General features: G+C 43.0%; 53 protein-coding genes. 20 read left to right on the top strand and 33 right to left on the bottom strand.

Annotated features, from left to right (window positions below; translation table 11 throughout):
• Positions 1-233: 233 nt before the first annotated feature.
• The 3 genes from pth to psbH all read right to left on the bottom strand — a co-directional run bounded on the left by pth (position 234) and on the right by psbH (position 1,538).
• Positions 234-878: an aminoacyl-tRNA hydrolase gene (pth, locus tag HWQ36_RS20815; protein WP_292705987.1), complete on the bottom strand. Its 645-nt coding sequence runs from the start codon at positions 876-878 to the stop codon at positions 234-236.
• Between the two features lie 33 nt (positions 879-911).
• Positions 912-1,184, bottom strand: coding sequence for a TatA/E family twin arginine-targeting protein translocase (locus HWQ36_RS20810; RefSeq protein WP_292705985.1), 273 nt, complete (start codon positions 1,182-1,184; stop codon positions 912-914).
• 150 nt (positions 1,185-1,334) lie between these two features.
• A complete protein-coding gene (gene psbH, locus HWQ36_RS20805) occupies positions 1,335-1,538 on the bottom strand; it encodes a photosystem II reaction center protein PsbH (protein ID WP_292705982.1) in 204 nt (67 codons plus the stop codon).
• An 85-nt stretch (positions 1,539-1,623) separates the two neighbouring features.
• On the opposite strand from psbH, the gene psbN reads away from it, so the two are divergent.
• The gene (gene psbN / locus HWQ36_RS20800; protein ID WP_012410654.1) at positions 1,624-1,755 is read left to right on the top strand and encodes a photosystem II reaction center protein PsbN; all 132 of its coding nucleotides are present in this window, start codon (positions 1,624-1,626) and stop codon (positions 1,753-1,755) included.
• Positions 1,756-1,814: 59 nt separating this feature from the next.
• Here the strand turns inward: psbN and HWQ36_RS20795 are convergent, their stop codons facing one another.
• Complete coding sequence (locus tag HWQ36_RS20795) at positions 1,815-5,057, bottom strand: alpha-mannosidase (protein WP_292705977.1); 3,243 nt, start codon at positions 5,055-5,057, stop codon at positions 1,815-1,817.
• Positions 5,058-5,144: 87 nt separating this feature from the next.
• Here HWQ36_RS20795 and HWQ36_RS20790 point away from each other — a divergent pair, with 87 nt between their 5' ends.
• Together HWQ36_RS20790 and HWQ36_RS20785 are read left to right on the top strand one after the other, a co-directional pair.
• Positions 5,145-6,794 carry a hypothetical protein gene (locus HWQ36_RS20790; RefSeq protein ID WP_292705976.1) on the top strand — a complete coding sequence of 550 codons (1,650 nt, stop codon included), beginning with the start codon at positions 5,145-5,147 and terminating at the stop codon, positions 6,792-6,794.
• Positions 6,795-6,944: 150 nt separating this feature from the next.
• A complete protein-coding gene (locus HWQ36_RS20785) occupies positions 6,945-7,865 on the top strand; it encodes an alpha/beta hydrolase (RefSeq protein WP_292705974.1) in 921 nt (306 codons plus the stop codon).
• A 158-nt stretch (positions 7,866-8,023) separates the two neighbouring features.
• On the opposite strand, the gene HWQ36_RS20780 is transcribed toward HWQ36_RS20785, so the two are convergent.
• The 5 genes from HWQ36_RS20780 to mnmE all read right to left on the bottom strand — a co-directional run bounded on the left by HWQ36_RS20780 (position 8,024) and on the right by mnmE (position 11,658).
• Positions 8,024-8,338, bottom strand: coding sequence for a hypothetical protein (locus tag HWQ36_RS20780; protein ID WP_292705972.1), 315 nt, complete (start codon positions 8,336-8,338; stop codon positions 8,024-8,026).
• A gap of 70 nt (positions 8,339-8,408) precedes the next feature.
• Positions 8,409-8,729, bottom strand: coding sequence for a hypothetical protein (locus tag HWQ36_RS20775; RefSeq protein ID WP_292705970.1), 321 nt, complete (start codon positions 8,727-8,729; stop codon positions 8,409-8,411).
• Between the two features lie 39 nt (positions 8,730-8,768).
• Positions 8,769-9,539 (bottom strand): SDR family NAD(P)-dependent oxidoreductase, encoded by a 771-nt coding sequence (locus tag HWQ36_RS20770; protein ID WP_292705968.1) that lies wholly within the window; start codon positions 9,537-9,539, stop codon positions 8,769-8,771.
• Positions 9,540-9,545: 6 nt separating this feature from the next.
• Positions 9,546-10,049 (bottom strand): GNAT family N-acetyltransferase, encoded by a 504-nt coding sequence (locus HWQ36_RS20765; protein ID WP_292705965.1) that lies wholly within the window; start codon positions 10,047-10,049, stop codon positions 9,546-9,548.
• Positions 10,050-10,263: 214 nt separating this feature from the next.
• The gene (mnmE, locus tag HWQ36_RS20760; RefSeq protein ID WP_292705963.1) at positions 10,264-11,658 is read right to left on the bottom strand and encodes a tRNA uridine-5-carboxymethylaminomethyl(34) synthesis GTPase MnmE; all 1,395 of its coding nucleotides are present in this window, start codon (positions 11,656-11,658) and stop codon (positions 10,264-10,266) included.
• Between the two features lie 377 nt (positions 11,659-12,035).
• Here mnmE and HWQ36_RS20755 point away from each other — a divergent pair, with 377 nt between their 5' ends.
• On the top strand, positions 12,036-12,236 hold the full coding sequence (locus HWQ36_RS20755) for a hypothetical protein (RefSeq protein ID WP_292705960.1): 201 nt from the start codon (positions 12,036-12,038) through the stop codon (positions 12,234-12,236).
• 38 nt (positions 12,237-12,274) lie between these two features.
• Here HWQ36_RS20755 and HWQ36_RS20750 read toward each other — a convergent pair whose 3' ends face one another.
• A complete protein-coding gene (locus HWQ36_RS20750) occupies positions 12,275-12,943 on the bottom strand; it encodes a Uma2 family endonuclease (protein ID WP_292705957.1) in 669 nt (222 codons plus the stop codon).
• A gap of 72 nt (positions 12,944-13,015) precedes the next feature.
• Between HWQ36_RS20750 and HWQ36_RS20745 the strand changes: the two genes are divergently transcribed.
• On the top strand, positions 13,016-13,156 hold the full coding sequence (locus HWQ36_RS20745; RefSeq protein ID WP_292705954.1) for a hypothetical protein: 141 nt from the start codon (positions 13,016-13,018) through the stop codon (positions 13,154-13,156).
• A 199-nt stretch (positions 13,157-13,355) separates the two neighbouring features.
• On the opposite strand, the gene HWQ36_RS20740 is transcribed toward HWQ36_RS20745, so the two are convergent.
• The 9 genes from HWQ36_RS20740 to HWQ36_RS20700 all read right to left on the bottom strand — a co-directional run bounded on the left by HWQ36_RS20740 (position 13,356) and on the right by HWQ36_RS20700 (position 21,355).
• Positions 13,356-13,616, bottom strand: a complete 261-nt coding sequence (locus tag HWQ36_RS20740; protein ID WP_292705952.1) for a hypothetical protein — start codon at positions 13,614-13,616, stop codon at positions 13,356-13,358.
• 101 nt (positions 13,617-13,717) lie between these two features.
• Positions 13,718-15,349, bottom strand: coding sequence for a mucoidy inhibitor MuiA family protein (locus tag HWQ36_RS20735; RefSeq protein ID WP_292705950.1), 1,632 nt, complete (start codon positions 15,347-15,349; stop codon positions 13,718-13,720).
• A gap of 166 nt (positions 15,350-15,515) precedes the next feature.
• On the bottom strand, positions 15,516-16,457 hold the full coding sequence (locus tag HWQ36_RS20730; RefSeq protein WP_292705947.1) for a LysR family transcriptional regulator: 942 nt from the start codon (positions 16,455-16,457) through the stop codon (positions 15,516-15,518).
• 243 nt (positions 16,458-16,700) lie between these two features.
• Positions 16,701-17,498 carry a BMC domain-containing protein gene (locus HWQ36_RS20725; RefSeq protein WP_292705944.1) on the bottom strand — a complete coding sequence of 266 codons (798 nt, stop codon included), beginning with the start codon at positions 17,496-17,498 and terminating at the stop codon, positions 16,701-16,703.
• A gap of 56 nt (positions 17,499-17,554) precedes the next feature.
• On the bottom strand, positions 17,555-18,328 hold the full coding sequence (locus HWQ36_RS20720) for a transferase (RefSeq protein WP_292705941.1): 774 nt from the start codon (positions 18,326-18,328) through the stop codon (positions 17,555-17,557).
• Positions 18,329-18,542: 214 nt separating this feature from the next.
• A complete protein-coding gene (locus tag HWQ36_RS20715; protein WP_292705937.1) occupies positions 18,543-20,204 on the bottom strand; it encodes a ribulose bisphosphate carboxylase small subunit in 1,662 nt (553 codons plus the stop codon).
• A 99-nt stretch (positions 20,205-20,303) separates the two neighbouring features.
• Positions 20,304-20,606: a EutN/CcmL family microcompartment protein gene (locus HWQ36_RS20710; protein ID WP_012410634.1), complete on the bottom strand. Its 303-nt coding sequence runs from the start codon at positions 20,604-20,606 to the stop codon at positions 20,304-20,306.
• A gap of 6 nt (positions 20,607-20,612) precedes the next feature.
• On the bottom strand, positions 20,613-20,957 hold the full coding sequence (locus HWQ36_RS20705) for a carbon dioxide-concentrating mechanism protein CcmK (RefSeq protein WP_010995041.1): 345 nt from the start codon (positions 20,955-20,957) through the stop codon (positions 20,613-20,615).
• Between the two features lie 89 nt (positions 20,958-21,046).
• Positions 21,047-21,355 (bottom strand): carbon dioxide-concentrating mechanism protein CcmK, encoded by a 309-nt coding sequence (locus HWQ36_RS20700; protein ID WP_012410633.1) that lies wholly within the window; start codon positions 21,353-21,355, stop codon positions 21,047-21,049.
• 659 nt (positions 21,356-22,014) lie between these two features.
• On the opposite strand from HWQ36_RS20700, the gene HWQ36_RS20695 reads away from it, so the two are divergent.
• The 4 genes from HWQ36_RS20695 (at position 22,015) to HWQ36_RS20680 (ending at position 27,880) form a co-directional block, all read left to right on the top strand.
• Positions 22,015-23,871, top strand: coding sequence for an NAD(P)H-quinone oxidoreductase subunit F (locus tag HWQ36_RS20695; protein ID WP_292705876.1), 1,857 nt, complete (start codon positions 22,015-22,017; stop codon positions 23,869-23,871).
• Between the two features lie 149 nt (positions 23,872-24,020).
• Complete coding sequence (locus HWQ36_RS20690) at positions 24,021-25,526, top strand: NADH-quinone oxidoreductase subunit M (protein ID WP_292705873.1); 1,506 nt, start codon at positions 24,021-24,023, stop codon at positions 25,524-25,526.
• A 134-nt stretch (positions 25,527-25,660) separates the two neighbouring features.
• On the top strand, positions 25,661-26,791 hold the full coding sequence (locus HWQ36_RS20685; RefSeq protein ID WP_292705870.1) for a CO2 hydration protein: 1,131 nt from the start codon (positions 25,661-25,663) through the stop codon (positions 26,789-26,791).
• A 219-nt stretch (positions 26,792-27,010) separates the two neighbouring features.
• Positions 27,011-27,880, top strand: a complete 870-nt coding sequence (locus HWQ36_RS20680) for an oxygenase MpaB family protein (RefSeq protein WP_292705867.1) — start codon at positions 27,011-27,013, stop codon at positions 27,878-27,880.
• 151 nt (positions 27,881-28,031) lie between these two features.
• Here the strand turns inward: HWQ36_RS20680 and HWQ36_RS20675 are convergent, their stop codons facing one another.
• From HWQ36_RS20675 to HWQ36_RS20665, 3 genes are all read right to left on the bottom strand, one after another.
• Positions 28,032-28,733 (bottom strand): Uma2 family endonuclease, encoded by a 702-nt coding sequence (locus HWQ36_RS20675; RefSeq protein ID WP_292705865.1) that lies wholly within the window; start codon positions 28,731-28,733, stop codon positions 28,032-28,034.
• 87 nt (positions 28,734-28,820) lie between these two features.
• Complete coding sequence (locus tag HWQ36_RS20670) at positions 28,821-29,240, bottom strand: type II toxin-antitoxin system VapC family toxin (RefSeq protein ID WP_292705862.1); 420 nt, start codon at positions 29,238-29,240, stop codon at positions 28,821-28,823.
• Positions 29,237-29,491: a hypothetical protein gene (locus tag HWQ36_RS20665; RefSeq protein WP_292705861.1), complete on the bottom strand. Its 255-nt coding sequence runs from the start codon at positions 29,489-29,491 to the stop codon at positions 29,237-29,239. The genes HWQ36_RS20670 and HWQ36_RS20665 overlap by 4 nt, the downstream gene beginning before the upstream one ends.
• A 135-nt stretch (positions 29,492-29,626) precedes the next feature.
• Here HWQ36_RS20665 and HWQ36_RS20660 point away from each other — a divergent pair, with 135 nt between their 5' ends.
• Complete coding sequence (locus HWQ36_RS20660; protein ID WP_292705859.1) at positions 29,627-30,691, top strand: serine/threonine-protein kinase; 1,065 nt, start codon at positions 29,627-29,629, stop codon at positions 30,689-30,691.
• A gap of 171 nt (positions 30,692-30,862) precedes the next feature.
• On the top strand, positions 30,863-32,317 hold the full coding sequence (locus HWQ36_RS20655) for a serine/threonine-protein kinase (protein WP_292705856.1): 1,455 nt from the start codon (positions 30,863-30,865) through the stop codon (positions 32,315-32,317).
• Positions 32,318-32,652: 335 nt separating this feature from the next.
• Here HWQ36_RS20655 and HWQ36_RS20650 read toward each other — a convergent pair whose 3' ends face one another.
• The 3 genes from HWQ36_RS20650 to HWQ36_RS20640 all read right to left on the bottom strand — a co-directional run bounded on the left by HWQ36_RS20650 (position 32,653) and on the right by HWQ36_RS20640 (position 33,973).
• Entirely contained in the window at positions 32,653-32,850 is a 198-nt protein-coding gene (locus HWQ36_RS20650) for a hypothetical protein (protein ID WP_292705853.1), read from the bottom strand.
• Positions 32,851-33,246: 396 nt separating this feature from the next.
• A complete protein-coding gene (locus HWQ36_RS20645; RefSeq protein WP_292705850.1) occupies positions 33,247-33,609 on the bottom strand; it encodes a hypothetical protein in 363 nt (120 codons plus the stop codon).
• A gap of 160 nt (positions 33,610-33,769) precedes the next feature.
• Positions 33,770-33,973, bottom strand: coding sequence for a hypothetical protein (locus HWQ36_RS20640; protein WP_292705847.1), 204 nt, complete (start codon positions 33,971-33,973; stop codon positions 33,770-33,772).
• 263 nt (positions 33,974-34,236) lie between these two features.
• Here HWQ36_RS20640 and HWQ36_RS20635 point away from each other — a divergent pair, with 263 nt between their 5' ends.
• On the top strand, positions 34,237-36,018 hold the full coding sequence (locus HWQ36_RS20635; protein ID WP_292705845.1) for a M61 family metallopeptidase: 1,782 nt from the start codon (positions 34,237-34,239) through the stop codon (positions 36,016-36,018).
• Between the two features lie 132 nt (positions 36,019-36,150).
• Here the strand turns inward: HWQ36_RS20635 and pyk are convergent, their stop codons facing one another.
• Complete coding sequence (pyk, locus tag HWQ36_RS20630) at positions 36,151-37,920, bottom strand: pyruvate kinase (protein WP_292705842.1); 1,770 nt, start codon at positions 37,918-37,920, stop codon at positions 36,151-36,153.
• 379 nt (positions 37,921-38,299) lie between these two features.
• Here pyk and crtR point away from each other — a divergent pair, with 379 nt between their 5' ends.
• On the top strand, positions 38,300-39,190 hold the full coding sequence (gene crtR, locus HWQ36_RS20625; protein WP_292705839.1) for a beta-carotene hydroxylase: 891 nt from the start codon (positions 38,300-38,302) through the stop codon (positions 39,188-39,190).
• Between the two features lie 140 nt (positions 39,191-39,330).
• Here the strand turns inward: crtR and HWQ36_RS20620 are convergent, their stop codons facing one another.
• Together HWQ36_RS20620 and HWQ36_RS20615 are read right to left on the bottom strand one after the other, a co-directional pair.
• Positions 39,331-39,657 (bottom strand): DUF5615 family PIN-like protein, encoded by a 327-nt coding sequence (locus HWQ36_RS20620; RefSeq protein WP_292705837.1) that lies wholly within the window; start codon positions 39,655-39,657, stop codon positions 39,331-39,333.
• Positions 39,641-39,865, bottom strand: coding sequence for a DUF433 domain-containing protein (locus tag HWQ36_RS20615; RefSeq protein WP_292705834.1), 225 nt, complete (start codon positions 39,863-39,865; stop codon positions 39,641-39,643). Before HWQ36_RS20615 ends, HWQ36_RS20620 begins: the two co-directional genes overlap by 17 nt.
• A gap of 192 nt (positions 39,866-40,057) precedes the next feature.
• Here HWQ36_RS20615 and HWQ36_RS20610 point away from each other — a divergent pair, with 192 nt between their 5' ends.
• Genes HWQ36_RS20610 through HWQ36_RS20600 form a run of 3 tightly spaced genes read left to right on the top strand, consistent with a single transcriptional unit; the run spans position 40,058 to position 40,932 of the window.
• Positions 40,058-40,354 carry a papain fold toxin domain-containing protein gene (locus HWQ36_RS20610; protein WP_292705832.1) on the top strand — a complete coding sequence of 99 codons (297 nt, stop codon included), beginning with the start codon at positions 40,058-40,060 and terminating at the stop codon, positions 40,352-40,354.
• Positions 40,355-40,367: 13 nt separating this feature from the next.
• Complete coding sequence (locus HWQ36_RS20605) at positions 40,368-40,733, top strand: hypothetical protein (RefSeq protein WP_292705829.1); 366 nt, start codon at positions 40,368-40,370, stop codon at positions 40,731-40,733.
• Between the two features lie 13 nt (positions 40,734-40,746).
• Positions 40,747-40,932 (top strand): hypothetical protein, encoded by a 186-nt coding sequence (locus HWQ36_RS20600; protein WP_292705827.1) that lies wholly within the window; start codon positions 40,747-40,749, stop codon positions 40,930-40,932.
• A 43-nt stretch (positions 40,933-40,975) separates the two neighbouring features.
• On the opposite strand, the gene aroH is transcribed toward HWQ36_RS20600, so the two are convergent.
• The 3 genes from aroH to HWQ36_RS20585 form a co-directional block, all read right to left on the bottom strand.
• On the bottom strand, positions 40,976-41,389 hold the full coding sequence (gene aroH / locus HWQ36_RS20595; RefSeq protein ID WP_292705825.1) for a chorismate mutase: 414 nt from the start codon (positions 41,387-41,389) through the stop codon (positions 40,976-40,978).
• Between the two features lie 116 nt (positions 41,390-41,505).
• Positions 41,506-42,327: a signal peptide peptidase SppA gene (gene sppA, locus HWQ36_RS20590; protein ID WP_292705822.1), complete on the bottom strand. Its 822-nt coding sequence runs from the start codon at positions 42,325-42,327 to the stop codon at positions 41,506-41,508.
• A 542-nt stretch (positions 42,328-42,869) separates the two neighbouring features.
• Positions 42,870-43,166 (bottom strand): hypothetical protein, encoded by a 297-nt coding sequence (locus HWQ36_RS20585; protein ID WP_292705819.1) that lies wholly within the window; start codon positions 43,164-43,166, stop codon positions 42,870-42,872.
• A 585-nt stretch (positions 43,167-43,751) separates the two neighbouring features.
• Here HWQ36_RS20585 and HWQ36_RS20580 point away from each other — a divergent pair.
• The 4 genes from HWQ36_RS20580 (at position 43,752) to plsY (ending at position 47,482) form a co-directional block, all read left to right on the top strand.
• Entirely contained in the window at positions 43,752-44,549 is a 798-nt protein-coding gene (locus HWQ36_RS20580) for an MlaE family lipid ABC transporter permease subunit (protein ID WP_292705816.1), read from the top strand.
• Between the two features lie 144 nt (positions 44,550-44,693).
• Positions 44,694-45,110 (top strand): DUF3119 family protein, encoded by a 417-nt coding sequence (locus tag HWQ36_RS20575; protein WP_292705812.1) that lies wholly within the window; start codon positions 44,694-44,696, stop codon positions 45,108-45,110.
• A gap of 137 nt (positions 45,111-45,247) precedes the next feature.
• Positions 45,248-46,519: a DUF3086 domain-containing protein gene (locus HWQ36_RS20570; protein WP_292705809.1), complete on the top strand. Its 1,272-nt coding sequence runs from the start codon at positions 45,248-45,250 to the stop codon at positions 46,517-46,519.
• A gap of 291 nt (positions 46,520-46,810) precedes the next feature.
• Positions 46,811-47,482: a glycerol-3-phosphate 1-O-acyltransferase PlsY gene (gene plsY / locus HWQ36_RS20565; protein ID WP_292705807.1), complete on the top strand. Its 672-nt coding sequence runs from the start codon at positions 46,811-46,813 to the stop codon at positions 47,480-47,482.
• 54 nt (positions 47,483-47,536) lie between these two features.
• Here the strand turns inward: plsY and HWQ36_RS20560 are convergent, their stop codons facing one another.
• A complete protein-coding gene (locus tag HWQ36_RS20560) occupies positions 47,537-47,794 on the bottom strand; it encodes a hypothetical protein (protein ID WP_292705804.1) in 258 nt (85 codons plus the stop codon).
• Positions 47,795-47,853: 59 nt separating this feature from the next.
• Positions 47,854-48,093 (bottom strand): hypothetical protein, encoded by a 240-nt coding sequence (locus tag HWQ36_RS20555; protein WP_012410606.1) that lies wholly within the window; start codon positions 48,091-48,093, stop codon positions 47,854-47,856.
• Between the last annotated feature and the right edge of the window lie 815 nt (positions 48,094-48,908).

Here is a 48,908-nt window from a genome sequence, read left to right as displayed (position 1 = left end):
AAGAATGCGAGTATTGCAAACTTATGCTGCTATTAAAGACAAAACTATTACATCTGGGGAACTAGAGTTATGTCTCCCCTCTCCCATGTTTGGGAGAGGGGCTGGGGGTGAGGGAAAAGATTTAAGCTTGCATTGGGATGCTCCTGTAGGGAAGGGGTTAGGGGTTAGGTTTGAGAGAAAGTTGCACACGGCGTTATTTTTTTTATTTGGAAGTCCCTTTACCAAACTTACCCCTAAGACTCAGAATTATTATTAATGGTGCGGCTATTACAAACATTCATTGCCTTTTCTACTCCCTGCTTGAGACTGAGTTCAATACACTCAACTACGAACTGAAGTACAAGAAACATCTGCTGATTTTCGGCGGCAGAAAATCGCCCCAGTACATGGGAGACAGCATCAGAATCATCGTTATTAGCTGCACCTTTGGGTTTACCAATACCGATTCGCAAACGGGGAAAGTTTTGGGTACTAAGATGTGCGATAGCACTTTTCATACCGTTATGTCCCCCAGCCGAACCAGATAAGCGCAGCCGAGTTTTTCCCAAGGGCAAATCCATATCGTCGTAAATTATCAGCACTGACTCAGGCGGCAATTTATACCAACTTGTCACCGCTTGAATTGACTGTCCTGAGCGATTCATATAAGTTAACGGCTTTAGCAAGCGAATCTTACCTCCATCTGGGGCCATACCCTCGCCATACTCACCCTGAAACTTGCGGTTTTCTGCTAAGGAAATGCGCCAAGAACGGGCGAGGGCCTCTACAGCAGCAAAGCCGATATTATGGCGTGTGTGGTCGTACTTGCTTTCTGGATTCCCCAGTCCGACAATTAGCTGGGGAATCACCAAAGCTGGTTGCGTAACGGCTTCTGTCATTTTGCCTAAAATCAATTGATATGCAGCACTCTCCTAACTAGGTTGGGAAGAACTAGCGGTATCCTGCTCAGATTTAGCAGGGTGGATTTGCTTAGGTTCCAATTCAGCAGTAGTCTTTACAGCTTCTTCTAACTGTTCTGCTTCTTTTTGAAACTCGGTTTGAAACTCCTTAGAAGCTTCTTGGAAACTACGAATTGTTTTGCCCACACTCCGGCCAATCTCAGGCAGCTTCTTTGGGCCAAAGATTAAAAGTGCCACTACCATAATTACAGCCATTTCCGGCAGACCGATACCAAATATATTCATTTTTGTCTCCTGTAAACTATAGAACCACTACAGAAACTCATATATTATGTAGTCTACTCAATAGTTAGTATGCACTGACCATTGACAAAAAAACCCGGAAGAACCGGGTGTAACTTAACTTGTTATCCAAACTTGATAGCGGTGTATCTGTTAGCGTCCTAAACTCCGCCAATCGACTACTACATCCTGAACCAACAGCGATCTATTGTAAAGTTGTAGAATAATCAGCAGAAACACAAAAAATAGCGCCATAAAAACAGCCATCACAGGGGTAGTACCCCAACCTGGAGCCACTTTTCCATACTCAGAATTAAGTGGTTTCAGGATATCTCCCAACCTAGTTCTTTGTGCCATAGTTCACCTAATATTACTTGCCAAAGCTTTTTTTAATCTTCTGTAATATTCTATAAGAATAGCACTCATCATCTATCCCTCAATTATGGAACCCGCAATAGTTCTTAGCATTTCTATGGCCGCCGTGGTGGTTGCCATCACCGGAATTTCAATTTATACCTCTTTTGGCCCTCCTAGTAAGGAATTGAACGATCCGTTTGACGACCACGAAGATTAAATCATTGGTCATTTGTCATTGGTCATTGGTCTGTGGAAAATTGACAGAGCAATAGTGGCTCACTCCAGCCTGGAATTAATCGCTGGTATTACCTTGAAACTGGCGATTTTCCAAGGCTGTATTGTTAAGATTTGTTGCTGAGATGAGAATTCAGTAGTAGAGGAACGCTCTAACAAATCTACTGTATCTCCTAGATTTAACCCTAAATTACTTTGCAAAGATAACTCGGCTGTTTCTCCGTGACATTCATAACACCGCAGAATTAACTGCTGTGAATCATCTTCAGATGGCTTCAACGCCATCAAGATTAAATTTTCAGCTGATAAATCTAGGAAACTCACCCCTTTAATAGCACTGGATTGTGTTAGCGGGGCATTTAGCCCGTTGTGAGTGCTGAGTGGATTTAATATCACTTGCAACGGTATATTCAATTCATAGCCACGCCGTACTGTATGGGCTGATTCCCAGCTACCAGCATGAGGATACAAAGTATATGTAAACTCGTGAAAACCTTTATCAGCCTCTGAGTCTGGCCAATTAGGACTGCGTAGCAGTGTTAGGCGCAGTTGATTTGGTTTGCCGTCGTAACCGTATTTACAATCATTCAGCAAACTAACTCCGTGAATACCCTCTTGTGTTTCTCCTGTCAAATCAGCCCAACGCAAAGCGGGGACTTCCCATTTTGCCTCTTCTGCGGGAGTTTGCGGTTTAGTTGGGCGGCGAATCGCGCCACAGGGAATTTCATAAGTAGCAAAGTCTGCTTCGATATTGAGAGGAAAAGCAGCTTTCACCAATACATGATTTTCTTGCCAATTGACGGTAGTAGCTATCTTCAGTAGAGGTGAACCAGCTTGCAAAATATAGTCTTGGCAAAATTCCGATTCACCCAACTGACGCACCACGCGCACACGACTTTGCACTGGCCCTTGTTCTAGCCACTGAATAGATTGAAGATTTGTTGAGGGTAAGGGATGTTGGGCATAATTGGGGTCTATATTCCAAGCATCCCAATATTGACCGCTATCTTTAAAAGCTTGTAGTTGATTTCCCGCACCACTCAAAAGTTCTCGTTGATAAGTTTTATCAAAAACACTTGATAAATCTCCAGTATCAGGATCTATGACAACCCGCAAGAATTCATTTTCTAAAATCCAGTCTGGGAGGAGTGGGGGGGATGGGGGGGATGGGGGGGATGGGGGGGATGGGGGGGATGAGGGGGATGAGGGGGAAAGCCAAAATATGCGGTAACCTACGGGTGGAATTTCGGTGGCGAGAAATAGTAGGGTTGATGGTTCAGATAATTGGGAGACAAGCTGCTTTCCAGAAGTATCGTAAATGTGCCATTTCTGTGGTGTGGGTAAGGCTATATAGACTACCTCAGAACGCTGCCAATTGAGAGAATTGAAAACGAAAATAGGCAAACTGTTGGGTTTTGGTGGTTCTGATAGGATAATGTGAGATGCGATCGCTAAAAGTGATTTCTGTAATATCTTCGTTCCGACTTGTTCCACTTGCTGCCACTGGGGTAAGGCATCTGTGTAAACTTGGGTAATTGAAGAACCAGGTAAAATATCGTGAAATTGTTGAAATAAAACCTGCTTCCAAGCTGCTTCGATTTCTGCTTTCGGGTATGTCACACCACAGCTTATGGTTGCTAAGGTAGCAAATAGTTCAGCTTCATACAATAAATTTTCACAACGACGATTCCAGCGTTTTTGATCTGCGTGGGTGGTGTAGCAACCGCGATGGAATTCTAAGTATAGTTCGTCATTCCAGATGGGGAATGAGGGGAATGAGGGGGAGGGGGAAGCAGGGGGAGAATCATAATTACTGACAGACGCGATGAATCGCGTCTCTACAATTTGTTGTAAATATTTTTCAGCTGTCGTGAATTCTAAATCTGGGAAGAAAGGCGACTTTTGCCAGCGTTGGGCGGTTTCTAACATATCACGGGTGGGACCGCCGCCGTGGTCGCCGACACCGGGAAGCCAGAGAGATTGTGATAAACCAGTTTGGGATTGCCATTCTAGAGCGTAGGATGCCATTTTAACTGGGTCAATACTTTCACCGATAGGTGCAGACATCAAACTAAAGACTTCACTGCCATCTGGCGATCGCCACCAAAAAGCCCCATAATCAAATTTAGTAGTATCATTCCACCGCAACTTCTGGGTGACAAAATACTCAATTCTGGCATTAGCGAAAAACTGCGGTAAAGTTGCACAGAAACCAAAAGTATCTGGAACCCACACCATAGTTGATAGCTGGCCAAACTTTTCCTGGATGTATCGTTGACCATACAATAGCTGACGGACTATTGATTCACCAGCAATTAGATTGAGTTCCGGTTCCACCCACATTCCGCCGACAACTTCCCAACGTCCAGCAGCTACCTGTGCTTGAATCGCCTGAAATAAATCCGGGCGATGTTCTTCAATCCAAGCGTAAAGTGCGGGAGTCGAATGACAGAAAATTAACTCAGGAAAATCCTCTTGCAACTTCAGAACCGACTCAAAAGTATTTTGCGCCGCATTCCAAGTTTCACTCACAGGCCATAACCATGCTAAATCTAAATGAGCATGACCCAATAAATAGATTTTAGATTTTAGATTTTGGATTTTGGATTGAATTAAATTTTGCCGTAACGACCTTACTAACTCTTCCTTGGCGTCCTTGGCGTCTTGGCGGTTCGTAATCTCCCCCACCACCTGCACCAAAACATCCAACTTCTCCGGCGCGAACCTTTCCAAATAAAGTTGCACCACAGCTAATTCATCAGCCACAAAACCCGGATCGGGATTATTATCAACAGTAGACTCATAAACTAGGAGCGATCGCACTAAAGCACCATCACAATGTCCCGGACTCACTAACCGTAAAGCCACAATCAACTCTTCCCCTGGCTTCACCCCCTGACTCAAAAGCACTCTCGGCGAACAATCAAATAAATCACCCTCTAGTACTAACTCCCCATTCACATAAATCTCAGCAGAATCTGCCCACCAAACCAGCGCCAGCCGCAAAGATAACCCAGCTAAAGGATAACCCTGTAAATCTTGGGGCACTACCAACCTTTGCACTAGCCAGAGTACTTTTTTCCCTCCCATCCAAGCGATATGTTCTTTAGCATTCAACTGAACAGGTTGCCAATGAGACAAATCAGCAGCGACAACATCAGTAATAATCAGGTCAGATTCCTGGTATAGCCAGCTAGACTGAAGATTAACTTGACAAAAAGAGCGCAGTTGCTCAATTGCTTGTGAGATGATTTTGGTATGAGATTGAGAGACAGTCGGGGTCATATATTCGCTAATATGAGGTGTTGGTTGTTTTTAGTGTTTGGCGCGAGTCTCACAACTTAACAAGACTTGAACTAAAAAATTACTACTATGTCTTCTGGTTCCTCTGGTCGTTATCAAAGCAGACTGTTTAACTTTGTCCACCAGCAATCTCGGCGGGTGACACAACAGTGGGAACACACCTTCCGGCATTTGCAAGTTGCCACTAAGTGGGGTGTGGAGGCACTACTTTACCCAGTGTATCTACTGTTTCAGTCATCTGAATCATCTGGGAAAACGCTACAGACCAAAGAACCACCAACTAGACTAAAGTTACAACCAAATGATACCGATTTCCAGCCTGAAATTCCAAATGCTGATAGTCCTATTCAAGAAGTACTAGAAGCAGTAAATTATCTATTATCAGATGAAGCCGCCTCCACTCCAACGAAAACATCTGAACATTTCAATCCCTTGGCTTTCTTGGGATTTTTTCGGCTGAAGTTTGTTGATAAAAGCTCGACAAATAACGTTAGTTTTATACAATATTCAAGTATTACAGAGAATAAAGCGGAGATTATCAAACCCTTACAGTTAGATAACGCTCTAAAACAGCATCTTCCAGCAGTGCGGGGAATTGCCACAAATTTGATAAATCGGAGTTTAGTACTTGTTACTACCGAAAATGAAATTCTAGATATTTTGACACCCCAGCAGCAGGCAAGGTTAGAAGAGCGAATTATTAATGAAGTTGCTAATTACTGGCAGTCTTGGCGGTTGATTATAGCTAAAAAAGAAACGGAGCTGTTACCACAAATTGACCGTTTATTAGCAAAACTCACAGACGAAAATACAACCAAAATTCCAGCTTTGGCTGAGGGCATATCAAAAGATTTACTTAATACTGAAAGATTATTAGCATTTCTAGATATAGCTGTTGCTAAGTTGGAGTCAAATGCTTTAGTACCTGTGCAAGAACGTAGCCAGGAAATTGTTCAAGTTGCCCAAACTCAGTTAAATATATTTCTTTATGGCAAAGAGCAATTAGCGGCTAGAGGAGAAATTGCAACCACTGCTGATGGTTTAGAAACTCATACACTGAATATTAATGCTTTGATTGAGGCGGCGCTTAATTACTTTTTTGGTGTTGGTAATAGAAAAACACTTGAACCAACAAATAGTGATGAGCAATTACCAGGTAAACTATTCTCATCACGCTTTAGAAAAGCCTTGTCTAAAAGCCCTCTTTTGGAGAACCAGGATTTAGCTGTTGATCCTTGGCTAACATGGAATGATTTATTTGGAGACACTGAAACTGTTACTGAAAATTCAGTTACACATTCTCAAGTAAAAAATCCTGCTTTAGCGGCAAGTTTATCAGTAAGGCATTTTCCACAAAAGAATTTAACTATAAAACAACCTAAAATCGGATCTGGTTTGGTGCAAAGGAAACAAGCAACTAGTAATCTTGCCTCAAGCCGAAAAATATCTGGAAAAGTTGCCTCTGCAAAACAAACCCAAGCCAACATTTCCCAAACTAAACGCGAGAGTCGTAAAGGGGAAATTTTGCAACGGCAGTTTCATCAAAGTAGTCAAGTTGAGGCGCAGCCAGACTGGATAGAAATCAAAGCAACTTCAACAGGCTATGAGAAGCATCCTTTAGAGCAACTTCTGGAATGGGTTGATTATGCTATGCTCTGGCTAGAAGAGAGATTTGTAAAGATTTTTCAGTCGTTACGGCAGATGTGGCAGGGGAAATAATTTGTAATTCGTAATTCGTAATTCGTAATTCGTAATTCGTAATGACACTCTCTACGAGACTTTTTTGAATTCCTCGTTCGCGTAGCGTGCTGTAGGGAAGGGGTTGACATCTTAGTAACTTGCTGGGAAGATACTTAAAAAATTAACCAGATGATTGACGATCGCGATCGCATCGTATTTCATAAAGAAGGCAGATTTCAAGGTGTTGGAGAACTTAACCTGTATTACCAAAGCTGGCATCCAGAGGGTAAAGTACGGGCAATATTAGCCATTGTGCATGGACTGGGAGCGCACAGCGATCGCTTCAGTAATATAGTTCAGCATTTGATACCCAAGCAATATGCCGTCTATGGCTTAGACTTGCGTGGTCATGGACGTTCACAAGGTCAGCAAGGCTATATCAACGCTTGGAGTGAGTTTCGAGAAGATTTAGGAGCCTTTTTACAGTTAATTCAGACTCAGAATCCTGGCTGCCCAATTTTTCTTTTGGGTCATAGTTTAGGTGGGGCGATTGTCTTAGATTATATTCTACGCTGTCCCCAACAAGCATCAGTTTTGCAAGGTGCGATCGCTCTTGCGCCAACCTTGGGGAAAGTTGGAGTTCCACCGATTCGGGTGCTTTTAGGAAAAATGCTCTCACGAGTGTGGCCGCGTTTCACCTTAAATACAGGTATTGATCTCAGTGCTGGTTCACGAGATCCGCAGGTTTTAGCCGCATACACTCAAGATACACTGCGACATACCCTTGCGACTGCCCGTCTAGCTACAGAATTCTTTGCAACAGTTGATTGGATTAATGCTCACGCAGGTGATTGGCAATTACCATTATTGATTCTCCACGGTGACGCAGACCGAGTGGCTTTACCTGCGGGGAGTGATATCTTTTATCAACGGGTAAACTGCACAGATAAGCTAAGAATTGAGTATCCAGGAGCCTATCATGAAATTCAGCGTGACCTCAATTATCGAGAGGTAATGGCCGATTTGGCAGATTGGTTGGAGCGACACTTACCACCCCAGACAGCGCACTTAGGACGGGGAAGCGGTGAGTTACAGTTTCCTAGTTCTTAGTATCCTAACTACAACTTTCTTTCTATCAACCGTCGAGTCAAATCTTCGATTACATCCGCGTCGCAGTTTTCGGATCGCAGTTCGTATTATTAGGTGTAGTGGGTGAGTGCGATCAACAAAACGCAGTAGAATATTAGTATCTATGAGGTATACCACTGTTAAGGATGATCCTCGTAAATACTCTCACGAGTCACAGCATAATCTGACAGCACTGGTAAATTTGACTTAACACATAGCGTAAATTCGTCAGCTAAGTTATCTGCAATTAGTTCAAACTCCTCATTATTCAGTTGATCTTGTGTCTGAAGCTTCGCTATCAACTGAGCGTGTTTTTCTTCTTGACCTTTGCGCTGTTGGTCTTGAAAGATTAGCTCTTGAAGATATTCACTGGCTGAACTATAACCGCCTTTAGCTACTTGTTCTTCGACAAAGACTTTCATCGACTCAGCTAAGGAAATCTGAATATTAGTCATACCTTGACAATTAGGGTGTGCTGATTTTATCTACTACATTACTAGAGCGATCGCATATTAAAATACAGAGTCAGTTATCTGAAAAATACGTTGCTGAGGATACAGAGTTTTTGCCAACCAAGATAGGTTCTCCCTTTACTCCTCCACGGGTAAGAGTACAAATTTTATAAAGGTTTTCACACTCAAAGATTGCCATAACTAGCTCTTTCCCCGTTTGATAAGAGGATGGTAAGGGTTTACCTACCTCGCATTCCATATCAATTTCGCGATCGCGCCACTGTAACTTCCAAATACGCTTTTCGGTTATTGTTGCTTTGACAGACCGAGCAAAAGCACTATACACCTGCTCTGCTTTGATATCATCCTTGGCTGCTGGCACAAAAAACTTCATAGGCTTTGGTTACATTTTACTAGCACCAGCGTAACGCAGTTACCAAGGCAATCTGCTTCCATCCCACGAGAAAAATTGTCCACTATCGCCTTCTTGAAGCTGTTCGATGACAGTCAATAATTGAGTAACGGTGCGTTCCACTGAAAACAACTTTTCCGCAGATACATTTCCCTGGAAAGGACGAGAAAGGCGCGTATCAGTTGTACCAGGATGCAATGTCACTATTAATGCTTTTGGACAACTTCTTTTATACTCAATTGCCGCAGTTCGCATCAACATATTGAGTGCTGCTTTAGAAGCGCGATAGCCATACCATCCACCAAGTTTGTTATCGCTAATACTGCCCAATTTAGCAGAAATACTAGCGAACACGCTGCGTTCTCCATGACGAAATAGAGGCAATAGATGTTTAGCCAGCAAGACAGCACCAATACTATTTATCTGAAAGTAGCGCAGCAAATTTTCTGAATTGATCTGTCTTAAGCTTTTTTCTGGTTGCAAAGTATCTTCATGCAAAAGCCCTACACAGTTGACTACCAAATGTAGTTTGTCAACTTGATTACGTATTTTTTGAATAGTTTCAACAATCTGCAACTCGTCAGTAATATCCATCTCCAAACAGATTAATCGTTCAGAATGTTCGTCTGCAAGAGCTATTAAATCGGTGGCTGATTCCAGTTGGCGATAAGTTGCATAAACTTTGGCTATTCTGTCATCTTTTAGCAATTTTTTCACAAAACCTAAACCAATACCTTGGCTTGCTCCCACAATCAATGTATTCACAGGATTAATTTCACCGATAAAAGACATGTCAATTTAGATCACTTGTGGAGGTATTTCATATTCGTAGCGAGAGACGAAATAAGTACCAACTTGTCTATCGCTGTGATGACGAAAACCAAAGTTTTCATATACTGCTCTCAAGCGCGGACGCGAAGCATCGCAATCTAGACGTAAATAACGTTTACCAAATGTTTGTGCGTGTTCAACAGCCCAAGCCAGCAGTGCTGAAGAGACTTTACCACCAGAATAATGTCGCCGAATAGCAAGACGATGTACAAATGCTGACTCTTCCTGAGAAATGTCAGGCCAGAAAAGTAAATCCTCAAGCTGAAACTTGATTGTACCAGCTGGTTCACCTGCCAATTCAGCAATAAAAAACAAGCCGTTGGCAACATCTTCAGAGATATTTTCTGGCGAAACCTCACTATCACGCCACAGAGGTACACCACGCTCTTGGAGCCATAAAGCTGCTTCTAACAACACATTTGAGACTGTCACCGTATCTTGTATAGTTGCTTGGCGAATTGAGATGTACATTTAGTTATCAATTGCAGGTTAAGTTGAATAACAGTAAAATTTCACAAAGATTAGTATAAATGTGGGTTGCATTTCGCTTTTGGCAATCTACTCCAGGACTTACGCAAAAATTGCCAAAAAGCTTAATTTATCGTTCGCGTAGCGTGCCGGAGGCATACCGCCAAGACGCCAAGAACGCCAAGAATTCGTAGAGTGTGCGTAAGTCCTATACTCTTTATTTACCAATACAAAATTTACTAAAAATCTTATCCAAAACTGATTCTGTGACTTCTTCTCCAGTAATCTCTCCTAGTGCTTGAATTGCACCGCGTAAGTCAATTGTCCAAAAATCAAGGGGGAGTTGCTGGGCAATTGTTGCTTGTACTTGTTCCAAGGATATTTTAGCTTGGGTTAATGCTGCTGCTTGCCTTTGATTAATGGCTAAATCCATATCAGCAGCTTGGATTTTTTCTGCTTTAACTAGCTCTAAAATTGCTGTTTCTAAAGTATCAATACCTTGATTTTTAGATGCTGCTGTGACAATTTTAGATTTTGGGTTTTGGATTTTGGATTGAAGAGTTATTCTTTCCCTTTCTTCTACTAAGTCGATTTTGTTAATAACTAAAATTAACGGACGGTGTTGTACCTGTTCGTAAATTTCTCGATCGCCTTCTGTCCAACCTGCTGAAGCGTCGATGGTAAGCAAAACTAAATCAGCTGCATTGGCTGCACGGCGCGATCGCTCGACACCAATTTTTTCCACTTGGTCTGTTGTTTCCCGAATCCCTGCTGTATCTAGCACTTGTACGGGAATTCCCCCGACAACTAGCTGAGATTCCACCACATCGCGGGTTGTACCAGGTAAGTCTGTGACGATCGCGCGATCGCTCCGGCTCCAAGCGTTCAATAAGCTCGATTTACCCACGTTTGGCCGCCCAACAATTGCCACTTTTAAACCTGTGCGGAGCAATTCACCTTTGTCTTTCGTTGCCAATAACCTCGTTATTTCGGCGGCAATTTTCTCGATTTCTGATATTATGACTTTATCATCCAACGGAGGTAAGTCTTCCTCAAAATCGATTCTAGCTTCGATTTCTGCCAAAATATCTAAACAGTTGGCGCGTAACTGACGGATTGGATGAGCTAATTTTCCCTGTAAACCAGCTAAGGCAGTTTGGGCAGCTTGAGGCGATTTAGCTCCCACTAAATCAGCAATACCTTCGGCTTGAGTTAAATCCAATCGCCCATTCAAAAAGGCGCGGAGAGTAAATTCTCCGGGTTGGGCTAGTCTAGCACCATTTTCTAAACACAGTTGTAATACCTGCTGCACTGCCATTATCCCCCCGTGGCAATGGAATTCCACTACATCTTCACGAGTGTAAGAACGGGGTGCTTTCATAATCAGCAATAGGGCTTCATCTATCAACTGTCGCGTCTGGGGATGACGAATATAACCGTAGAGAATCCGGTGACTTTCCCAAACTTGCCGCCCTGGTGCGTGAAAGAGAGTTTGGGCTAGAGCCATTGCTTCAGAACCCGACACCCGCACAATACCAACACTACCCTGTTGGGGGACAACAGCAGTTGCGATCGCAGCTATAGTTCCAGTAGTGGCAAAGACTTCTGACATGAGCGCCCTTTATGAGAGTTTAGGAGTAAAAATCATAACTCATAACTCATATTTTTCTAAATGGTAAGTATTTAGACTAGCCCTTTCAAGGTGACTCGTAAAATAAGATTGTTTTTTCTCAGCGCTCTCTGTGCCTCTGCGGTTAAAAGTAATTTATTTAACCACAGAGACGCAGAGAACACAGAGGTAAGAAATGAAAAGGGGATTTTTTGAGCTATATTTTTACCCACCTTGAAAGGGCTAGTATTTAGACTAATAGGATAGCAACTGGCAAGGTAAAATTTACCTAGAGGATAATGCCTGAGAGTAAAGAGTTAGGGGTGAATATTAGAACTCACAACTTAATAACTCATAAGTTTTAAAGAGAGGAATTTACTGTGGAGCAAAAAATTAACTGCGCTGTAGCCTGTGTTAACGGGTGTGTTTTAGGGGATAAATGCCCCAACATCGAGTATAGAGAGGCAACCGCAAAATTTATTGAAGATACTCCCCTAGACAAAATGTTGGAATTGGCACAAGAACGTCTGCGGAAAAAAATGACGGAACCGCCAAAATGGGTTTTTCCTGAAGATCCATAGCATTGGTGTTAATAGGCACAAGCAAGACAGCGAGGAGCTTAAATAGTATCTGGATCTATATTTAATTCTCGCAGTTTTGCTGCCAAGCGATCGCTGCGTTGTTTCTCTTGTTGTACAGCTTCTTGTGGTGTCGAAATTAGCTCTCCACCAGGAGTAAAGAAGCGCAACTTTTCTTGATAAACACCTAAATATAAACCTAGTTGTTGACTCCACAACCAGCCTTGAGAATTTGGTTCTAAAGGTTGATATTTACCATCAAGTAAATGGAACCCTGCAAATTCTAACGTTTCTGGGTCAAACCAGAAATAATCTGGTGTGCGAAAAATATCTTGGTAAATTTGTTTTTTTAGTCCCTTGTCAGTATCGCCTGTGCTATCTGAGAGAATTTCTATAATTAGATTAGGATATTTGCCATCTTCTTCCCAGACAACCCAACTTTTACGCGGTTTGCGTTCAGTCCCCAATACCACAAAAAAATCTGGCCCCCGGAAGTTCTCTGATTTACGTTGGCGTGGACTGTAGTAGATAGTGAGATTACCCGATGCATAAAAGTCGTTGCGATTTCGCCACAACCACTCTAAGCATTGAATTAGCAGAGTCATTTGTAGCCGATGTAAGTCAGTTTCCAAAGGCGGTTCGTCACTATATAAATCCCCTGGGGGAAATATAACATCTTTCGGGGTTTCTAAATCTTGGGCGATAGACATGGCGGCGAGTATCTAGGTACTTTAGGTGTGGAAGCTAAATAGCATCTGGATCTATATTTAATTCTCGCAGTTTTGCAGCTAGGCGATCGCTGCTTTGATGACAACCTCACAACCAAGTCTCAATTAAGGATTTACGCCAAGGCGATCGCTTCTGACCGATATTCTGTTAATTATACTTCGCAGATGGGTTTTGCAACTTATCTGACACATTGACAAATAATTACTAATTCGTAATTCGTAATTCGTAATTAAAGGGGATAGAGCAACCATCAAAATCTCCTATTTGGTGGTCAATAATCAAGTGTTGGGTACAATCCTGAACTTATTACAACTACGAATTACGAACTATCAATTACGAATTATTTTGACCAATCATTGCGGTGCAGTTGTTGACTATGCCACACTAACACATTTAATATTTTGCCTGAATTGCAAGGTCATCCATTTGCTTAATTGCATTCCAATCAATCGTAGCAACCCATAACTTTTCTTCAGTGGAATACTGTACCACTCCCTCTACTTCTAAATCCTCACTGTACAATGTGAGCAATTTTCCGTCTTGCAATTCAATGTTCTGACGAGCTAGGTCTTCAACTGTGCCAATACAGTTTAGACGTAAGCGACCCTGATTATCAGCATTATGAAAATCAGCAAAAATTTTAGGCGTATTCATAAGCTTTATCTAATAACTATTGTTGTCGTGCCGGATTTGGAGATGTGGGCGTAAGAAGATTGCTAATTGGTTCAGGGGTTAAGCCACGTTAGTGATGTTGTTTAAATATCTAACCCAACAACCATTAAATCAGGCGGATGTTCAACATTAAACTGGTAATATATCTCTCTTTTTTCCAGTGGTGGAAGAGTTAACAACCATTCTAAAATCCCCATTTCACCCAGTTGAATTTGTGGGTTGCTACGGCTGAGGCGAACTTTAATTTGCTCGTTGCGGCTAACTGGTAATTGTTCAGTTACTTTCAGATTTACTTCTTTGTCAAGTAAGTTAGTAATTATCAAGCGATAACTATAAGTAATCCGGCGCTGGTTGCTAATTAATCTTTTATCTACAAGGCGTTCAATTAAATCGCGCTCAATTTTCAAACCTTCATCAATCCCTAAATTCAGTTTGAATTCTTGCCCTGGTGCAATATTCTCTAATTGAGTTGTCCCGATAAAAACATTGTTGCGGAAAATATTCGCTTTCCCTGGTAACAAAGTCGCACCATTGGGATTATTTTTCACATTTGCTTGCAGATAAGCAAAACTTACCAAACGCGGCATTGCCACATAATCAAAGTTACAAGGATAATCATCGTTGAAAATTGTCGTTTTATGGGGTGCGCCATCACTGGGAATGTTACCGCCACTATTCAATTTAAAGGTAACTACACTCCCTTCTTTAGATACTTCTGCTGTAACGATTTCTGCTGGGATAAGATCATCCTCTGCAACTTCGCCTTCTGCTTGCCAATCGGTTCTGGCAGCAGAAGCAGGCGGTTCTGCTATGCTAGGCAGCAGTGGCGGCTGGGCAGCAAATTTTCGTTGTCGTAACATTTGTGGACGTGGCGCATCAATATACCAGGGTTCAAGTTTAGGTGGGAGAGTACCTAATCCTGGTTTAGCGGTAGAAAGGGTGAGATTTGCACCAATCCAATCTTCACCACTGCTTTGAGTGATTTCTGCAAGGTAGCCCAGATGCACAATATCGCCGGTAGTGTCAAAGCGCAAGTCATAAAGCGGAGTCCAACTGGCGCGATTTACTAGGTAGGATAGCTCTAATTCAAATTTACCTTCACCTGCAACTTCAACTCCTATAACTATGCTCAAACTCTCTCTGGGATGGGGTGTTTGGATTTTTTGTAATGAGGCGCGGAGTGCTTGCAGTTCTTTGTCTAATTCCTGCTGTTGGGTTTTGCACTCTCCAGATGCGATCGCATATTCACTATACTGGCTTCCGAGAAAGTTCAAAAAATCTAAAGTTTCACTCAGGCTAAGATTTTTCCGAGACAAGCTTTGGGCAAAGGGTTCTTCTGTTTTTTCACGTAACCCGGCGATAAAACTAGACTGTAATACTAAAGCATCCACTTGGGCTTGCAGGTGGCGTTTTTCTGCTTCTAACTGCTCAATTTGCCTTGTCAAATGTGCGACTCGCTCTGTCGCCGGTTCAGTGGTGTAAATGCGATCGCTACTCACTCCCATCAAACGCACTGCCACTGTCCCTGTACCGCTAACCCTGACAGACTCAGTTTCTAGAGTCTCTGGCACTGAGGTAATTACTAATTCCTGTTCAATTCCTGTTAAATCAACTACACCCCGTCGTGTAACCAATGCTCTGTCAGCATACACTGTTACAGCTACAATCTCGCTTTGTACTGTTTTGCGCCAAGATGGTATTTCCGGGTTAACCATTGCCAGTTTTCCCCCATTTTTAATTGATTCTGCTGGTTAATTGTCAATGTTTCCCGGTCTAACAGTCAACCCCTTGGGGTAATTCGTAATTCGTAATTCGTAATTCGTAATGGGCTACGCCCCGCTTCTCTACGAGACGCTACGCGAACGCGAACGTAATTCGTAATTACCCGTTAATTGGTTCAAGTGTACTAGAAGTGGTATTAGTGTTTTGATCTACAAAATTCCTTGCAGCAGCCAGGAGATAGTCATAATAGGCACGAGCGACGATAGATAGCTGCTTACCTGCGGGGTAAACCATGTACCAATTTCGCTGAATTGGAAAGTGTTGGACATCTAAAATACTAAAATCTGAAGCGTCTAATAGTAAAGTATGACGAGATAAAACCGAAATTCCTAAACCACCTGCGATCGCTTGTTTAATTGCTTCGTTACTTCCCAATTCCAGCTTGACTTTTACTGTCACCCCTTGTTCTTCAAATAGGCTTTGGACGGCACGACGAGTTCCTGAACCCGGTTCTCGCATAATAAAAGGTTGGTTAGACAGGCGTTGGATCGGAATATTTTTTTCCTTGGATAACGGATGATTAATTGGTGCAAAGACTATCAAAGGATTTTCTAAAAATGCTTCGCAAGTCACATCCATATTATCTGGAACTTGACTCATAATATATAAGTCGTCCAGATTCTGACTCATCCGTTCCAAAATTTGTTCGTGATTCGTTACTTGCAGAGAGATATCAATCCCTGGATAAAGTTCGCAAAATGGCCCCAACAAACGTGGGATAAAATATTTTGCTGTTGTAATCACTGCTAAACGTAATTGTCCCTGTTTTAGCCCTTTTAAATCTGCCACCTTCATTTCATACTGGGCTATATTTTCAAAAATCTGCCGACAAGTGGCAAATAATTCTCGTCCTGCCTCGGTGAGATACAACCGCTTCCCCACTTGCTCAAATAATGGCAACCCTACCGATTTTGTGAGTTGCTTAATTTGCATAGAAACGGTAGGTTGAGTGAGAAACAATTCCTCAGCAGCGCGAGTAAAGCTACTGTGTCGTGCCGCCGCCTCGAATACCTTTAACTGGTGCAGCGTCGCTTGCTTCAAAGGTTATTCTCCTGTATATAGCTATTCATCGATATAAAACTAGTATTACTGAACAGTTGCAAATGGTATGGCGATGCTCATAGAAAGTTATGAGTCTAATCATAGATAGAACTCTATTATTTCTATATAAATAAAGGTATTTTATTTATGGATTTAAGAAGCTATTATCAGAACAACAAGAAAAGCGTAAGATTCCTTCCACTTATTCCCGATGAATGATGATTTTCCCAAATTCATCTATCATCATTCATCATTCCATAATTCTTCGGCAACTTCTGCAATTTTTGTAGGTAGCTTAGTTAAATCTGGTAATCTTAGTACCTCAATTTCGGCAACTTGTTCTTTAATATTCACTGGCAAGTTTAAAGGCTGCTGTGTTTCTATCCAGCATCTTGCTAACGGCAAGGTTAGCTCCATTTCGTCTAGCGGACGGGGAATTACCATCACTGCATTTAATTCCCCAATGCGTTCTGCCTCAAACATTCCCGCTTCCACAGCTACCGCTACATTTGCTACGGAACCACGAATAATGGCTGTACACAAACCCGCACCAATTTTTTCATAAGCTGCTAAATGAACATCAGCAGCTTTGAGCATGGCATCACACGCGCCTACCATCGCTGGAAATCCTCGCGTTTCGACCAAACCAATTGCTTGATTACTCAGACGGCTAGAATTGCCCTCCTCCATCAATTTAGTAAAACGGGTTGTGATCGGAAGTACTATATCTAAATTAGGATAAGGTCGGGGAATTACTAAGCTAGAAACTAACTGACCAAACTGTTCAGCCGTTTGCACACCCGATTCTACAGCCAGACGCACGTCAGCAATGCCACCCCGGACGATCGCAGTACAATGGCCGCTACCAATTTTTTCATACCCAACTAGGTGAACTCCTGCTGATTTCAGCATCATATCCGCCGTCCCAACTATTGCAGGAAAGCTGCGGGTAGAAACTAAGCCCAAAGCAGTGTCCTGAAAGGTTTCTCGATGACTCGCTCCCTGGATGGTATTCATAGACGGTTGATTAGATGTTTCCATTTGAACTTTCCCAGATAATCACAAAGCCGACAACTTACAATTAACACTTACTCGGACTAATCGTCAGAGTTTGGGTCGCTCAAGGATTGTCTATGGGGAAACAATGTAGTCAACAGTCTGCTTATGCTCCCTTGTCCATAAATTTGAGTCCCGAAACCGTTAGGGGATTCTGTAGTTAGCTGATTGGGGTCTGAGTCATGTTTTGTAGACTCTTGGGTGGGTTCCTGCAAGGGGAGTTCAGCATCCTTGGCTGGTTCTTCCACGGCAGGAGGCTGGCTTTCTGGAGTGGCGGGAGATTTAAAATAAGAAATCGACTTATTTTGTTTAAAATCCACAAAAGCCGCAGCTGAGAAGTTAGTTGAAGAAACTACCTTTTCTTTAACTTCCCCTGAGCCATTTTCCTCTTCCTTCTCCGGTGGCGCACTTGCAGCCGTGGGGTGATTCGTGGATGGTTCCGGCTGATTTGTTTGAGCAATTTGCCGACTGGTATCTCCCAAAATCGATCCAGGTGGAACTACTTGTGCAGGTTCAACTGAATAGTTAAAAACTGTTGTTGCTGAACCAATGCAAGCATTTGCTCCAATTTTGCCCTTGCCAACCATCAAAAAACCGGCTCCCAGGTTTGCCCCTGCTTCTACCTCTATGGTTCCTTCATGAACTTGGAGAATTGCTCCCATGCCAATACAGACCCCTGGCCCAATGATGATCTTGCTGTTTTCAGCCGCTTGGAGGATCACCCCAGGTGCAAGTACTGCGCTTGGATGAATAGTCACCTCACCACTAATGTAAGAATCAAAGTTATTGCTGAGGCGCAGTGACAGCACAGACATGGAAATTTTAACCTCGGAAGCCGGAGTGGGGATGAAGGAGCAGGGGAGCAGGGGGAGCAGGGGGAGCAGGGGAGGCAGGAGAGGCAGGGGGACAAGGGGGACAAGGGGGAATTATTGAACAAGTCTCTCCCTTGTCTCCCCCCTCTTGCTTGTCCCCCTTATCTCTTCTTCATGCCCAATTCCCAATGCCCAATGCCCCATTCCCCATTCCCCACTATGGTCTTTGAATAATCGTTTCTAATACCCGACGCTTGGCTTTGGGTTCAATACCAATTAAGCGCACATATTCCCCTTGGTATTCGCCAAGGTGTCCTTCTACGGCGGCGATCGCTTCTCTTTCTGAGGAGGCTGGAATTTGACCAGTACTAGTCCACGAACCAGTACGGAACCGTCGTTGGTCTACGTGTTCAAGGCTAATTTTATAGCCGCCAGCCAATAATTGCCGCAGTTGGTCTACTACTTCAGTACTCAACCGGGTACTGGTAGCTGTTGCCGTAGCACTCCCAGATCCACTGCTGCTAGTAAATGATGATTTCTGACTACCAGAGGTGGCTACTTGACCATTTGGACGTTGAATAATGGTTTCTAATACCCGCCGTTTGGCTTTGGTATCAATGCCGATTAAACGTACATACTCACCTGGATGGTTTGATATACATTCTTCTAAAGCGGAGATTACTTGATTTGTAGAAGTTGCATCAACTGGCTTGCAACTAGTCCAAGAACCAGTACGGAAGCGGCGCTCATCTACGTGTTCCATACCAATCTTGTAACCACCTGCCAAAAGTTGGCGGATTTGGTCTAGAGTTTCGCCATTGATTTTGCCACTGCTAGAGCCGCTACCGTTACCATTACTGCTGCTGTAGCTGCCATTGCTATGACTAGTATTAGGAGCTTTAAAGCTGGTAACTGGTTTAGCATCACCATCTGGGCGTTGAATGATGTTTTCTAATACCCGTCGTCTACCTTTGTCAATCCCAAATAGGCGGACATACTCGCCGCTATGATCTCTTACACAGCTCTCTAATGCTGCGATCGCTTCACCGAGGGATCTGGGTTCGATTGGTTGGCAGCTAGTCCAAGAACCCGTGCGGAACCGTCTTTTATCTACGTGTTCTGTACCAATCTTATACCCTTGTTCCAATAGATAGCGTAACTGCTCTATTGTTTCTGCACCCAAACTATTGCTCGCCACTTCACTACTCCTTTCCAACTCTAAGACAGTAATACCATTACCTGTATAAGATTTAGCGTTCTCATCCCGAATGGGTGCTATACATTTGCTATCCGCAGCACAAAGATAACCAGCTCGTAGCGCCTGATTAATCCCAACCACATGATGAGCAAATTCTTTATCTTGATCTTGCACATCTGACAAGCGATCGGCTTGCTGCTGGCTAGTAATTATCGCTCCCGAAGGTACATATTTACCTGGGGGAATTTCTACGTCTTGAATCAAAGCGTGCATCATCACGATGCAACCTGCACCCACCCTGGCATTAAACACCGTTGAGCGAAAGCCAATGAAGGAATTATCCCCTACATAAACTGGCCCGTGAATTAGAGCCATGTGGGTAATGCAAGTATTTTTACCTACCCATACCGAGTATTTCTCCTGGTCATCGCCAATTACTCGGCCTTGCTCTAACCCATGAATGACAACACCATCTTGAATATTAGTGTTTTCACCAAGATAAAAAGGTGTACCTTCATCCGCTCTAATCGTAGTCCCCGGAGCAACGATTACATTTGCACCTATTCGTACATCCCCAATCAGATTGGAGAATGAATGTACAAAAGCAGTTTGATGGATTTCGGGTTCAGCTAAATTCCTTGACCACGGAGTTGGGGGTGCTGCCGTGCTGCGGACTGCCATTGCGAGATTCCTCCTATATTGTCATTTGTCATTTGTCCGTTGTCATTTGTCCTTTGTTATCCACTAATGACCAATGACCAATGACCAATGACAAAATGACTATCGATATTGATCTTTTTTGCTGTAAATCATGCGATCTTCAACATAAATTGTATCTATGATCGCCACTACCACTGCATCTAGTGGTCGCTGTTCGTTGCCAATAACTTGACGAGCAACACTGCCACGACTGACAAGTACCCACTCATCTACACCTGCTCCCACACTATCTGCTGCTACCTCATATTGTGGGAGGATATTTCCGTCTTCATCTACAAATTGTAACAACAGTAGTTTCACACCTCTCAGACTTGGATCTTTTTGGGTGCTAACTACTGTGCCGCGAACTTTGGCGACTTGCATTACAAATTACGGTCTTCTACCGAAAGGACGAATTGCGTTCACATTTTCCCGGAATTGCTCTACGTCTTCTGTATAACGAATTGGTAGGACGTATTCCAAGTTTTCATGAGGACGAGCAATGATGTGAGTAGACAGTACTTGTCCACCGTTGACTCGCTTCACTGATTCAACACCCGCAGCTACGGAAGCTTGCACTTCCGAAACGTCACCCCGGACAATGACTGTAACTCGACCACTGCCGATTTTTTCATAGCCGACTAGAGTCACACGAGCAGCTTTCACCATCGCATCAGCAGCTTCCACTACTGCTGGAAAGCCCAGCGTTTCAACCATTCCCACTGCAATTGACATTAGTTTTAATCCCTATTTAAAGTTTTTAGCTTGGACAAAAGTGATGCTCAAAAAGGCAAAGAGCGTTAATTACTTTGTTTAAAGAGCTTTTAGGTACGGAACTGTTCCACAGCTTCGGTGTAACGAATCGGCAACACGTATTCCAGGTTCTCGTGAGGACGAGCAATGATGTGAGTAGATAATACCTCACCACCAAATACTCTTTTTGCCGCTTCAACCCCAGCAGCTACGGAAGCTTGCACTTCCGATACATCTCCCCGAACTATCACGGTGACGCGAGCGCTACCAATTTTTTCATACCCTACTAAGGTGACACGGGCGGCTTTCACCATCGCATCAGCAGCTTCCACTACTGCTGGAAAGCCCTTCGTTTCAATCATTCCAACTGCAATTGGCATCGCAGAACTCCTACAAAATTAATGCAATCTGTACTGTCGTCTGAATTTTTTGACGGGGAGAGCCTGATCTTATAGCTAAGAAAACACTTCCAAATTAAGCATAGGAAAGCTTGGCGTTCCTGGCAATATAAATTACTATAATAGTTTATGATAAGAAAGTTTTAAAAAACTTAACAAAAATTTATCTAGGCTTCTGAGCAATTAAAGTTTACTGAATTACTTGAGCAGCCACTTATGCTTTATAATTTCTTTATTACATTTACAATACGACATTCATAACCAAGGCTAATTCTATCTGACGAGGGAGGAGCGGCGGCTGTATCTTTTGCTGTATCTATCTTTCCTCAGATTTCTCTGTATGTACAACGATATATTTGAAAAGTATATAATCTTTTCAAATATATCGTATAAATTAGTCTGCTCAAAGTAGAAATACAAATGTAAAAACAGAGGTGAGGTTAAGGCAAGTAAATGCTTTTGCGTATGTAAAGTTATATTTTATAGAAGTTTAGTAGGGAAAAGTAAAGTAAAAATACTTTGGATAATTTAGTTTAAACAATAGTAAAAAAATGTTGATATTTCACTAAATTAATTTTTTTAAAAAATAATTGTCTGAAAGATTTTTTAAAATAAAGGCTGAATCATCAAGGTAAATTTAAATGGATCAAATTCTATTTTCAACAAGTTGGTTTGTGCCTTTATATAGCTTATTAGGCGCAATTTTGACGCTGCCCTGGGGAATAGGAATAATTCAGCGAACCGGGCCAAGACCTGCGGCATACATAAACTTGTTGACAACTATTGTGGCTTTTGTCCATAGTCTGTTTGTATTTAAAAATATCTGGGATAGAGAACCAGAAAAGTTACTGGTGCCGTGGTTCAAAGCTGCTGATTTAGACTTATCGTTTACCTTGGAACTTTCAGCAGTCAGTATTGGGGCGACAGTTTTAATTACAGGTTTAAGTTTTCTGGCACAAGTTTATGCTCTGGGTTACATGGAAAAAGACTGGTCGCTGGCGCGTTTTTTTGCACTGCTAGGATTTTTTGAAGCAGCGTTGACTGGTCTAGCAATCAGTGATTCTTTGTTTCTCAGCTATACCCTTTTGGAAGTTCTGACGCTTTCGACTTACTTGCTGGTGGGATTTTGGTATGCTCAACCGCTAGTAGTGACGGCGGCGCGAGATGCGTTTTGGACTAAACGGGTAGGAGACTTGTTGCTGCTGATGGCTGTGGTGACACTTTCCACCTTAGCTGGTAGTTTGAACTTTTCGGATTTGTATGAGTGGGCACAAACAGCTAATTTAAGCCCAGTGACATCAACTTTGCTGGGTTTGGCATTAATTGCTGGGCCGGCTGGGAAATGCGCCCAATTTCCACTGCACCTGTGGTTAGATGAGGCGATGGAAGGGCCCAATCCTGCTTCGGTAATGCGAAACTCGCTGGTAGTAGCTGGTGGCGCTTATTTACTGTATAAATTTCAACCATTGTTAGCACTGTCGCCAGTTGCCTTGAATGCTTTGGTAATCATGGGTACGGTGACAGCTATTGGGGCGACATTAGTATCTATAGCTCAAATTGACATTAAGCGATCGCTATCTCATTCCACCAGTGCATACATGGGGTTAGTGTTTTTAGCAGTGGGATTACAACAAGGGGGTGTAGGCTTGATGTTGCTGTTAACTCATGCGATCGCAAAAGCATTATTATTTATGAGTTCCGGTTCAGTCATCTTAACCACCCAAAGCCAAGACCTAACAGAAATGGGCGGACTGTGGTCACGGATGCCAGCCACAACCACCGCCTTTATTGTCGGTTCGGCGGGCATGGTAACAGTGTTACCACTGGGAGGCTTCTGGGCAATGCTAGCATGGGCTGACGGTTTCGTGAATATTAGCCCTTGGGTAATTGGGGTTTTATTATTGGTCAATGGCTTGACAACATTGAACTTAACTAGAGTATTCAGATTAGTCTTCTGGGGGAAACCGCAACAAAAGACCCGACGCACACCAGAAGTCGCTTGGCAAATGGCCTTCCCGATGGTGACTCTCACAGTCTTGACTCTACTTTTACCTTTGATGCTACAGCAATGGTACTTACTACCAGATTGGGAAAGTGTTAATTGGTTAGTAGCATTAGCGTTGTTTACTTCTACCGTGCTGGGAGTAGTTGTCGGGTCTACAGTTTATCTGCACAAAGCTTGGTCAAGATCCAGGTTTTTGGCGTGGAGATTTGTGCAAGACTTATTAGGTTATGATTTTTATATTGACCGAGTTTATCGGGTAACGGTGGTGAGTGCAGTCGCACTGCTATCTAAAATTTCTGCTTGGAGTGATCGCTATTTAGTTGATGGTCTAGTAAACTTAGTTGGGTTTGCAACAATCTTTGGCGGACAAACTTTAAAGTACAGCATTTCTGGGCAATCTCAGGGCTATATGTTGACCATCCTCGCAGTTGTCAGCATCCTGGGTTTTTTCATCAGCTGGTCATCGGGTTTATTAGATAAATTGCCTTTTTAAAGATGTTTGTCATTGGTCATTTGTCATTTGTCATTTGTCATTAGTTATTCTCTACCTCATCTCCCCCATCTCCCTCATCTCCCCCACTCCCCACTCCCCACTCCCCCATCTCCCCCATCTCCCTCATCTCCCCCACTCCATACCTGCTTATGCTTAGTGTTTTAATTCTAGTGCCGTTAATCGGTGCAGCTTTAATTGGTTTCTCGCCCTCTGGTATCAATGGGAAATTTGCCCGTGGGGTGGCTTTGGTTTTTGCAATTATTGCTTTCTTGTGGACAATCGTACTAGCAATTCAGTTCCATCCTGGGGAAATCACTCAACAATTTGCTGAATCTGTCCCCTGGATAGATGTCTTAGGCTTAAACTATAACCTTGGAATCGATGGTTTATCTTTGCCACTGCTGGCTTTGAATGGACTGTTAACTTCTATTGCCATCTACAGCAGCGATGAATCTCTACAGCGTCCTAAATTTTATTACTCTTTGGTACTATTATTAAGCGCTGGGGTAACTGGAGCATTTCTGGCACAGGATTTACTGTTATTTTTCCTATTTTACGAATTGGAACTAATTCCGCTATATCTGTTGATAGCTATTTGGGGTGGGGAAAAGCGGGGTTATGCGGCTACAAAATTTCTTATTTATACTGCCGTTTCGGGAATCTTAATTTTAGCAAGTTTCCTCGGCATGGTTTGGCTGAGTGGTTCCTCTAACTTTGCACTTGCCACCTTAAACGCTACGACTTTACCTTTAGCGACACAGCTTTTACTGCTAGCGGGGATTTTGATCGGTTTCGGGATTAAAATTCCCTTAGTTCCCTTTCATACTTGGTTGCCAGATGCTCACGTTGAAGCTTCTACACCTATTTCGGTTCTATTGGCTGGGGTATTGTTGAAGTTAGGAACTTACGGCTTACTGCGGTTTGGTATGAACTTGTTACCAGAAGCTTGGGCTTATGTGGCTCCTTGGTTAGCGACTTGGGCAGTGGTGAGTGTATTGTATGGTGCATCCTGCGCGATCGCTCAAACCGATATGAAAAAAATGGTAGCATACAGTTCCATTGGACACATGGGCTATGTGCTGTTAGCGACGGCGGCGGCGACACCATTAAGCGTGTTAGGTGCTGTCATGCAGATGATTAGCCACGGCTTGATTTCCGCAATGCTGTTTTTGCTGGTAGGGGTTGTGTATAAAAAAGCCGGAAGCCGAAATTTAGATGTTCTCCAAGGATTGCTGAACCCAGAACGGGGTATGCCCGTAATTGGTAGCCTTATGGTTTTAGGAGTTATGGCCAGCGCTGGGATACCAGGAATGGTCGGGTTTATTTCCGAATTCATCATTTTTCGGGGCAGCTTCCCAGTTTTTCCAGTGCAAACCCTACTATCAATGCTTGGTACCGGTTTAACTGCGGTTTACTTCCTAATACTCCTCGACCGCGCCTTTTTTGGCCGCTTGTCTGCCCAAGTTACTAACTTACCACGGGTGTATTGGAGCGATCGCGCCCCAGCTGCAATTTTAGGAGTGCTGATTGTGATTTTCGGCATTCAACCTGCTTGGTTAGCACGCTGGACTGAACCAACAATTACAGCAATGGTAAATAGCCAAAACGTAGTAGTAGCAGTGTCCTTGGAGAAAGCAATGGGGACTAAGGATTAGGGAGTAGGGAATGGGAAATAGGGAAGAAGCAGGGGGCAAGGGAGAAAAGTTTTCCCCTCTCCCCCTGCCCCCTGTACCCTGCCCCTCTGCCTCTTTTCAATGCCCCATGCCCTATACTTTTTGGAGAGATGGTAATGGTAACTATTAAAAAAAAAGCGGCTCATAATCCCTTAGCTGAGTATATTGAACGTCTGCAAAAAGGAGAAGCACTACTCCTTGATAGTCCAGAAAATGTATTAGAAGTTGTTGGTATTCTTAAAAGCTATGGCGTAGTTTTAGATGCCTACTCAAAAAATCTTAACTATATTGCCGAGCATCAGTTTTTAATATTTTTCCCATTTTTTAAATACTTTAATGGAGAGGTTTCTTTTCAGAAATTACTCCGTCACTGGTGGCACGATCGAATTAATTTTGAGTATGCCGAATATTGCATGAAAGGCATGATGTGGCACGGTGGCGGCGGACTAGATACATATTTAGATACAATAGAATTTAAAGAAAGAGCGCAAGCCGTTATTGCCGCAAAATTTAAAAATAATCCCTTAGTTCCCGGTATTAACCAACTGTTTCCAGATTTCTTAACAGAACACTTGCGTGTCTCTGCTTACTATACAGGTTTAGGTCAATTTTGGAGAGTCATGGCTGATATTTTCCTCAGCTTATCAGACCTCTACGATAAAGGTAAAATAAAATCGATTTCCGAAGTTGTAGAACACATTAAAGCAGGGTTAGTGGCAAATGCCTCAAACCCAATTACCTACGCCGTCAAAATTCGGGGTGAAGTCTATGAAATCATTCCCAAAAGCGTTGGTTTGACCTTCTTAGCAGATACAGCCATACCTTATGTAGAAGCAGTATTCTTCCGGGGAACTCCTTTCCACGGTACAGTTTCATATAACGCCCAAGGTTATCAAATTCCCCCAGATCAAACGCGATTTCAATATGGCGCATTGTATGCCGATCCTTTACCTATCGGTGGCGCAGGTATTCCTCCCACATTATTGATGCAAGATATGCGTCATTATCTTCCAGAGTATTTGCATGAAATTTATCGTCGCAGTCTTCGGGGTGAAGATGATTTGCGGGTACAAATTTGCATGAGTTTCCAAAAATCGATGTTTTGTGTTACCACAGCAACAATTTTGGGACTGATGCCTCATCCTTTGGACACGAAAGATCCAAATGAGGAGAAAGGTAATCGAGTTTATTTAGAGAAGTGGATGAGTCGGTTAGAAACTTCGCGGTTGCTGGATGTGAATAAATGAAGAAGAATTCAGAATTCAGAAGTCAGAATTCAGGAGCAGAGCCGAGGTAAGCCGAAGTACTGAATTGTTGCACCACCAAATTTTCTTGTTTTGTAGAGGTGCAAAAACCCCGATTATTCATCCGCTTTTTCGGTCAGAATACCTTTCCTGTATTCTGAATTCTGACTCCTGACTCCTGAATTCTGTTTGATAACTGAATTGAATACAGGGAAATTTTAGATGCTTCTCAATCGCTATAAAAATTTTCACTTAATTCAGCAACTTGATCCAGTGCAAGATCATTGCCGGATTTATAACTTGATGAATGGCTATGAGTTTCCTTGGGATATGACGCGATCGCTTGAAGTTGCTTTGATGCGAACTTATTGCGTTCCTAGTATTTCTAAATTGCTGAATCAGACAGGAGAATTTACCCATTGTCCGCAAAAACGCTACGATGATACGTCAATCATTGTTGGAGAGATGATTAAGTGGGGTTATGATAGCGATCGCGGCAAACAAGCCCTGCAACGCATGAATGCACTCCACGGACGCTTCAAGATTGACAACAACGATTTCCTGTATGTACTTTCAACTTTCATTTTCGAGCCTATTCGCTGGAATTCGCGGTTTGGTTGGCGGCTGATGTGCGAACAAGAAAAATTAGCGTCCTTTTACTTCTGGCGAGAAGTAGGTAAGCAAATGCAGATTCAGAATATCCCTGAAACCTACGAAGAATTGGAGCGCTATAACCTTGACTACGAACGCCAAAAATTTCGCTATTCAGATACAAATTGTCGAGTTGGGGAAGCTACACGCGATTTATTTTTGAGTTGGTTTCCTTCGTGGATGCGTTCTTCCATCAAGCCAGGTATCTACGCTTTACTGGATGACACAATGCTCGATGCCTTTGGTTTTCCCTATCCCTCGCCATTGCTGCGATCGGCTATGGTAAGTCTACTAAGAATCCGAGCTAAATTAATCCGGTTATTCCCACCTCGGAATCACCCTAATTTTTATATTGACTCTCCTATCCCCAGCTATCCCACTGGCTATGAAATTGCAAATGTGGGGCCATCGGAAAATGTTAAGCAGCAAAGCTCCGACTAACAAGTTTTAAGCGATAGCCAAAGACTTATGCTTCTGGTTCAATGCCTAGCGATCGCAATTGTGCTGTTATAAGACTACCTTTGCAGGATGTCTTGTTTACCATTCCCAGAGAAATCGACAATTGGTGCGATCGCACCCTTAAACCAAATACTTAAACCTCTGGTTCGATACCTAGCGATCGCAATTGAGCAGTTAAGCGATCGGCTCTTTCTTCGCCAGTCAACAATAAATTACCTTGCAAATCCCACCAGCGTAGCCAAGGTAATTCCATATTGTAATATTGTCCCTGCCAGATCCCTAACTCAACTCCTAAAGGATGTATGGGATAATGTCCCCGTTCATTTGCTGTTAATAACTGATATTGTCCACCAATTAATTCATAAACTTCCACACTGGCTTTATTCACTTCATAAATGCCGTAGAAAGGAGGACGAATCACCTGTTCATAAATCCAAAATTTCCCCTTCCAAGGAGTTTTGTCTCGCTCCTCAGTACCATCCCCAGAAACAAATTCTAATACAATTAATGGGGCAATAAACTCTCGCCATAATACATAAGACCTCCGCGTTTGTCCATCCAGAGTAGGTGGTACATTCCCTACATAGAACCAGTCGGGTGCTTCTGCACCTTTTTCTGGGGGGTCAGTGATGCGCCAGTAGATACCGCTATCTTGACCAATACAGTATTGCCCATCAGGATGACGTTTTTGCAATATCGGTTTAATAGAGTCTGTTAGGAGAATGCTTTGGGGATGTTCCTGAAAGTTTTTCACGAATGTACCGTCAGACTCTGGTAGCTGCGTATGGTCTGGGAACGGGGTAAGGGCGGTGGATGGATCGGTTGCAGAGGTCATAAGACTACCTTTGCAGGAGTTAAGGGTTGTTTTTTAGTTTAGCAGTGGAAGGAGGGAGATACCTGCGGTAGGCTACATCAAGGCTATCTAAATATTCTCCACCCATAAAAGATGACTGATGTAAGTACTGCTTCTCAGTGCATTGTAAAATTTTTCGTCTGCTGTTACCATCTGGCATTGTTGAGTAATAGCAAGGGCTAAGTATAAACTGTCATACACTGCACGATCTGTCTGAAGGGCAATATCTAGAGCAAGTAGCATTAAAGGTTGAGATAAGTACACCTCTACAGGAACTGCATTTAAATCTGCTAATATTTGTCTTGCATTTTCAGCCGTGTCTTCACCACGACGGACTCGTTTCCACAAGACGTTTCCCACTTCTGGGAAGAAAAAATCTGGAACTAAGAAAGTATGATTACTTGCTACTAAACGCCTAGCTGCATCAGAGTAGACTTCAGGAATGAACCACTTTATAGCAATGCTAGCATCTAAAACATACTGACTCACCGTTCTCTATCCTCGCGGATAAGTTCAGTACTATCACTGAAAATTTTTCCTGTATATCTAACTTGAGCGCGTACTACAGCTTCTCTAGTTCTTTCCATGTCGCCGCCAGTGTGGTAATGTGTCGCTTTTTCAGCCGCTTGTTGTAGGATCTGCTTTAGTTCCTCTTGCAAAGACCTACCGTGTTGTTTGGCAAGAGTTTCTAGCTTTTGTAGAATAATAGGATCTAAATTTTCAACTAAGATTTGAGCCATAATTCTATGGTTGTTTTTTCTCTGCTTTTATTCAAGATTTAAAATTAGTTTAGCAAGTGTAGACGCAAAGAGTCTTATTCTGAGACATAGCACTGTTTTTGTAAAGCTAGGTTCCAGTTCTTTAGGCTTTCTTATGTGAAAATTAATACAAATATTCTGGGAGTTGCAAAGATGGCTTGGGTAGCAGGTGATCAATTGCAAGGTGGCAAATATACTATTGAAAAAGAATTAGGAAAGGGACGGTTTGGTATTACTTATTTGGTAAAAAATAGGAATAGCGATCGCCAAGTCATTAAAACTTTAAATGATGATTTACTAAATTCCCTTAACCAGTTAGAGCGCGGACGGCTAAAGACAATGTTTTTGCGGGAAGCCTTAAAGCTTCAAAAATGTAAGCATAAGTATATTGTGGAGGTTGTAGACTCCTTTGAGGAAGCAGACCGTTTGTGTTTGGTAATGGAATATGTAGATGGAGTCAGTTTAGCTGACCGTCGCCAACAAATTCTTTCTGAACAAGAGGCACTACGGTATATTCAGCAAATTGGTGAAGCTTTAATAGTTGTGCATGAAAATCGATTGATTCATCGAGATGTACATCCGGGAAACATCTTTTTGCGGGTGCGAGAAGGACAACCGCAAGCGGTGCTAATCGATTTTGGTTTAGCTCTGGATTTTGACCACATCTTAACCACAAATCGAACTAAGGAAACTTCTGAGGGATTTACACCCCCTGAGCTTTATGCTCAACATACTAAACCAACAGGGGCATATAGCGATATTTATTCTCTGGCGGCAACTCTTTATGTGCTTCTGACTGGAAAAACCCCAGTGGATGTGTTTAAACGGAAGGTAGATAACGCTCGTTTAGTAGCTCCGAAAGAACACAATCTTCAGATTAGCGATCGCACCAACCGCGCAATTTTAACAGGTATGAAGCTAGATTTTAAGCAGCGTCCTCAATCAATGCGAGAATGGCTCGACTCTTTGGGATTAACAGGGGAAACTCCTCAGCCTGTCTCAACTGTATCCTCTAACACCAACTCAAATTGGGAGCGAAAAATCCAGATTTGGGGAGTGGTGATAGCTGCGATCGCTGCTTTTGTAAGCTTATTTGCAGCCATACCTTCTTGGATTCCTATTTTCAACCCATCTAATCAACCGTCACAGTCTCCCAGTCCATCATCTACAAAAACACCGTAGATTTAGCTCAACTTTCATTGTGTGTTGTGCAAAATTCTGCAAAACTGTATTATTTATGAAACACACTTAAGTCATAGAAAACACCCATATCCAGCTTTTTTAAACTGTTTTAATTACGAATTACGAATTACGAATTACGAATTACGAATTACGAATTATTTAGGGGTTTTCATGCCTTGGACAACTGGACAACGATTACAAGGTGGCAAATATGTAATTGATAAAGTCCTTGGACAGGGGGGATTTGGGATTACTTATAAGGCATTGCATGTTGAGCTAAACCGGACAGTTGTCATCAAGACACCCAATGAACATCTCAGCCACGATCCAGAATATGACAAGTATATAGACCGATTTATCCAAGAAGGGCGAACACTAGCACGCTTGTCTCAAGACCCACATCCTCACATTGTGGGAGTGATTGACTTGTTTAAGGAAGGTACTATCCACTGCTTGGTGATGGATTTTGTACCGGGAGAAAATTTATTTGAGGCAGTAAGACGCAGAGGGGCGTTACCAGAGATAGAGATTGTACCCTGTATCCGCCAGATTGGGGAAGCTTTAGTGGTGGTGCATCAGGCAGGTTTAGTACACAGAGATGCCCATCCCGGAAATATCATGTTGCGGAGTAATGGCAAAGCGGTTTTGATTGACTTTGGCATTGCTAAAGAATTAGTGCCTCAAACTTTGAGTTCAAAGGGCATTGCGGGTAATGAGGGATTTGCACCCTATGAGCAGATGAGCAGAGGCAGTCGAGAGCCAATAGTTGATGTTTATTGTCTGGCCGCCACACTGTATTATGGGGTGACAGGTCAACGCCCTACAACTTCTCTGGCTCGCAAGCTCGATAATGCTCCTCTGACTCCACCTAAACAAATTAATTCAAGCATCAGCGATCAATTAAATAAAGCAATTCTCAAGGGTATGGCGCTGGAGGCAAAAGACCGCCCTCAGTCAATGCACGCATGGTTGGCAATGCTAGAAGCACCAAAAGCAACCCTTAAACTAACTATCCTTTGGGGTTGCTTGACTAGTTTATTAGTACTTTATGGATTGATAGGCTACCTCCTAACTGTATCTCATGCTCCGTTCTTGACTGTTCCTTGGCCTGGTGCTGGGACTTGGACTGCGGTTATGGCTGTGGCTATAGCTATGGCTGGGACTGGGGCTGCGGCTGGAGATATTATTGTGGCTGGATATGTTTGGGCTTTGGTTCTGTTTGTGGTTATATTTTTGGTTGTGATAATTGGTAGGAGTGAGGCAGGGAGTGGGGTTGAGTCTGTGGCTTGGGCTATGGCTTGGCGTGTGAGTTTAGGTTTTGCTCTAGGTGGGGGTTTAGTTTTGTCTTTTATTGGGGCTGGGACTGGGGCTTGGGGTTGGGCTGGTGGGGCTATGGCTGTAGTTGTGGATGTGGCTGGGGCTGTGACTGGGGCTTGGGATTGGGCTAAAACTGGGAATTTTGCTGGGGCTGGGGCTGGGGCTGTGGCTGCGGTTGTAGTTCTCGCTGCTGGAGAACAGTTACAAAAATCCTTTAGTAATTTTCATACTTTTTTTATTTTGCTTGGCACTTCCGGTATAGGCTTAGTTTTAGGATGGCTAGGACAGTGGGTTTTTACGCGACCATAGTTTAAGCTAGTCAACTAGCAAAGGATTTTGGCTCTTCGGTTATTTTTATGGAAAATCTGGTTCAAAATCATTGAAAGCCTTATCCTATAAGCATTTCATTCAAAACAGCCGCATAATTCTTTATAACCCTTGCCCCCCAAGGGTTTTGTTACAATCAATCCTCAATCACCATAAAAGGGACGCAAGAGCCAGGATTTTGTAGCGGTTGTATCCGAAGATAAGAAATATCTAAACGACAAGCCTCTGGGCGTCTACGCACCTTTAAGCCACAGTCTAAAATCTTACGTTTTCGGATCAACGGTGAGCGATTGTTTGTTCTTTCGCTATTAAACGCATTAAAAAACCGATGGCGCAATTGTTGAGAGTTCCTTCTTTAATTCTTGTGACAAAGATTCCAAAAACATCATGTCATTGGTCATATCTGAAGCCTCATCATCATTCAAATTTTCTGTCTCTAATTGCTTTTGATAAGCTTCAATTCGATATTCGAGCGCCTCAACAATAAATCGAATTGCTTTAGGAGAAAAATTCACGTTCAACAACTCCCTTGCCGAGTGTATGTCTGAAGACAAGCCGCAGCGTTTCTACGCCATATTTCTTTAAAACTCAAGCGATCGCTTTTTAAATATTCTCCACCCACAGAAGATTATTTGCGTAGCCTAAAAGTACAGGTCATTTTTCCATTTATCCTTATCATATTCAGCGTGAGTTAAGCGATCGCCCAAAAGAGAGCCAATATAATACAGCGCTTCCGGCTATTATGCAATACAGTTTTTTTCCTTGCCCTCTCCTATCAAAGCTTTCAGATTTGGGAATGTACCTCATAGCTGCCGTAAGTGCTGTATTTATCGATTGGTTCACCACCTAACTAAGAATCTCCCGAATTCAAATCGGGAGAGTGTCAAAAAAACCCAAATGTATTGTCTTTATCAAATAACAACCTCTTGCTTAGACTTCCGCACTGGACGCTTGCGTTCGCTGCGACGAACGCCCCCTGCCATTTTATACTCATCGCTATTCTTGCCATACTTTGCAGCTACGCTGACTAAGACGTGTTCTGTTAGTTCCATCAGCGACTTTTCGGCTAATTCTAAGGCTCCCTGAGTTAGATCCACAGTGGAGAGGCTGGAGTTATAAACTTCCAACTTGTCCTGTGTTTTTTTGATGGCGGCGGCAAAGGTGTCAATACTGACTCCATTACCTAAATCTAAGGTGGAACTAATCGATTTCAAAGCGGCAATCCGACGCTGTGCCCTATCAAGTACTTTAGACCCACGTTTTGGACGTGACATAAATAACTTTCCTTTTCTTAATCATGCACTAGGATAAAAACTGACTTATATCCTTGTCTTTACACCATTAAGATAAACAAAATCGGGGTGATTAGCACCCGCAATATTCAGTATTGTTTAAAATATTTAGCACAAAAAATATTTTATTTATTGCGTGAATTTATTGAGATTTATCCGAATTCAATAAACGACTGCCCGAATTCAATAAGCGATCGCCCGAATTTAATAAACGATCGCCCGAATTTAATAAACGATCGCCCAAATTCAATAAACGATTGCCCAAATTCAATAAACGATTGCCCGAATTTAATAAACGATCGCCCGAATTCAAGAAACGATCGCCCAATACGCTTGAGTTAAGCATTTTTTCTTTTCTCTGTTTCCTCTGCGCCTCTGCGGTTCGTTAAAAATTTGACTTTGATAAAGAGTCTTAGCCTTACCTAAACTGTGTGAAAATTAATACAAATATTTTAGAAGTTGCAAAGATAGCTTGAGCAGTAGGCGATCGGTTGCAAAGTGGCAAATAAACTAAGTTCTGACTACCGCAGCCAATAAAAGCCGAAACTTAACATCCAAATTTGTCATCATGAGAGAAATTACCTATCGATTATTAACTCAGCACACAAGATGACTGAAGCAACAGCAACTCGTCCCAACGCATACATCCACGAAATCGGCCCGACGATTCATTACCTAGTAGCAATGTCTCAACCAGAAACCCATCTGTTTGAGGTGACTTTACGCATTGTCGATTACCCCTCGCCGATTCTCGATTTAAAATTGCCAGTATGGACACCCGGTTCCTACTTAGTTCGGGAATATGCCAAGAATTTACAGGATTTTGTGGCTTTTGCAGAAGATAAGCCTTTACCTTGGCGGAAAATCAGTAAAAATCACTGGCAGGTAGACAAAACGGGTGTTTCAGAATTAACTGTACGTTACCGCATTTTTGCCAATGAACTATCGGTACGAACAAATCACTTGGATGCTACCCACGGTTATTTCAATGGTGCAGCACTATTTTTTAGAATACCGGGCTGGGATAAGCAACCCATTCGCGTCACCATTGTACCACCACACCCGGAATGGCAGGTAACTACTGCTCTACCTCCCGTGGGTGAGGAAACAAATACTTTCTGGGCTAGCGATTTTGATACTTTGGTGGATACTCCTTTTGAGATTGGTTGCCACCAATTGTATAAATTTGAGGTCTTGGGAAAACCCCATGAATTAGCAATTTGGGGGAAAGGTAATTACCAAGTTCAGCAGTTGATTGCTGATATCCAAAAAATTATTCAGGTAGAAGCGCTGATGTTCGGCGGTTTACCTTATGAACGATACGTGTTTCTGCTACATTTATTTAGCCAAGCTTTTGGCGGTTTGGAGCATAAGGACTCTTGCTCGTTAATTTACCAACGTTTTGGATTTCGCACTCAGGAAAAGTACGATCGCTTTATCCAATTAGTTGCACACGAGTTCTTTCACTTGTGGAATGTCAAACGAATTCGCCCAAAAGCATTAGAGGTTTTTGATTATGACCAGGAAAACTACACACCATCATTATGGTTTTGTGAGGGTACTACTAGTTACTATGACTTGTTAATTCCTTTGCGGGCGGGAATTTTTGATGTTAAGTCGTATTTAAATAACTTGAGTAAAGAAATTACCAGATATGAAACGACACTGGGGCGCAAGGTACAACCAGTTTCCGAGTCGAGTTTTGATGCCTGGATTAAACTCTATCGCCCCGATGCCAATAGTGGTAATTCTCAAATTTCCTACTATTTAAAGGGAGAAATGGTATCGTTGTTGCTGGATTTACTAATTCGTTCCACTCACGACAATCAGCGTTCCCTCGATGACGTGATGCTGAAAATGTGGCAGCAATTCGGGAAAGATGAAATTGGCTATACTCCAGAACAGTTGCAGGAAGTCATAGAATCTGTCGCTGGAATCGATTTGACTGATTTCTTTAAACGCTACATTGATAGTACTGATGATTTGCCTTTCAATCAGTATTTAGAACCCTTTGGCTTACGGTTGGTAGCCGAACAGCAGGAAGAACCTTACCTGGGTGTGAGAATAAATACAGAGAATGGGCGGGAGATGATTAAGTTTGTGGAAACTGATTCACCTGCACAAATAGGGGGAATTGATGCAGGTGATGAGTTGTTAGCAATTGACTGGATTAAGTTAACGGCGAGTAGTTTAAGCGATCGCCTGAAAGATTACCAACCAAACGATACCATCCAAGTTACAGTTTTCCACCAAGACGAACTGCGTACTCATTCCATTACCCTCGCGTCACCACATCCTACTCGATATCAGGTAAAACCTGTCGATCATCCAAACTCCACACAGCAGAAAAACTTTGCTGGATGGCTGGGAGTTGCGATCGCAACTGTTTAATAAGGGCATTGGGAATTGAAAAGAGGCAGAGGGGCAGGGGGCTGCTCTTGCTGAGGGGAAAGAGGTAAAATTATTATTCTCCCCCTTGCCCCCTGCTCCCCTGCTCCCCTGCTTCTTCCCCATTCCCCAGCCTTAAGGCGTTCTCACCGCTCCAGAGTAAATCAAACCCCGTTGCAGATCCAGCGTTATAATCGCTCCATCTCGAATCACCTGCGTTGCCTGCTTCACGCCAACAATCACTGGCACACCGAGACGTAAGCCAATTACCGCCGCGTGACTTGTAAGACTTTCCTCTTCCGTAATAATCCCGGCAGATTTACGAATAGCCTCAACAAAATCGGCACTAGTGCGGGGTGCAACTAATATGTCTCCAGGATTAAAGTTACTAACATCCATCCCAGTATTAGCAACCCGTGCGCGACCACTCACTAAACCTTGTCCTAATCCAATTCCGTGACCTAGTACCGCCGTCACCACCTCTACCTTAATCAAATCTGTGGAGCCGGAAATTCCCTGGAGTGTGCCAGCAGTCATCACTACTAAATCTCCCTCAGACAGTAACTTCAACTCTTGAGCCACATTAATTGCAGCTTGAAATGTCTGGCCCGTGGAAGGTAATCCTAGCACCAATAGCGGTTTTACTCCCCACACCATTTGTAGCTGCCGCGCCACATTTACATGGGGTGTCACTGCTAAAATCGGTGTCTGAGGACGGAATTTAGAGACATTACGAGCTGTTGCCCCAGTTTGCGTTAAGGTCATGATCGCTGCTGCGCCTAGTTGCTCGGCAATTTGACCGACAGCCTGACTAATCGCATTAGGAATGGAGCGGCGGGAATCTCTTACGGAGCGCAAGTTTAAGTGTTGGGCTTCTTCCTGCTCCATCCGCTCGGCAATCCGCGCCATCGTCGCTACTGCTTCTACAGGGAAGCTACCCACAGCAGTTTCATTGGAGAGCATCACCGCATCAGTGCCATCTAAAATCGCGTTTGCCACATCCGACACTTCGGCGCGAGTGGGACGGGGATTGCTCACCATGCTGTCTAACATCTGGGTAGCGGTGATGATCGGAATCCCTAAGCGATTTGCTGTAGCAATTAGCCGCTTTTGGAGTACGGGAACGTCTTCTGCTGGCAATTCTACGCCTAAATCGCCTCTGGCAACCATCACGCCATCACACAAAGCCAGAACTGCTTCCATTTGTTCAATGGCTTCATGTTTTTCAATTTTGGCAACTACTGGAACTTGCTTGCCTGTACTGGAAATTAGTTCTTTAATTTCGATCATGTCCTGCGGATTGCGGACAAAGGAAAGTGCCACCCAATCTACACCTTGATCTAGACCAAACATCAGATCCTCTCGGTCTTTGTCGGTCATTGCCTTAATTGACAGGTAAACGCCGGGAAAGTTTACGCCTTTATTGTTAGAAAGTTTGCCAGGTACGGTGATGCGACAATGCAAATCACCTTTGTCCCGGTTAATCTCCTCCACCAGCATTTCGACTCGTCCATCATCGAGGAGAATTTTTGCACCAACTGGGACTTCTTCGGCTAAATAATCGTAGGTGACACAGCTAATTTCCTGAGTACCGACAACTGGGCGATTTGTCAAGGTGAAGCGATCGCCTTTTGCCAAAACTATAGACCCGTTGTCAAATTTCCCCAAGCGAATTTTTGGGCCCTGCAAGTCTTGGAGAATAGCCACTGGCTGATTTAATTCAAAAGCGGTTTGCCGAATTAAGCGAATACTACGCTGATGGTCGGCATGAGTTCCGTGGGAGAAGTTTAGCCGCAGCGTCGTGGCTCCCGCTTCAATAATCGCCTTGAGCATTTCAGGACTGCTAGTGGCGGGGCCAATAGTAGCGACAATTTTTGTCCGGCGCAGAGAATCTCTTAATTGCATAGGGGCTGAAGTGAGGGAGCTATCTGGGAAGTCATCGTAACTTAAGTTGCATCTCCTTTTCAGTCACTGCTATACCAATAGATATAAGCAGTTAGAGAGGTTTTATGGGAGAGTAAAGGCTGTGGGATAGACTAGACATAGTACATCAATCTTGTATCCATCCTCCCAACGAAAGAGTTTATCCCATCAACTTTTTGCCAATTGTCATACCCCACTTATCAGTGAAGACTAGGCTTCGTCTGGAATCATAGCGTTATTCATCTGCTGATATGCAAAGATGTAGATAAATCTTGCTATACAAAAGGTTACAAAACTTTATCCTTTCCTAATATTTATCGTATATTTGTAATGTTTGGTTAAGAAGGAGTCAATTTTAGAGATGATCGCATCGGAGGCACAAAAGCCACTGACAATCCCGCCCAAGGAATTTTTAGCGCCTCCTGGTGATTTTAATCCCACGCTATTGCTGTTTTTGGTAGCTGTAGCAATGCTGGTGTTATCTAACTTTGGTTACTGGCTTTGGGAATGGCCGCACTGGCTGTGCTTTAGCGTTAACACTATTGCTTTGCATTGTGCTGGGACGGTTATTCATGACGCTTGTCATCAATCAGCCCATCGCAACCGAGTGATGAATGCGATGTTAGGGCATGGTAGTGCATTGATGCTAGCTTTTGCTTTTCCAGTATTTACGCGAGTGCATTTACAGCATCATGGCCATGTCAACCATCCCAAGGACGACCCGGATCATTATGTCTCTACAGGTGGCCCGCTATGGCTGATTGCAGTGCGCTTTTTATACCATGAGGTATTTTTCTTTCAACGGCGACTGTGGCGGAAATACGAACTACTAGAATGGTTCATCAGCCGCTTGATTGTCGGTGTAATCGTTTATATATCAGTGCAGTATAACTTTTTGGGTTATATTCTGAATTTTTGGTTTATACCCGCTTTTGTAGTGGGGATAGCACTGGGATTATTTTTTGACTATTTACCCCATCGTCCTTTTGCAGAGCGCGATCGCTGGAAAAATGCCCGCGTTTACCCGAACCCAGTTCTGAATATCCTAATTATGGGACAGAATTACCACTTAATTCATCATTTGTGGCCTTCTATTCCTTGGTATAATTATCAACCTGTATACTATGTGATGAAGCCCCTGTTAGATGAGAAAGGGTGTTATCAAAGTTCAGGATTGTTGCAGAAAAAGGACTTTTTTGAGTTTGTTTACGACATTTTTTTAGGAATTAGGTTTCATCATCAAAAAGAATAGAGTTGTTGGAGGAAGCGATCGCCTTAAAATAATTCGTAATTCGTAATTCGTAATTCGTAATTAAGTTTTGTAATGGGGATTTAACCCCAACACAAAACTTACTGGTTACAGAACCGGGGGACTTAAACCCGAGGAACTTGTTAAAAATCTTCGATTTCAACAACCACACCGGGAGCGATCGTTTCTAGGACAGTGCGAACACTGGGTATCAATGGAAGTAAATCAGGTAGGCGATTACTAGACGCTACCAGAACAACGACCGCAACTCCAGCCTGTTGCAAGTTTTGCTGATATTGTAAGTTTTGGTCTATTGTGAGGAGAATCTTGAAACTCTCCTGGATCATCAGTTGCAACAGTTCGCCATTCTTTTTGCCTGACCATCCCATCTCTACAACTGTGCGTACCTCATAATCAGTGAGTTCACGCTTCAAGGGTCGTGGAACACACTCATCAAGCAGAATTCGCATAGGCGGTCAGCATTTCCTTTGCTAATTCGAGAGCGGCGATCGCTTGCTCACGACTGACACTGGGAAAGTGATCTAGAAACTCATCCAGTGAGTCACCTGCTTCTAGATAATCGAGCAAGGTTTTTATTGGCACACGAGTACCAACAAAAACAGGGGTTCCCCCCAATATATCGGGGTCGCTATGAACAACACGCGATGTGGATGTCATATAGTTAGCTTGTCAGCTACAGACTACCTTCTGATCCTAGCTCTGGTTGTCTTGGAAATCTCAGCATATATTCCATTTTACCTTTGCAGAGGGCGATCGCTGCGTCAGAAAACTACATCATGAGTAAGGCTAGCCTTCACAGTCAATGCGATCGCTCTCCAAACAAAGCCAAATCAGTAATTTTGGTTGGTGATGGATGCGATCGCCTTGCGCCAATTCCTCAGTGATCAAAACATTTCTGGTAAACAGGTTAGCCTCTTTACAGGTAGCACAGAAGACCCTTTCTGCAACATCTACCATGAACGCCTCCGACAAAACATCTCTATCAATGGGCGACATGAAGCGATCGCCGTTGAAATTGATGAACAAGAACTCATCTTTGACAACATCCACCCCGAAGGAATTTCCAGAGTAAACTGGATTAATAATCTATACTGCCCTGCCCAAGATTTAGGCGGCAATTTCCAAATCACCGAAACCGAATTTTAAGCTAGAGGGACAGATGGTTGATTTATATGACCTAATCTGCAATATAAAGAAACGTCCTGCCATGTATTTAGGACGAGCTTCCATTTCTAACCTCCGCACTTTTCTGGCAGGTTATTGCTTTGCCCGTCGCCAGATAGGAATCCCTCAAACACAACAAGAACAGCAATTTTCAGAATTTCAAACTTGGATTCAGCAGAGATTCAATTTAACTTCCAATCAGACTTGGGATCAGATTATTCTCTTTTTCTCCCAAGATGAACACACTGCACTAGAGCAGTTTTTCAAATTGTTTGACGAATTCACTCAAACAGAACATTCCAAAGAACTTCAACCGAATACAACGAATAATTTGATAGTGGTTTCAGGAACTCAACAGTAAAGGGAACTTGAACATGGATGCTTTAGTCCAAGAACTCGACAAAAAACTACGCCAATGGGAACCTGATATTGCTCAACAAGTGCGGCAATGCCTTGCAGAGATTATTGAACTGGCAGACCAGGATGCTCTAGATATTCTTAGTTCGAGAGTTGTTGAACAAGAAGTATTTGATTTGATGGATGAACCCGAAACCTGGTGAAGTGTGTCTTTTTTACCTGTTTTTGCGTAATTATTATGTAATTTTACACTTTTGACTTAACTGCTGGCTGTGAAGTTTGTAATGATTGGGGCAAACTCCAGTCGGGACGCAAGCTAGCGGCGTTGCGTAAATAAATATGATGAACCGAGGCGGAGGCTGGCAGATAGGCGTGGATTAAGAACCGAATGCAGCGCTGTAAGCTGCCTTCGACGTGCATTTGCTGCACATCCAACATGGCCACATTATCCCAACCAGGACGCGATCTAGCGATCGCAGCTGGAAAAATCGTATCCAAATCGCGTGTCACTGAGAAAGTCACACTAATCATGTCTGTCGGCTGGAATTGATTCCGATTTTCCAGTTCATCTAGTAGTTCTGTCACTACCTCTCGCATTGCCTCAACAGTATTTTCTGAAGCAGTTGTTGCTCCACGAATAGCCCGCATTTGCCACTCCACGCCAAAATCCTCCTAAAATTAGTCATTGGTCGTTAGTCATTAGTCATTGGTCATTGGTCATTTGACTTGACTCTGAACAAAGGACAAAGGACAAATGACCAATGACAAACAACCATTTATGGTCGATATAACCACAACGGTAAACCACTAGTAGAGACTTCAAATTCGAGCCAATCAATTCCAGATCGAATTCCTGATGAAACTTGACGACTTCCTGGCAGAAGGCGACTCAATAAGGGTTTACGTTCTTCTAGGGTATAGCAGAGAGTTTTTTCTGGATCAAGTCCGACTAATTCTGCTGTCCAGCGACGGGCATCTTCTTCTGTGCCCAGGCGGTCTACAACACCCAATTCTAGGGCTTGCTGTCCAGTAAAAATCCGACCATCGGCGAAACTTTTCACAGCTTCTACTGTTAAAGAACGGCCATCAGCTACCGTTTGGACAAACTGCTGATAACTTGTGTCAATCAACTCTTGCAAAATGTTTTCTTCTGGTTCAGTCAACTGCCGATCAAAAGCCAAAATGTCTTTGTAAGGGCCAGACTTAATTACCTGGAAGGAAACACCGATTTTTTCTAGCAAGCGTTCCAAGTTATTTCCACGCAAAATCACACCAATACTACCCGTAATTGTACCTGGGTTAGATACGATGTGTTCCGCTCCCATGCCGATGTAGACACCTCCAGAAGCCGAAATATTGCCAAAGCTAGCGACGATTTTAATTTTTTCGCGCAAACGCTTCAGGGCGCTGTAAATTTCTTGAGAATCTCCGACTGTACCGCCAGGGCTATCGATCCGCAGCAATAATGCCGGAAACTTTTTCTCTTCTACAGTTTTCAGTGCTTCTAAGACGCGTTTGCGAGTCGCACCGGCGATCGCACCAGTAATTTCAATCCGCGCAATTTGTTTTCTAAACCTGGGCTTAAACGGCCAAATCATGAGCTATAAACATTCCTCGTAATAAACTCAATATAAGATCCCCAGAGGTCATACGACCTCCTCTGCTCTGTTAAGAAACATGAGCAGGCATTGTGTTTATCAAGATTTTAAGGAAGTTTTTATATTTTGCAGTGAGTTTTATTTGATATTCTCAATGAATGGTAATAAATTCCTTAAAGATTGCAACCAACACAAAATGCCAAACTCTAGTTTAGCGTCCAATGTGGTGGTTTAGCACAGACTATTTTAGCTGTTTTGCATAATTAAAAGTTTCAAAGCCCTTATTTTACTAGCTTTTTGACTGTTTTAAGATTGGTTTCCTAAAGTCGGGCATACGGAACAATTATCAGTAATTAATAACTAATAACTAATTAATAATAGGTATTTAATTAATATTTTCGGTACTCAATTTAATTAATAAAAATTCATTCAGCAACACTAATCCCTGTTTAGGTTAAGGCCAGTAGTACTTTCATTGTGGGAAATATCAATTTTCCTTTGTTGTACGGTCCATGAACACCTGACGAAACTATTCACATCATTCAGGAGTCTATTCGTAAAATTTGATACCGATAGTAAACATACGTATCAAACAGTGACCCAACAAAACTACAGGTCAAGCTAATTACAAATAATCCCCGTAAGGGAGTCCCACTGCCAAAGGTGGCAAGAAAACGCATAATCTGAGTAGCGATCGCTTCAGTTAAATGTTGTAAACCTGGAAAGGAACCGATAAGGGATAAAAGCAGCAGTCCACCGCCAACGAGAAAGATGGGAGCGACAAAACTAAATATGACTGTAAGTAGTAAGGAGCGGAGAAAGTTGATGAAAATAGCCATTTATGACAAACTCCGTGAGTAGAGATGACAATAGCTAGATAGCGGTTTGTCATTTTCTACAATACGTGCGATCGCTCCTAAGCAGACAATCTGTCAAGAATCTTAAGTTTTCATTAAAAGAAGCGGCTACCAGTTACAGCCCGTGCTGGGGATATAAAAAATGCCTTAAATCTCCAAAACCCTTGCAAAATCAAGATTAAAACTAAGATTAGCACCCATCTATTGGTTTGCAGTACGTTTAATAACAGCTTCATTTTCTGAGAGCATCTTTAATCTAAGTTAATATTCAGCCCCGTAGGAGCGGAGAGTTAGGGGGATGAGGGGGATGTGGTTCGACTTCGCTCACCAACCGGGAGATGGGGAGCAGGGAGCAGGGGGATGAGGGAGACAAGGAGGACAAGGGGGACAAGGGGGAATTATTGAATAGTCTTCTTCCTTGTCTCCCCCCTCTTCCTTGTCTCCCTTGTCTCTTCTTCATCCCCTATGCCCCTGTGCCTCTTTTCCATTCCCCATTCCCCATTCCCCATTCCCTATCCCAACGACTTCCGCTATTCTTAAGGCAGTTACCGAGTTAGCTACAGAACATTGAACCAGACTACATCCAAATCCAGTTTAGGAGAATGGAGTCAGCGATTGCTGGCAGCGATTTTTCTGGGTGGACAAGTACTAGTTCACCTATTGAGAGGCAAAATCCATCGGCGCAACACCTTAGAACAAATGGCAGCAGTTGGGCCAGATTCCCTATTTATTGCCCTATTGACGGCTATTTTCGTCGGCGCGGTGTTTACCATTCAAGTGGCGCGGGAATTTATCAACTTTGGTGCAGGAAACATTATCGGCGGAGTGCTTTCTATAGCGTTGACACGAGAACTCTCTCCCGTGTTGACAGCAGTGGTTTTGGCAGGGCGAGTCGGTTCTGCCTTTGCAGCCGAAATCGGTACCATGCGCGTAACAGAACAAATCGATGCCATGTTGATGTTAAAAACAGATCCAATCGATTATCTGGTTATTCCCCGCGTTATTGCTTGCTGTTTAATGCTACCAATTTTAACCCTTCTGTCATTGATAACAGGGATGTTCGGAGGATTCATAATTGCGACAAATGTCTACAACCTATCTGATACGGTATTTCTAGACTCAGCCCGTACCTTTCTTGGGATGTGGGATATTATTAGCGCCATGCTTAAGGCGTGTTGCTTTGGCATTTTAATCGCCGTAATTGGTTGCAGTTGGGGGTTGACGACAACAGGAGGAGCCAAAGGAGTAGGACAGTCAACCACAACTGCTGTTGTGACTGCCTTGCTGATTATATTTGTTAGCAACTTCTTTCTTTCTTGGTTAATGTTTCAAGGACTTGGCAGTGCATTTTTGAAAGGCTTATAAAAGTCAGGAGTGAGTATTTAGGAGTTAGGAGTTAGGAGTTAAGAGTTATGAGTTAAAACTCCTCACTCTTGTACAGACGCAATTAATCGCGTCACTCTTGTACGATTAATCGCGTCTCTACTTCTGACTCCTAAAATAAGAGATATGCCTACTAATAAAGCAGGATTTAAAACTGTGACCAGTTCATTTGCTCCTAACTCCACATCAACTGTGGAACTCAAGCCTAGTTACAATATACCTATAGTATTGGTGATTACCGCTATTCCACTACTGTTGGTACAACCGTGGATAGGCGCTGTTTTCACACTGTTTGGCTTGTTTCTCATGTTTCAGGCGTTAACGCTGCGGTTGCAATTTACCGTTACCGACTTAGATATTTACAGAAGTGAAAAATTGATTCGGCGCTTTCCCTACCGGGAATGGCAAAACTGGCGGGTCTTCTGGAATGGAGTCCCCATTTTGTTTTACTTTAAAGAAATTAAAAGTATTCACTTTTTGCCGATTTTATTTGACCCCAACACCTTGAAAACTTGCTTAGAACAACGTTGTCCGCGTATTTAGTGCTGAGTGCCACGAGTGCTGAGTCGTTTTGCTCTCAACTCATAACTCAGCCCTCGTGACTCAGGACTTTTATAGCAAGTTAATTGTAATATTTCTGAAAGCTATTTATTCGCGTCATAGGAATTACACTATTGTTTATGAACCCAGAGGCATCTCAAACCCCAGAACCAATTGATGAGCGGTTGGCAGAAAAAGAAGAGCAAAACAATGCAGTTGAACATCCAGTCAATCCATCTGTTGAGTCAGTGGGAGAAACAGGAGTTAGCTCATCAGAAAACTACGCAACTTTTGAGCCACTCATCTCCAATGCAGAAGTGGTAGATACTACAGTAGAGCTAACAGAAAATTCAAATGGCGAGTTTGTAGCGCAGTTGGAACCGGAAAGTACCACACTGGGGTCAGAAATAGAATCAGGAAATCATTCGTTATATACAGAAGTAGAGCAGCGCGTAGCAGAGTTACAAAGCGCTGAAGCAGCCCTCAAGGAGGAAATAGTTAAGCTGCAAGCTTCTTACAAAAACCTTCAGGCACAAGTAAGTGAAACTCAAACCTCACTGGGACGAATTGTGCAAGAGTCACTGATACAGTTAGAACAACGCAAACAAACTCTGCAAATTTCTGTAGAACAATTAGAACGCCGTCAAGAACGTATCCGCAACGAGATGCGAACCACTTTTGCTGGTACATCCCAAGACTTGGCAATTCGGGTGCAGGGTTTTAAAGACTATCTCACGGGTAGCTTACAAGATTTGGCTGTTGCGGCTGAACAGTTGCAACTAACGCCAAGTGTGGTGGAACGAGAAAAACCACCTGTAAAAGAGGCTAAATCTGTTGAACCCCAACCTGGAATACCGCAATTTGCCCAACAGCAGTTTCAAGATACTACAAAGCAAATTCGCCGCCTAATTGACCAATACCGCAATAAACCAGATTACTACGGCCCAGCATGGCAACTACGCCGAACCTTTGAACCAATCCATGCAGAACGAGTCTCGAACTGGTTTTTTACCCAAGGGGGACGGGGTGGTTTGCGGACAATGGGTAGCCGCTTACAAAATATTCTGATTGCCTCAGCTGCAATTTCGATATTACACAAGCTGTATGGCGATCGCATTCGTACTTTAGTCTTAGCTAATACACCGGAGCGATTAGGTGAATGGCGGCGCGGCTTGCAAGACTGTCTGGGAATCGGTCGCCCAGATTTCGGCCCAGACCGAGGTGTGGTATTATTTGAGGCATCTGATGCTCTCGCTCAGAAAGCAGACCGATTGACGAAAGCCAATCAATTACCCTTAATTATCATTGACGATTCAGAGGAGCAAATCAGTTTGTCACTGCTGCAATTTCCTCTGTGGTTAGCTTTTGCTCCTGACCCCAAAACCGTGAGAAACTATGATGATGACTTTTAATTAGTCATTTGTCATTGGTCATTTGTCATTGGGCATTGGGCATAGCAATTCTATGTGAGACTGGACTTTATTTATGTAGGGGCAATTCATTAATTGCCTCTCTAGTACAGTACGGCGGAAATAGACAGACCATTTGAAATGTCTAAAACCCTTACGCAACGGGAATTACGAATTACGAATTACGAATTACGCGAAGCGGTACTAGTATGTAGTTCTGTGTAATTGCTATAGGTGCATTTTCTTTCAAGAAATGGTATTAAGAGATATTTCTCTAGATTTTTAAATTTTATTATGGCTATCTGGTTAACTCTGTGCGGCGTAATTGTGCTTTTAGCCTACCTACTGGGTTCTTTTCCCACTGGGTACATTGCTGTGAAGCAGTTAAAAGGTATTGATATTCGGGAAGTTGGTTCAGGTTCCACTGGCGCAACTAATGTACTAAGAACTTTGGGGAAAGGGCCAGGAGCATTCGTTTTAGTACTTGATTCCTTGAAGGGAGTATTAGCGATCGCTCTAGTTTACTGGTTATTCACAATTCAAAATTATATTCCCCCAACGGTAGATGCACAAGTGTGGCAACCGTGGATAGTTATCTTAGCTGGGTTAGCTGCAATTCTGGGACATAGTAAATCGATTTTTTTGGGCTTTACTGGTGGTAAATCTGTTGCTATTAGCTTGGGGATTTTATTGGCCATGAGTTGGCAAGTAGGTTTAGCAACAGCCGGTGTGTTTGCCGTCGTTGTGGGGATATCGCGGATTGTCTCTTTGAGTTCAATTGTAGGTGCGATCGCTGGTTCCATTTTTATGGTAATTTTGCATCAACCGTTACCCTATATTCTGTTTGGGATTGCCGGTGGATTATATGTAATTTTGCGCCATCGCCCTAATATTGAACGACTGTTTGCTGGTACTGAGCCAAAAATTGGACAAAAGACAGCGACAGAACCAGAACAAACTGCATAATTTACCAACTGCAAATAGATATATTTTTTTCCCTGTTTCAGCCAAGGGTTAAGTTTAAGAATTAACGTTCCCTTTCATTAAACGGTGGATGAGGCGGCAAGGCCAGAAAAAAGCTCCACAGATACTTACTGAAGCGACGGCGGCCACAACTCGCCAAGTCGAGTTAGTCCCAGTGGCAGACTCTGAAGGGTGAGTTTCTGTACTTTTAGCTAGTTCTGGCACTGAACGAGATAGCTGGCTGGCTGTACTCACCCCTTCAATTGCGGCTCCAATTAGATAAGCTACTAGGGCGATTACTAGCCAGTGATTCATAATATTCAACTGTTTGAACTCTGAGCGTATGCTTGGCAGTGAGCAATCGATTTCTCGTGCTAATGATTGCCGCCTTGCCCGAAGGATAATCGACCTTCAGCCGTATCACGAATGAGAGGGAGTTTAGATTTTATATAAGTATTGAGGCTGCTATCTGCCTGGGCATCAATAACCTGCTTTGCTTTTAACTGCTGGAGGAGTAATTGTACTAAAGCAGCATCGTCAAAATGGAGCAGGGTGTTGACCTGGGTGGACTCGATTACAGCCCAAAGCTGTTGCATCATTTTCGCAGTCACCATGAGTCTGTAACCTCTTAAGCTTTTCTTTATATTTACACAGATTTTGAATTTGTGCTTGGTTTTTATCTGAAGAATTATAAAGATGTCAGCTTAAAATGCCTGAGTAAGCCAATATGGTTAAGTTATAGCGTACTTCAATTGATTGAAATACAACCCTCCCCATTCATGATTCTTTACCGTAACGGTGGTGTATAGGGGTTCTCAATTGTATGGAATAGAGAGCTAGCGCCGTGTGCAACTTTCTTTCAAACCTAACCCCCAGCCCCTTCCCTACAAGGTAAGGGGAGTAAGAATCAAAGCCTCTTGACCTTTCGGGGAGAGGAATGGAAGTGGGGTTCTAAGAATAAGTTGCACATCGCGTGAGCTAACAAGAATAGACCCAACCCTCGCTTGTAGCCTCTCTTCTTTAGGACTTACGCAAAACTACACGCGGTAGAGGCAATTCATGAATTGCCCCTACAACAGATGTGGTTCAAATACATGAAAAGTGCTGTAAAGTAAGGACTTTAGCTAATTCCAAAAGAAGCCTTTCGCTCTATATGTACTCAGATGAGCGATGAAGCCACAATGCAGATATAGCCATTTTCAATCTGGTGAGGTACAGGTATGCAAATAGACCTAACCCACTAACCCCCAACCCGTTGCGGGAAGGGGGAACAATTTTGACCTCTCTCCTTTTAGGAGAGAGGTCAAAATTGTACTTCACTAGACCGAAAACCGCTATATCTATAAGCATCCAATACGGTTCGGTTAAGATCCCCGGGAGCATCCCGTTTTGGCGGATCGCCCTCAGACTAGAAGTCTGGGGCTATACA

Source organism: Nostoc sp. NMS2 (genome assembly GCF_017115105.1).
Lineage (GTDB): Bacteria > Cyanobacteriota > Cyanobacteriia > Cyanobacteriales > Nostocaceae > Nostoc.
The sequence above is the reverse complement of the archived record's forward strand: the minus strand, read 5'-3'. Positions and strand labels throughout refer to the sequence as shown.

Coding starts and splice junctions, on each gene's coding strand:
- pth (WP_292705987.1), bottom strand. CDS start 878: ATGACAGAAGCCGTTACGCAACCAGCTTTGGTGATTCCCCAGCTAATT.
- HWQ36_RS20810 (WP_292705985.1), bottom strand. CDS start 1,184: ATGAATATATTTGGTATCGGTCTGCCGGAAATGGCTGTAATTATGGTA.
- psbH (WP_292705982.1), bottom strand. CDS start 1,538: ATGGCACAAAGAACTAGGTTGGGAGATATCCTGAAACCACTTAATTCT.
- psbN (WP_012410654.1), top strand. CDS start 1,624: ATGGAACCCGCAATAGTTCTTAGCATTTCTATGGCCGCCGTGGTGGTT.
- HWQ36_RS20795 (WP_292705977.1), bottom strand. CDS start 5,057: ATGACCCCGACTGTCTCTCAATCTCATACCAAAATCATCTCACAAGCA.
- HWQ36_RS20790 (WP_292705976.1), top strand. CDS start 5,145: ATGTCTTCTGGTTCCTCTGGTCGTTATCAAAGCAGACTGTTTAACTTT.
- HWQ36_RS20785 (WP_292705974.1), top strand. CDS start 6,945: ATGATTGACGATCGCGATCGCATCGTATTTCATAAAGAAGGCAGATTT.
- HWQ36_RS20780 (WP_292705972.1), bottom strand. CDS start 8,338: ATGACTAATATTCAGATTTCCTTAGCTGAGTCGATGAAAGTCTTTGTC.
- HWQ36_RS20775 (WP_292705970.1), bottom strand. CDS start 8,729: ATGAAGTTTTTTGTGCCAGCAGCCAAGGATGATATCAAAGCAGAGCAG.
- HWQ36_RS20770 (WP_292705968.1), bottom strand. CDS start 9,539: ATGTCTTTTATCGGTGAAATTAATCCTGTGAATACATTGATTGTGGGA.
- HWQ36_RS20765 (WP_292705965.1), bottom strand. CDS start 10,049: ATGTACATCTCAATTCGCCAAGCAACTATACAAGATACGGTGACAGTC.
- mnmE (WP_292705963.1), bottom strand. CDS start 11,658: ATGTCAGAAGTCTTTGCCACTACTGGAACTATAGCTGCGATCGCAACT.
- HWQ36_RS20750 (WP_292705957.1), bottom strand. CDS start 12,943: ATGTCTATCGCCCAAGATTTAGAAACCCCGAAAGATGTTATATTTCCC.
- HWQ36_RS20740 (WP_292705952.1), bottom strand. CDS start 13,616: ATGAATACGCCTAAAATTTTTGCTGATTTTCATAATGCTGATAATCAG.
- HWQ36_RS20735 (WP_292705950.1), bottom strand. CDS start 15,349: ATGGTTAACCCGGAAATACCATCTTGGCGCAAAACAGTACAAAGCGAG.
- HWQ36_RS20725 (WP_292705944.1), bottom strand. CDS start 17,498: ATGGAAACATCTAATCAACCGTCTATGAATACCATCCAGGGAGCGAGT.
- HWQ36_RS20720 (WP_292705941.1), bottom strand. CDS start 18,328: ATGTCTGTGCTGTCACTGCGCCTCAGCAATAACTTTGATTCTTACATT.
- HWQ36_RS20715 (WP_292705937.1), bottom strand. CDS start 20,204: ATGGCAGTCCGCAGCACGGCAGCACCCCCAACTCCGTGGTCAAGGAAT.
- HWQ36_RS20710 (WP_012410634.1), bottom strand. CDS start 20,606: ATGCAAGTCGCCAAAGTTCGCGGCACAGTAGTTAGCACCCAAAAAGAT.
- HWQ36_RS20705 (WP_010995041.1), bottom strand. CDS start 20,957: ATGTCAATTGCAGTGGGAATGGTTGAAACGCTGGGCTTTCCAGCAGTA.
- HWQ36_RS20700 (WP_012410633.1), bottom strand. CDS start 21,355: ATGCCAATTGCAGTTGGAATGATTGAAACGAAGGGCTTTCCAGCAGTA.
- HWQ36_RS20695 (WP_292705876.1), top strand. CDS start 22,015: ATGGATCAAATTCTATTTTCAACAAGTTGGTTTGTGCCTTTATATAGC.
- HWQ36_RS20690 (WP_292705873.1), top strand. CDS start 24,021: ATGCTTAGTGTTTTAATTCTAGTGCCGTTAATCGGTGCAGCTTTAATT.
- HWQ36_RS20685 (WP_292705870.1), top strand. CDS start 25,661: ATGGTAACTATTAAAAAAAAAGCGGCTCATAATCCCTTAGCTGAGTAT.
- HWQ36_RS20680 (WP_292705867.1), top strand. CDS start 27,011: ATGCTTCTCAATCGCTATAAAAATTTTCACTTAATTCAGCAACTTGAT.
- HWQ36_RS20675 (WP_292705865.1), bottom strand. CDS start 28,733: ATGACCTCTGCAACCGATCCATCCACCGCCCTTACCCCGTTCCCAGAC.
- HWQ36_RS20665 (WP_292705861.1), bottom strand. CDS start 29,491: ATGGCTCAAATCTTAGTTGAAAATTTAGATCCTATTATTCTACAAAAG.
- HWQ36_RS20655 (WP_292705856.1), top strand. CDS start 30,863: ATGCCTTGGACAACTGGACAACGATTACAAGGTGGCAAATATGTAATT.
- HWQ36_RS20645 (WP_292705850.1), bottom strand. CDS start 33,609: ATGTCACGTCCAAAACGTGGGTCTAAAGTACTTGATAGGGCACAGCGT.
- HWQ36_RS20640 (WP_292705847.1), bottom strand. CDS start 33,973: ATGCTTAACTCAAGCGTATTGGGCGATCGTTTCTTGAATTCGGGCGAT.
- HWQ36_RS20635 (WP_292705845.1), top strand. CDS start 34,237: ATGACTGAAGCAACAGCAACTCGTCCCAACGCATACATCCACGAAATC.
- pyk (WP_292705842.1), bottom strand. CDS start 37,920: ATGCAATTAAGAGATTCTCTGCGCCGGACAAAAATTGTCGCTACTATT.
- crtR (WP_292705839.1), top strand. CDS start 38,300: ATGATCGCATCGGAGGCACAAAAGCCACTGACAATCCCGCCCAAGGAA.
- HWQ36_RS20620 (WP_292705837.1), bottom strand. CDS start 39,657: ATGCGAATTCTGCTTGATGAGTGTGTTCCACGACCCTTGAAGCGTGAA.
- HWQ36_RS20615 (WP_292705834.1), bottom strand. CDS start 39,865: ATGACATCCACATCGCGTGTTGTTCATAGCGACCCCGATATATTGGGG.
- HWQ36_RS20610 (WP_292705832.1), top strand. CDS start 40,058: ATGGATGCGATCGCCTTGCGCCAATTCCTCAGTGATCAAAACATTTCT.
- HWQ36_RS20605 (WP_292705829.1), top strand. CDS start 40,368: ATGGTTGATTTATATGACCTAATCTGCAATATAAAGAAACGTCCTGCC.
- HWQ36_RS20600 (WP_292705827.1), top strand. CDS start 40,747: ATGGATGCTTTAGTCCAAGAACTCGACAAAAAACTACGCCAATGGGAA.
- sppA (WP_292705822.1), bottom strand. CDS start 42,327: ATGATTTGGCCGTTTAAGCCCAGGTTTAGAAAACAAATTGCGCGGATT.
- HWQ36_RS20585 (WP_292705819.1), bottom strand. CDS start 43,166: ATGGCTATTTTCATCAACTTTCTCCGCTCCTTACTACTTACAGTCATA.
- HWQ36_RS20575 (WP_292705812.1), top strand. CDS start 44,694: ATGCCTACTAATAAAGCAGGATTTAAAACTGTGACCAGTTCATTTGCT.
- HWQ36_RS20570 (WP_292705809.1), top strand. CDS start 45,248: ATGAACCCAGAGGCATCTCAAACCCCAGAACCAATTGATGAGCGGTTG.
- plsY (WP_292705807.1), top strand. CDS start 46,811: ATGGCTATCTGGTTAACTCTGTGCGGCGTAATTGTGCTTTTAGCCTAC.
- HWQ36_RS20560 (WP_292705804.1), bottom strand. CDS start 47,794: ATGAATCACTGGCTAGTAATCGCCCTAGTAGCTTATCTAATTGGAGCC.
- HWQ36_RS20555 (WP_012410606.1), bottom strand. CDS start 48,093: ATGGTGACTGCGAAAATGATGCAACAGCTTTGGGCTGTAATCGAGTCC.